The organism is Aeromonas sobria (assembly GCF_006243315.1).
In the GTDB taxonomy this organism is placed as follows: Bacteria; Pseudomonadota; Gammaproteobacteria; order Enterobacterales; family Aeromonadaceae; genus Aeromonas; species Aeromonas sobria_A.
In genome coordinates, this window is the sequence record NZ_NKWE01000008.1 from 1 (window position 1) to 55,651 (window position 55,651).

Annotated in this window: 62 protein-coding genes, 1 other RNA gene, 1 pseudogene and 1 riboswitch (1 of these 65 cut by a window edge); of the genes and pseudogenes, 51 read left to right on the forward strand and 13 right to left on the reverse strand. The window is 55.5% G+C overall.

Annotated features, from left to right (window positions below; all coding sequences use genetic code 11):
• The 5 genes and pseudogenes from CF137_RS02190 to CF137_RS02210 form a co-directional block, all read right to left on the reverse strand.
• Positions 1-229 (reverse strand): transposase (locus tag CF137_RS02190; protein WP_139717595.1); only part of this gene is annotated, 229 nt, incomplete at its 3' end.
• A 688-nt stretch (positions 230-917) separates the two neighbouring features.
• Positions 918-1,223, reverse strand: a pseudogene (locus tag CF137_RS02195) (hypothetical protein); the annotation flags it as partial.
• Positions 1,224-1,615: 392 nt separating this feature from the next.
• Positions 1,616-2,749, reverse strand: a complete 1,134-nt coding sequence (gene degS / locus CF137_RS02200; protein WP_101326141.1) for an outer membrane-stress sensor serine endopeptidase DegS — start codon at positions 2,747-2,749, stop codon at positions 1,616-1,618.
• Between the two features lie 109 nt (positions 2,750-2,858).
• Entirely contained in the window at positions 2,859-4,220 is a 1,362-nt protein-coding gene (locus CF137_RS02205) for a Do family serine endopeptidase (protein ID WP_101320274.1), read from the reverse strand.
• An 81-nt stretch (positions 4,221-4,301) separates the two neighbouring features.
• The gene (locus CF137_RS02210; protein ID WP_139717597.1) at positions 4,302-4,682 is read right to left on the reverse strand and encodes a Z-ring associated ZapG family protein; all 381 of its coding nucleotides are present in this window, start codon (positions 4,680-4,682) and stop codon (positions 4,302-4,304) included.
• A 140-nt stretch (positions 4,683-4,822) separates the two neighbouring features.
• Between CF137_RS02210 and zapE the strand changes: the two genes are divergently transcribed.
• From zapE to CF137_RS02250, 8 genes are all read left to right on the forward strand, one after another.
• Positions 4,823-5,917: a cell division protein ZapE gene (gene zapE, locus CF137_RS02215; protein WP_139717599.1), complete on the forward strand. Its 1,095-nt coding sequence runs from the start codon at positions 4,823-4,825 to the stop codon at positions 5,915-5,917.
• A gap of 266 nt (positions 5,918-6,183) precedes the next feature.
• On the forward strand, positions 6,184-6,612 hold the full coding sequence (gene rplM / locus CF137_RS02220) for a 50S ribosomal protein L13 (protein ID WP_042019612.1): 429 nt from the start codon (positions 6,184-6,186) through the stop codon (positions 6,610-6,612).
• Positions 6,613-6,627: 15 nt separating this feature from the next.
• A complete protein-coding gene (gene rpsI / locus CF137_RS02225) occupies positions 6,628-7,020 on the forward strand; it encodes a 30S ribosomal protein S9 (RefSeq protein ID WP_042019610.1) in 393 nt (130 codons plus the stop codon).
• A 295-nt stretch (positions 7,021-7,315) separates the two neighbouring features.
• Positions 7,316-7,906, forward strand: coding sequence for a ubiquinol-cytochrome c reductase iron-sulfur subunit (petA, locus tag CF137_RS02230; RefSeq protein WP_101326135.1), 591 nt, complete (start codon positions 7,316-7,318; stop codon positions 7,904-7,906).
• Positions 7,907-7,908: 2 nt separating this feature from the next.
• Positions 7,909-9,126, forward strand: coding sequence for a cytochrome b (locus CF137_RS02235; RefSeq protein WP_042019607.1), 1,218 nt, complete (start codon positions 7,909-7,911; stop codon positions 9,124-9,126).
• Positions 9,123-9,857 (forward strand): cytochrome c1, encoded by a 735-nt coding sequence (locus CF137_RS02240; RefSeq protein WP_139717601.1) that lies wholly within the window; start codon positions 9,123-9,125, stop codon positions 9,855-9,857. Before CF137_RS02235 ends, CF137_RS02240 begins: the two co-directional genes overlap by 4 nt.
• A gap of 87 nt (positions 9,858-9,944) precedes the next feature.
• Entirely contained in the window at positions 9,945-10,574 is a 630-nt protein-coding gene (sspA, locus tag CF137_RS02245) for a stringent starvation protein SspA (protein WP_068978373.1), read from the forward strand.
• A complete protein-coding gene (locus CF137_RS02250) occupies positions 10,571-10,996 on the forward strand; it encodes a ClpXP protease specificity-enhancing factor (RefSeq protein ID WP_042019602.1) in 426 nt (141 codons plus the stop codon). The genes sspA and CF137_RS02250 overlap by 4 nt, the downstream gene beginning before the upstream one ends.
• A gap of 42 nt (positions 10,997-11,038) precedes the next feature.
• Here CF137_RS02250 and dolP read toward each other — a convergent pair whose 3' ends face one another.
• The 4 genes from dolP to CF137_RS02270 are packed head-to-tail and all read right to left on the reverse strand — an operon-like array spanning position 11,039 to position 14,322.
• On the reverse strand, positions 11,039-11,617 hold the full coding sequence (gene dolP, locus CF137_RS02255; RefSeq protein ID WP_042019599.1) for a division/outer membrane stress-associated lipid-binding lipoprotein: 579 nt from the start codon (positions 11,615-11,617) through the stop codon (positions 11,039-11,041).
• Positions 11,618-11,621: 4 nt separating this feature from the next.
• On the reverse strand, positions 11,622-12,212 hold the full coding sequence (locus CF137_RS02260; RefSeq protein WP_042019598.1) for a D-sedoheptulose-7-phosphate isomerase: 591 nt from the start codon (positions 12,210-12,212) through the stop codon (positions 11,622-11,624).
• 9 nt (positions 12,213-12,221) lie between these two features.
• The gene (locus CF137_RS02265; RefSeq protein WP_068978374.1) at positions 12,222-12,593 is read right to left on the reverse strand and encodes a YraN family protein; all 372 of its coding nucleotides are present in this window, start codon (positions 12,591-12,593) and stop codon (positions 12,222-12,224) included.
• Positions 12,535-14,322, reverse strand: a complete 1,788-nt coding sequence (locus CF137_RS02270) for a penicillin-binding protein activator (RefSeq protein WP_240038498.1) — start codon at positions 14,320-14,322, stop codon at positions 12,535-12,537. The genes CF137_RS02265 and CF137_RS02270 overlap by 59 nt, the downstream gene beginning before the upstream one ends.
• 199 nt (positions 14,323-14,521) lie before the next feature.
• Between CF137_RS02270 and rsmI the strand changes: the two genes are divergently transcribed.
• From rsmI to lfiJ, 16 genes are all read left to right on the forward strand, one after another.
• Positions 14,522-15,355, forward strand: coding sequence for a 16S rRNA (cytidine(1402)-2'-O)-methyltransferase (rsmI, locus tag CF137_RS02275; protein WP_042019593.1), 834 nt, complete (start codon positions 14,522-14,524; stop codon positions 15,353-15,355).
• A 166-nt stretch (positions 15,356-15,521) separates the two neighbouring features.
• An RNA gene (rnpB, locus tag CF137_RS02280) (RNase P RNA component class A) lies at positions 15,522-15,908 on the forward strand.
• Between the two features lie 228 nt (positions 15,909-16,136).
• Positions 16,137-17,009, forward strand: coding sequence for a lateral flagellar motor switch protein LfiM (gene lfiM / locus CF137_RS02285; RefSeq protein ID WP_193556552.1), 873 nt, complete (start codon positions 16,137-16,139; stop codon positions 17,007-17,009).
• An 8-nt stretch (positions 17,010-17,017) separates the two neighbouring features.
• On the forward strand, positions 17,018-17,395 hold the full coding sequence (gene lfiN / locus CF137_RS02290) for a lateral flagellar motor switch protein LfiN (RefSeq protein ID WP_042061503.1): 378 nt from the start codon (positions 17,018-17,020) through the stop codon (positions 17,393-17,395).
• Positions 17,395-18,129 carry a flagellar type III secretion system pore protein FliP gene (gene fliP / locus CF137_RS02295; RefSeq protein WP_139690708.1) on the forward strand — a complete coding sequence of 245 codons (735 nt, stop codon included), beginning with the start codon at positions 17,395-17,397 and terminating at the stop codon, positions 18,127-18,129. The genes lfiN and fliP overlap by 1 nt, the downstream gene beginning before the upstream one ends.
• A gap of 1 nt (position 18,130) precedes the next feature.
• Positions 18,131-18,400: a flagellar biosynthesis protein FliQ gene (fliQ, locus tag CF137_RS02300; protein WP_033138173.1), complete on the forward strand. Its 270-nt coding sequence runs from the start codon at positions 18,131-18,133 to the stop codon at positions 18,398-18,400.
• A complete protein-coding gene (gene lfiR, locus CF137_RS02305) occupies positions 18,397-19,179 on the forward strand; it encodes a lateral flagellar biosynthetic protein LfiR (RefSeq protein WP_139717608.1) in 783 nt (260 codons plus the stop codon). The genes fliQ and lfiR overlap by 4 nt, the downstream gene beginning before the upstream one ends.
• On the forward strand, positions 19,176-20,312 hold the full coding sequence (flhB, locus tag CF137_RS02310; protein ID WP_139717610.1) for a flagellar biosynthesis protein FlhB: 1,137 nt from the start codon (positions 19,176-19,178) through the stop codon (positions 20,310-20,312). The genes lfiR and flhB overlap by 4 nt, the downstream gene beginning before the upstream one ends.
• A gap of 3 nt (positions 20,313-20,315) precedes the next feature.
• Entirely contained in the window at positions 20,316-22,391 is a 2,076-nt protein-coding gene (gene lfhA, locus CF137_RS02315; RefSeq protein WP_139717612.1) for a lateral flagellar biosynthesis protein LfhA, read from the forward strand.
• Positions 22,392-22,565: 174 nt separating this feature from the next.
• A riboswitch (cyclic di-GMP riboswitch) is annotated at positions 22,566-22,653 on the forward strand.
• A gap of 137 nt (positions 22,654-22,790) precedes the next feature.
• The gene (gene lafK / locus CF137_RS02320) at positions 22,791-24,176 is read left to right on the forward strand and encodes a lateral flagellar response regulator transcription factor LafK (protein ID WP_193556553.1); all 1,386 of its coding nucleotides are present in this window, start codon (positions 22,791-22,793) and stop codon (positions 24,174-24,176) included.
• Between the two features lie 3 nt (positions 24,177-24,179).
• On the forward strand, positions 24,180-24,506 hold the full coding sequence (gene lfiE, locus CF137_RS02325; RefSeq protein ID WP_139717613.1) for a lateral flagellar hook-basal body complex protein LfiE: 327 nt from the start codon (positions 24,180-24,182) through the stop codon (positions 24,504-24,506).
• A 17-nt stretch (positions 24,507-24,523) separates the two neighbouring features.
• The gene (gene fliFL / locus CF137_RS02330; protein ID WP_193556554.1) at positions 24,524-26,260 is read left to right on the forward strand and encodes a lateral flagellar M-ring protein FliFL; all 1,737 of its coding nucleotides are present in this window, start codon (positions 24,524-24,526) and stop codon (positions 26,258-26,260) included.
• Positions 26,247-27,275, forward strand: a complete 1,029-nt coding sequence (fliGL, locus tag CF137_RS02335; protein ID WP_101320297.1) for a lateral flagellar motor switch protein FliGL — start codon at positions 26,247-26,249, stop codon at positions 27,273-27,275. Before fliFL ends, fliGL begins: the two co-directional genes overlap by 14 nt.
• Before the next feature lie 12 nt (positions 27,276-27,287).
• Positions 27,288-27,980, forward strand: a complete 693-nt coding sequence (gene lfiH / locus CF137_RS02340; protein ID WP_139717615.1) for a lateral flagellar assembly protein FliH — start codon at positions 27,288-27,290, stop codon at positions 27,978-27,980.
• Positions 27,973-29,304: a lateral flagellar FliI-like assembly ATPase LfiI gene (lfiI, locus tag CF137_RS02345; protein WP_139717617.1), complete on the forward strand. Its 1,332-nt coding sequence runs from the start codon at positions 27,973-27,975 to the stop codon at positions 29,302-29,304. Before lfiH ends, lfiI begins: the two co-directional genes overlap by 8 nt.
• Before the next feature lie 15 nt (positions 29,305-29,319).
• A complete protein-coding gene (lfiJ, locus tag CF137_RS02350) occupies positions 29,320-29,745 on the forward strand; it encodes a lateral flagellar protein LfiJ (protein ID WP_139717619.1) in 426 nt (141 codons plus the stop codon).
• On the opposite strand, the gene CF137_RS02355 is transcribed toward lfiJ, so the two are convergent.
• The 3 genes from CF137_RS02355 to flgA form a co-directional block, all read right to left on the reverse strand.
• A complete protein-coding gene (locus CF137_RS02355) occupies positions 29,742-30,185 on the reverse strand; it encodes a flagellar protein FlgN (RefSeq protein ID WP_139717621.1) in 444 nt (147 codons plus the stop codon). The two genes, lfiJ and CF137_RS02355, sit on opposite strands and share 4 nt — an antisense overlap.
• Positions 30,182-30,457: a flagellar biosynthesis anti-sigma factor FlgM gene (gene flgM / locus CF137_RS02360; protein WP_139717624.1), complete on the reverse strand. Its 276-nt coding sequence runs from the start codon at positions 30,455-30,457 to the stop codon at positions 30,182-30,184. Before flgM ends, CF137_RS02355 begins: the two co-directional genes overlap by 4 nt.
• Before the next feature lie 76 nt (positions 30,458-30,533).
• Complete coding sequence (flgA, locus tag CF137_RS02365) at positions 30,534-31,325, reverse strand: flagellar basal body P-ring formation chaperone FlgA (protein WP_139717626.1); 792 nt, start codon at positions 31,323-31,325, stop codon at positions 30,534-30,536.
• A gap of 59 nt (positions 31,326-31,384) precedes the next feature.
• Here flgA and lfgB point away from each other — a divergent pair, with 59 nt between their 5' ends.
• From lfgB to CF137_RS02475, 22 genes are all read left to right on the forward strand, one after another.
• On the forward strand, positions 31,385-31,774 hold the full coding sequence (lfgB, locus tag CF137_RS02370; RefSeq protein ID WP_042061479.1) for a lateral flagellar basal body rod protein LfgB: 390 nt from the start codon (positions 31,385-31,387) through the stop codon (positions 31,772-31,774).
• A 2-nt stretch (positions 31,775-31,776) separates the two neighbouring features.
• On the forward strand, positions 31,777-32,202 hold the full coding sequence (gene flgCL / locus CF137_RS02375; RefSeq protein ID WP_101320310.1) for a lateral flagellar basal body rod protein FlgCL: 426 nt from the start codon (positions 31,777-31,779) through the stop codon (positions 32,200-32,202).
• Between the two features lie 3 nt (positions 32,203-32,205).
• Positions 32,206-32,913 carry a flagellar hook assembly protein FlgD gene (locus CF137_RS02380; RefSeq protein WP_139717628.1) on the forward strand — a complete coding sequence of 236 codons (708 nt, stop codon included), beginning with the start codon at positions 32,206-32,208 and terminating at the stop codon, positions 32,911-32,913.
• Between the two features lie 18 nt (positions 32,914-32,931).
• Positions 32,932-34,131, forward strand: a complete 1,200-nt coding sequence (gene flgEL / locus CF137_RS02385) for a lateral flagellar hook protein FlgEL (protein WP_139717630.1) — start codon at positions 32,932-32,934, stop codon at positions 34,129-34,131.
• A gap of 9 nt (positions 34,132-34,140) precedes the next feature.
• Positions 34,141-34,875: a lateral flagellar basal-body rod protein LfgF gene (gene lfgF / locus CF137_RS02390; protein ID WP_139717632.1), complete on the forward strand. Its 735-nt coding sequence runs from the start codon at positions 34,141-34,143 to the stop codon at positions 34,873-34,875.
• 78 nt (positions 34,876-34,953) lie between these two features.
• The gene (gene lfgG / locus CF137_RS02395; protein WP_139717634.1) at positions 34,954-35,739 is read left to right on the forward strand and encodes a lateral flagellar basal-body rod protein LfgG; all 786 of its coding nucleotides are present in this window, start codon (positions 34,954-34,956) and stop codon (positions 35,737-35,739) included.
• Positions 35,739-36,410: a flagellar basal body L-ring protein FlgH gene (flgH, locus tag CF137_RS02400; protein WP_101320317.1), complete on the forward strand. Its 672-nt coding sequence runs from the start codon at positions 35,739-35,741 to the stop codon at positions 36,408-36,410. The genes lfgG and flgH overlap by 1 nt, the downstream gene beginning before the upstream one ends.
• An 8-nt stretch (positions 36,411-36,418) precedes the next feature.
• Positions 36,419-37,525 (forward strand): lateral flagellar basal body P-ring FlgIL, encoded by a 1,107-nt coding sequence (gene fgIL / locus CF137_RS02405; RefSeq protein ID WP_139717636.1) that lies wholly within the window; start codon positions 36,419-36,421, stop codon positions 37,523-37,525.
• Between the two features lie 8 nt (positions 37,526-37,533).
• The gene (locus CF137_RS02410; RefSeq protein WP_101529992.1) at positions 37,534-37,932 is read left to right on the forward strand and encodes a rod-binding protein; all 399 of its coding nucleotides are present in this window, start codon (positions 37,534-37,536) and stop codon (positions 37,930-37,932) included.
• Positions 37,932-39,275: a lateral flagellar hook-associated protein LfgK gene (gene lfgK, locus CF137_RS02415; RefSeq protein ID WP_139717638.1), complete on the forward strand. Its 1,344-nt coding sequence runs from the start codon at positions 37,932-37,934 to the stop codon at positions 39,273-39,275. The genes CF137_RS02410 and lfgK overlap by 1 nt, the downstream gene beginning before the upstream one ends.
• An 8-nt stretch (positions 39,276-39,283) precedes the next feature.
• The gene (gene lfgL, locus CF137_RS02420) at positions 39,284-40,183 is read left to right on the forward strand and encodes a lateral flagellar hook-associated protein LfgL (protein ID WP_139717640.1); all 900 of its coding nucleotides are present in this window, start codon (positions 39,284-39,286) and stop codon (positions 40,181-40,183) included.
• 17 nt (positions 40,184-40,200) lie between these two features.
• Positions 40,201-41,205, forward strand: a complete 1,005-nt coding sequence (locus CF137_RS02425; RefSeq protein ID WP_139717642.1) for a hypothetical protein — start codon at positions 40,201-40,203, stop codon at positions 41,203-41,205.
• 254 nt (positions 41,206-41,459) lie between these two features.
• A complete protein-coding gene (locus CF137_RS22215) occupies positions 41,460-42,575 on the forward strand; it encodes a flagellin N-terminal helical domain-containing protein (protein ID WP_139717644.1) in 1,116 nt (371 codons plus the stop codon).
• A gap of 119 nt (positions 42,576-42,694) precedes the next feature.
• Positions 42,695-43,981, forward strand: a complete 1,287-nt coding sequence (gene lafB, locus CF137_RS02435; RefSeq protein ID WP_139717647.1) for a lateral flagellar capping protein LafB — start codon at positions 42,695-42,697, stop codon at positions 43,979-43,981.
• Positions 43,982-44,030: 49 nt separating this feature from the next.
• The gene (gene lafC, locus CF137_RS02440) at positions 44,031-44,423 is read left to right on the forward strand and encodes a lateral flagellar export chaperone LafC (protein ID WP_139717649.1); all 393 of its coding nucleotides are present in this window, start codon (positions 44,031-44,033) and stop codon (positions 44,421-44,423) included.
• A gap of 122 nt (positions 44,424-44,545) precedes the next feature.
• Positions 44,546-44,884, forward strand: a complete 339-nt coding sequence (locus CF137_RS02445) for a LafX (protein WP_139717652.1) — start codon at positions 44,546-44,548, stop codon at positions 44,882-44,884.
• Positions 44,875-45,978, forward strand: a complete 1,104-nt coding sequence (locus tag CF137_RS02450) for a flagellar hook-length control protein FliK (RefSeq protein WP_139717654.1) — start codon at positions 44,875-44,877, stop codon at positions 45,976-45,978. The genes CF137_RS02445 and CF137_RS02450 overlap by 10 nt, the downstream gene beginning before the upstream one ends.
• A 71-nt stretch (positions 45,979-46,049) precedes the next feature.
• Positions 46,050-46,472, forward strand: coding sequence for a lateral flagellar basal body-associated protein LafF (lafF, locus tag CF137_RS02455; RefSeq protein WP_269428984.1), 423 nt, complete (start codon positions 46,050-46,052; stop codon positions 46,470-46,472).
• A 7-nt stretch (positions 46,473-46,479) separates the two neighbouring features.
• Complete coding sequence (lafS, locus tag CF137_RS02460) at positions 46,480-47,196, forward strand: lateral flagellar system RNA polymerase sigma factor LafS (RefSeq protein ID WP_139717656.1); 717 nt, start codon at positions 46,480-46,482, stop codon at positions 47,194-47,196.
• 50 nt (positions 47,197-47,246) lie between these two features.
• The gene (gene lafT, locus CF137_RS02465) at positions 47,247-48,104 is read left to right on the forward strand and encodes a lateral flagellar motor stator protein LafT (protein ID WP_139717658.1); all 858 of its coding nucleotides are present in this window, start codon (positions 47,247-47,249) and stop codon (positions 48,102-48,104) included.
• Complete coding sequence (lafU, locus tag CF137_RS02470; RefSeq protein ID WP_139717660.1) at positions 48,104-49,051, forward strand: lateral flagellar motor protein LafU; 948 nt, start codon at positions 48,104-48,106, stop codon at positions 49,049-49,051. The genes lafT and lafU overlap by 1 nt, the downstream gene beginning before the upstream one ends.
• Positions 49,038-49,499: a hypothetical protein gene (locus CF137_RS02475; RefSeq protein ID WP_139717662.1), complete on the forward strand. Its 462-nt coding sequence runs from the start codon at positions 49,038-49,040 to the stop codon at positions 49,497-49,499. Before lafU ends, CF137_RS02475 begins: the two co-directional genes overlap by 14 nt.
• On the opposite strand, the gene CF137_RS02480 is transcribed toward CF137_RS02475, so the two are convergent.
• A complete protein-coding gene (locus tag CF137_RS02480; protein WP_240038499.1) occupies positions 49,432-50,439 on the reverse strand; it encodes a lytic transglycosylase domain-containing protein in 1,008 nt (335 codons plus the stop codon). The genes CF137_RS02475 and CF137_RS02480 overlap by 68 nt on opposite strands.
• A gap of 644 nt (positions 50,440-51,083) precedes the next feature.
• On the opposite strand from CF137_RS02480, the gene mraZ reads away from it, so the two are divergent.
• The 5 genes in view from mraZ to murE are tightly spaced (at most 3 nt apart) and all read left to right on the forward strand, a layout consistent with a single transcriptional unit that may run on beyond the window.
• Positions 51,084-51,542: a division/cell wall cluster transcriptional repressor MraZ gene (gene mraZ, locus CF137_RS02490; RefSeq protein ID WP_013723406.1), complete on the forward strand. Its 459-nt coding sequence runs from the start codon at positions 51,084-51,086 to the stop codon at positions 51,540-51,542.
• The gene (rsmH, locus tag CF137_RS02495) at positions 51,543-52,481 is read left to right on the forward strand and encodes a 16S rRNA (cytosine(1402)-N(4))-methyltransferase RsmH (protein ID WP_139717665.1); all 939 of its coding nucleotides are present in this window, start codon (positions 51,543-51,545) and stop codon (positions 52,479-52,481) included.
• Positions 52,482-52,484: 3 nt separating this feature from the next.
• Positions 52,485-52,799 (forward strand): cell division protein FtsL, encoded by a 315-nt coding sequence (gene ftsL / locus CF137_RS02500; protein ID WP_042019590.1) that lies wholly within the window; start codon positions 52,485-52,487, stop codon positions 52,797-52,799.
• Positions 52,796-54,550, forward strand: a complete 1,755-nt coding sequence (locus tag CF137_RS02505; RefSeq protein ID WP_101320345.1) for a penicillin-binding transpeptidase domain-containing protein — start codon at positions 52,796-52,798, stop codon at positions 54,548-54,550. Before ftsL ends, CF137_RS02505 begins: the two co-directional genes overlap by 4 nt.
• On the forward strand, positions 54,534-55,651 hold the 5' portion of the coding sequence (murE, locus tag CF137_RS02510; protein ID WP_139717666.1) for a UDP-N-acetylmuramoyl-L-alanyl-D-glutamate--2,6-diaminopimelate ligase. The gene runs 379 nt beyond the window's last position; 1,118 of the gene's 1,497 nt are visible here — the first part of the coding sequence; the start codon lies at positions 54,534-54,536; its stop codon lies beyond the right edge, outside the window. The genes CF137_RS02505 and murE overlap by 17 nt, the downstream gene beginning before the upstream one ends.

A 55,651-nucleotide genomic window follows, 5' to 3' on the forward strand; every position in this document is an offset into this window, starting at 1 on the left:
TGTCGCGCCAACGACAAAAGCGACGATGTGTGTTTTTCCAGTCCCCGTAAGCAGATGGCAAGTCTCGCCAGGGAGCGCCTGTGCGCAAAATCCAGAAAACAGCATTGATAAACAATCGGTTATCGCGAGCCACGCGTCCCCAATGACCTTTTTGTCCCAGTAGATGAGGTGCAATTAAGGACCATACGCGGTCTGAAATATCGTGGCGGCGGTGAGCGGGTGTTGACATGAGGCGATGATTTTTACGTTAACAGGGCTGGCATTGTACTGGATTTAATCAGTTCAAGACGACAGCCCCTAGCGTGACCGGACACAAACAATAAAAAACCTCTTTTCCGTGGCGCACTCGCCACAGCGCCCTCCCTGCTCGGTGCCATTTCAAAATTTCAGTTTCCACAATCCCTCAATATGAACCTAACCAACTGAAACAAAAGAGATTTAGTGAATAAGACCGCGCACAACGAGATCCCCCGAGATCGTCCAAATCCCCACAGAAAACGCACACACCCCAGAAAAATCAACAGCTTACATATTCTCGCCCGCTGAAATCCGGTGGCGATAACTGCAAAACAGTGAAAAAAAGATCCTTCTCTGCAGATCCTCAACGCGCCCTAGATCCTTTATCTGGCGCGGCCTGGGCATATGGTTTTGCGGTAATCCACTTTTGCAAAACATTTATTTGATGAGCCGCGCAGGCGGGAGCGGAAGAGCGCGGATTCCGTGACGCAGACGCCGCCGTGGGCTTCTCCGCCACGCGCTGGCGGCTGTGAGCGGCCCTGTGCTTCACGTATGATGTGCGCCTGTCTGATGGCGCCCCTAACATGCGGCGCCCTTCCCTGGCCATGCTCAGGCGCTGTCAGGCAGATAGAAGAAGGCCCCGCAAGTGCGGGGCCTTCTTTGCTTGGCTGCTCGGTGGGCTATTCGATGATTGGTGATAGGGTTTCGGCCAGTTGGCCTGCCTGCTTGCTCTGGCCGTTGAAGGTCTCGGCATTGGTTGGGGCTGGCCAGCCGTGGTTGTGACTGGCGGCAGTGGCGGCCAGCTGTTCCACCACGTTCATCAGCTGGAGCAGCAGCCCGAAGATGTTCACCCCCTCGCTACCCATCCACGAACGGGGCGCCTCGAAGTGCTGGAGCTCACCGGCTACACTGCGCCGCAGTTGCCCGATCACCTCCACCAGATCACCGGCAGCGGTGTGGCTCATGTTACCCAGGCCGCCACGCACAGTGCGTCTGTCTGGTTCAGGCGCTGGTCAAAATCTGCAGCTTGTTCCTGATTCTTGGGCAGGCAACCTCGTTATCTGGCCAACTTGTACGACATCCGTGATATGGGCCTGAACGCTGCGGTCTGACCCCGTCACAACGTGAAATGGGCTCAATTGCTCCAGCAACGGCGGCAGCAGTTGTTCAGCCTGCTGATCGTTTATTAGCTCCAAGTCGGTCAACGACCATATCAAATGGTTGATCCATCGCTCGTAAAAGCAATGGTGCTGCCGAGTAATGATGGATGCACGATGTGCGGTGTTGTGCGGTGTTGTGCGGTGTTGTGCGGGATGAGGGGGCGGTACATGACCAAGGGCGGTAGCCCGCCCTGGTGAGGGTGAGTGGAGCGGTAATATCAGCTGGCGGTCGCCCCACTCGGGGCTGTTTTATTTTGTAGTTTTTGCTGATAGCGCAGGTCTTCTTCTATGGTGACCACGACCTCCAGTGGCTTGCCGGAGCGGAATACCGAGATAGTCAGTTTGGTACCGGGGCGACTTTCGACAATCTTGTCCATGGCACTGCGCACGCCGTTGATGGCTTCTCCATCGATCTTGAGCAGCACATCCCCTCGCTGCAGACCACCTTTGGCCGCTGGGCCGTTGGGATCCAGACTCTCAACCACCAGACCGCGCAGGTCGCCGAGGTTCATCATCCGCGCGACGATTGGGTTGATCTCGACGCTGGAGACCCCGAGGTAGCCGCGGATCACCCGGCCGTTGGCGATCAGCTCATCCATGATCCGTTTCGCCAGTCGGTAGGGAATAGCGAAGCTGATGCCGTAGCTCTCCTGATTACCGTTGAGGTGATAGGTGGCGGTGTTGATGCCCACCAGATCGCCACGGCCGTTGACCAAGGCACCACCTGAGTTCCCTTCGTTGATGGCCGCATCGGTCTGCAGCAGATCCTGACGGCCATTGCTGTCTGGGCCCATGCTGGAGAGGCCGGTACGGCCGGTGGCGCTGATGATACCCTGGGTAATGGTCTGGCCGACGTTATAAGGATTACCGATGGCGAGCACCACATCCCCCACTTCTGGCAGCCGTTCCGGGTCTTGCGGGATCACCGGCAGGTCATCTGATTCGATATAGAGCACCGCGAGATCGGTGAGCTGATCGGTGCCGACCAGTTCGGCGCTGAACACCCGGCCATCTTGCAGTGCCACTATGACCTGATCGGCATCGGCAATGACGTGGTAGTTGGTCAGCACATAGCCGCGCTGGTTCATGATGACGCCGGACCCCAGCCCCTGTGGGCGCAGCTCTCCCTGATTGCCCTGATTGGGGGCAAAGCTGCGAGTGTAGATGTTAACGACGGCTGGACCTGCCCGATGGGCGGCGTAAGAGAAGCTTAATTCACGGGCATTGGTGATGATGCCGGGCAGTTGGGCACCACCGCGAAAATGGGGAAACAGCAGCAACAGCAGCGCAGCGACGGTCAAACCAAAACCGATCGACTTGCCCAAGTAACTGACTAAAGGGGGGATTTTCATTTGATTCTCATCCGGACAGGCAGCGGGCAGAGAATAACACTATCGATGGATAAAAATCACCCGCGGTGAAGGCCGCGGGTGATGGAGGAGTTGGCGAACAACCAGAGTGCTAGCGGATCACCAGATAGAGCGAGGAGTCGCCACGCTGGATGTTCAGCGCCAGCACGTCGGGCTTGTTCTTCAGCGCCTTGGTCAGATCGCCCAGAGCATTGATGCGCAAGCGGTTCACTCCGATGATGATATCGCCTTTCTGCAAGCCGGAGGCGGCGGCAGGTGAGCGGGGATCAATGTCTGTCACCGCAACGCCGGAGACCGGGTCAGTGGTGGTGCTGAGCTTGGCCCCTTCCAGTGCCGGGTGGAGCGCGCTGGCGCGCACTTCAGTGTCATCTGCCTGTTTCAGGGTCACCTTGACACTCTGTGCCTTGCCGTCGCGGATCAGGCCCAGCTCGACTTGCTTGCCAGCGCCCATGGTGGCGATCTTGGCGCGCAGCTCCCCGAAGGAGCGAACCGCTTTACCATCGATGCTGATGATGATGTCACCCGCCTTGATCCCGGCTTTATCTGCCGATGATCCGGGCATGACCTGATTGACGAATGCGCCATCCTTCTTGTTGTAGCCGAAGGTTTTGGCGATGTCGGAGGTGAGCTCGGTGCCGGTAATGCCCAGCTGGCCACGCCGTACTTCGCCGAACTTGACGATCTGCTCGGTCAGATCCCGCACCATGTTGGAGGGGATGGCAAAGCCGATGCCGATGTTGCCGCCGTTCGGGCCCAGAATCGCGGTGTTGATGCCGATCAGCTCACCACGCAGGTTGAGCAGGGCTCCGCCCGAGTTGCCGGAGTTGATGGCCGCATCGGTCTGGATGAAGTTCTCCAGATTTTCGATGTTGAGGCCGCTACGGCCCAGTGCGCTGACGATCCCCGAGGTCACGGTCTGACCCAGACCAAAGGGATTGCCGATCGCCAGGGCATAGTCACCGACCCGCAGTTCGTCTGAATCGGCAAACTTGATCTGCACCAGATCCTCGGCCTTGATTTGCAGCAGGGCGATATCGGACTGCTTGTCTTCACCGATCTTCTTGGCCGCATATTCACGACCATCCTTCAGGTTGACCTTGATCTCGTCCGCCTCGTGAACCACGTGGGCGTTAGTGATCACATAACCTTTCTTGGCATCGACGATGACACCTGAGCCCAGCGCCTGGAACGGCTGCTCGCTCACCTGCTCATCGGGCATGTTGGGGCCGAAGAAGAATTTGAACTGTTCTGGCAGGCGTTGGCGGGTAATTTTTTTGCCAGAGACCGAGATATTGACCACAGCCGGTGTGACCTGTTCGAGAACAGGCGCCAAGCTTGGCATCTCCTGATTTGAACCTAACAGGGAAGGCAGAGCAGCCTGTGCAGGAGCCGCAGACATGGCGATACCGACACTGAGGGCTAGCACACTGAGCAAGGAAAGAGGTTTACGCATATGAAAAACAGCTCCCAGAAAAAGTTGCGTTGCAATCGTCAAGGTCAGACCACGGGAGTAGCCGATTAGTTCCTCGAGGAACTAGTTTGGTTGTTTGAGCAGCCCGGAAGAGGCGCCCGCATAGTCACGAGGCGGAATACTCGGCTCGTCGACTGCTTTTGCTGGAGTTTCTTCTACCAGTGACTCACGAAATAGCGGTTCCTGTGCTTTGGCCAGGAATTTGCTCTGCTCTGCCATGTGGCGATATAGGCTCTGATATTGCTCGGCAAGTTGTTCCATCAGCGCGGCGCTATCGGCGAAGTGGGTGTTGATTTGGCCTTGGTAACTTTCGAGCTCCTTGTGGGCCTTTTTCAGCTCCATCTCCAGGCGACCGGCATCCCGGCTACGCACTGAAAAACGACCGAGGATGATACCGATAATCAAGGCCGCGACAGCCAGCAGGATCCCAGTTAACAGACTCATAGATGCTCCTAGTTACAGCTAAAACAGTATGGGTTTATGCGGTTGGCAAAACCGCCATGCCTTGATGGCACTATACCGCGCGTCCTGAGGCCGTGATACCATTTTGTCCTCTATTCAGGGACTTGGAGAGGCGTTCAGGGATGACACCGCAGGAAAAATACCAGCAGGATCTGCTGCGCCCCGGCTTTGTGGCCGACCCCGCGCAGGGGATGGCGATCAGCAGGCTGGAGCGACTGTATCAGGATTTGCAGCGCAGCCCGACTCCGACCAGATCCCGGGGGCTGTTTGGCTGGTTGCAAAAGCCCACGCCACCGGAGCCTGTCCTTGGTATCTATATGTGGGGTGGCGTGGGCAGAGGCAAGACCTGGCTGATGGATACTTTTTTCGACAGCCTGCCGGGGACGCGCAAGATGCGCAGCCATTTCCACCGTTTCATGCATCGCATCCATGATGAACTGCAGGGGTTGAGCGGCCAACCTGATCCGCTCAAACTGGTCGCCAGCAAGCTTGCCAGCGAGACAGACATCATCTGTTTCGACGAATTTTTCGTCTCCGACATCACCGATGCCATGTTGCTGGGTACCCTTTTTCAGGAGTTGTTTGGCCACGGTGTGGTGCTGGTTGCCACCTCAAATATTCCGCCGCAGGATCTCTATCGCAACGGGCTGCAGCGAGCCCGTTTTCTGCCGGCTATCGCGCTTATCGAGCGCCATTGCGAAATACTTAACGTGGATGGTGGCGTCGATTATCGCCTGCGCACGCTGGAGCAAGCGGAGATTTATCACTGTCCGCTGGATGTGCGGGCGAAAAGCAATCTTGACCACTATTTTCAGCAATTAACCGGTGGAAACGAGGCCCGCGAGGGGAGCGTGGAGATCAATCATCGTCAGTTGACATCACTGGGGATGGGGGAAGGGGTGATCTACATGGAGTTCGAGCAACTTTGTTGTACTCCCCGTTCCCAGAACGACTATATCGAACTGGCCAGACTGTTTCATACTGTCCTGCTGGCCAATGTGCAGCCAATGGGAAATGGCACGGATGACGCGGCCCGCCGCTTTATTGCTATGGTCGACGAGTTCTACGAACGGCACGTTAAACTCATCATGTCGGCGGCGGTTCCCATGACAGAACTCTACGGCGAAGGGCTGCTGAATTTCGAATTCAAACGCTGTCTTTCGCGGCTTCAGGAAATGCAATCGCACGAATACCTTGCCAGAGAGCACCTTCCTTAGTCACAATACCGCGCCTGCCAGTCGGATGGGCATCTGCGGCAGGTAGGGCTGGGCGAGATTTGCTAGTGTCATGGCAGTGAAATTAGCAGGTGATATTTAAGGCAACTTCACTTATAATCGCCCGGCCCACGTTACAGCTGTCGATAAGACAGCGACACTTTAAGCTTTACTTGTATTCGAAGGGGTACAGGTAGGCCATCGTTTGTTGTTTGTGGGAGAGCCCCCATAAGCAATTGGGTCTGTAACAGGTAATTGGGTTTAACTTAATGAAAACTTTCGTTGCCAAGCCAGAAACCGTAAAACGTGACTGGTACATTGTGGACGCAGAGGGTAAAACTCTGGGTCGTATCGCAACCGAGATCGCTTCTCGTCTGCGTGGTAAGCACAAAGCTGAATATACTCCGCACGTTGACACCGGTGATTACATCATCGTTGTAAACGCTGAGAAGGTACATGTAACCGGTAAGAAATTTACCGATAAAATCTACCATTCTCACTCCGGTTTCCCGGGTGGTATCAAGTCAATCAGCTTCGACAAGCTGATCAAGCGTAAGCCGGAAATGGTAATCGAAGCTGCTATCAAAGGTATGCTGCCGAAGGGTCCTCTGGGCCGTGCCATGTTCCGTAAACTGAAAGTTTACGCAGGCGCCGAGCATGCTCATGCTGCTCAGCAACCTCAAGTACTGGATATCTAATCGGGAACTGGCAACATGGCAGAAAATCAATACTACGGTACCGGCCGTCGCAAAAGCTCCACTGCTCGCGTATTTATCAAAGCGGGTAGCGGTAAAATCATCATCAACCAGCGCTCCCTGGAGCAATACTTTGGCCGTCCGACTGCCCGCATGGTAGTTCGTCAGCCGCTGGAACTGGTTGAGATGACCGAGAAACTGGATCTGTACATCACCGTTAACGGTGGTGGCATCTCTGGTCAAGCTGGTGCGATCCGCCACGGTATTACTCGTGCTCTGATGCAGTACGACGAAACCCTGCGTGCCGAACTGCGTAAAGCTGGCTTTGTTACTCGTGATGCCCGTAAGGTTGAGCGTAAGAAAGTTGGTCTGCACAAAGCTCGTAAGCGTCCGCAGTACTCCAAGCGTTAATTCGCTGCTGGTACTCGCTCTTTCGAGTGTCAAAAAAGCCTGGCAATTGCCAGGCTTTTTTTATTGGTAAAATTACCGACATCAATGCTAACCACGCGTCACAAAAGACAAAAATTTGTTTCTTTATTGTTTTCATTGCCCACCTCTCTTTCTTGTCAACTTGTTATATTTTCTTTAAAATTTACCCTGTTTTCTGTGGCGATTGTAAATCCAGCTTCCGCCGCTGTTGTCACAGGAAAAATGGGGAACAGGGACACTATAAGAATGTGCGGAGTCCACATGGGAGAGTTTTTGGATGAGCAATGCGCCAGTTGATACCGGTCGCCGCAGATTTCTTACCTGGTCAACGGTTGCCGTTGGCGGGGTGGGAGCTGCGTTTACCGCAGTGCCGTTTATTAAATCATGGAATCCGAGTGCCAAGGCCAAAGCAGCCGGTGCACCGGTTGAAGTCGATATCAGCAAGTTGGAACCGGGCCAGCTCATCCGTGTCGAGTGGCGAGGCAAGCCGGTTTGGGTGGTGAAGCGTACCAAGCAGACACTGGATGCGCTGGCGACCCACGATGGCCAATTGCGGGATCCTTCATCTGAAGAGCCACAGCAACCTGACTATGCCCATAACGGCTACCGATCCATCAAGCCCGAAATTTTTGTCGCTGTGGGTATTTGCACCCATCTGGGGTGTTCACCCTCGTATTTGCCGGATAACTTTGGCGAGCAGGTAAAGGGAGTCACATCCGGCTTTTTCTGCCCGTGCCACGGCTCCAAGTTCGACATGGCTGGTCGTGTGTTCCAGGGGGTGCCTGCACCATTGAACCTGGTCATTCCACCGTACCAATATCTTAGCGACACCACCATTTTGGTCGGTGCCGATGGCAAGGAGGCCTGACCATGTTGAGTAAACTGATGGGCTGGATCGACTACCGTTTCCCGCTCACTGCCATGTACAACGACCACATGGCAAAGTACCCAGCACCGAAAAACCTGAACTTCTGGTACTTTTTTGGCTCCCTGGCGATGTTGGTGCTGGTCAACCAGATCATCACCGGCATCTGGCTGACCATGAACTACAACCCTTCCGCCGAGGGCGCATTTGCTTCGGTTGAGTACATCATGCGGGATGTGGAGTACGGTTGGCTGTTGCGTTACATGCACTCCACCGGTGCCTCTGCCTTCTTTGTTGTGGTTTACATGCACATGTTTCGCGGCATGATTTATGGCTCATATCAGAAGCCCCGTGAACTGCTGTGGATCTTCGGCATGCTGATCTTCCTGGTGCTGATGGCGGAAGCCTTCATGGGCTATCTGCTGCCCTGGGGGCAAATGTCCTTCTGGGGCGCCCAGGTTATCATCTCGCTGTTTGGTGCCATTCCGGTCATCGGTGACGATCTGACCCTGTGGATCCGTGGTGACTATGTCATTTCTGGTGCGACCCTGAACCGCTTCTTTGCGCTGCACGTCATCGCGTTGCCGCTGGTGTTGGTGATGCTGGTTGCCATGCATATTCTGGCGCTGCATGAGGTGGGTTCCAACAACCCGGATGGCATCGACATCAAGAAGCATAAGGATGAGAAAGGCTGGCCGTTGGATGCGGTGGCATTCCACCCTTACTTCACTGTGAAGGACATGATTGGCGTGGCAGGTTTCCTGTTCTTGTTCTGCGCCGTTATCTTCTTCAAGCCGGATATGTGGGGCTACTTCCTCGAGAAGCCTAACTTTGAAGTGGCCAATGGGCTGAAGACCCCGGCACACATTGCACCAGTGTGGTACTTCACGCCGTTCTACGCCATTTTGCGGGCGGTACCGGACAAATTGCTGGGTGTCGTCATGATGGGACTTTCCATTGTGGTGCTGTTTCTGCTGCCTTGGCTGGATCGCTGCAAGGTGCGTTCGGTGCGTTATCGCAGCAAGCTGCACAAGCTGAACATCGCCCAGTTTGTGGTTTGCTTCGTGATTCTGGGGATCCTCGGGGTGCTGCCGTCGACGCCGACGCTGACGCTGATTGCCCAAATTTGTACCTTGGGTTATTTCGGGTTCTTTGTCCTGCTGTTCTTCTATAGCAAGAACGAAAGCACCAAGCCGTTGCCGGAGAGGGTTACATTCAAATGAAAAGAATCATATTTGCAGTGCTGACCCTGCTGCCGTCACTGGTGTTTGCCAATACAGGGGCAGTGCATCTGGACAAGGCTGAGTACGACTTGAGTGATAAGGCCTCCTTGCAGCGTGGTGTGACAACCTTCATGAACTACTGTGCTGGTTGCCACTCGACGCAGTATCAGCGCTACAACCGGGTTGCAGAGGATCTGGGTATTCCTGAAGAGGTGATGAGGGAAAATCTTGTTTTCACCGGTGCCAAAATCGGCGAATTAATGAAGATATCCATGCCAGAGAAGGATGCTGCCAAGTGGTTCGGTGCACCGCCTCCCGATCTGACTCTGGTTGCCCGGGTGCGTGGTGCAGACTGGATCTATACCTATCTGCGTTCGTTTTACGTGGATCCTACCCGTCCGTTCGGGGTGAACAACGCAGTTTTCCCGTCCGTAGGGATGCCCCATGTGCTGGAGCCGCTGCAGGGTACTCCGCGGGCAGAGTTCGTGACCCACACGGTCGATGGGGTGGAAAGCCAGCAGGTTGTCAGTATCAAATCTGACGGTAATGGCGAAATGAATGATGAAGAGTATGATAAGACGGTGCTGGATCTGGTAAACTTCTTGGTCTACTCGGCTGAACCGGTACAACAGGAGCGTGAACGCATGGGCTTCTGGGTACTTGGCTTCATCGTAATCTTCTTCATCTTCACTGTGCTGTTGAAGAAGGAATTCTGGCGCGACGTTCACTAAGCGACCAGAAGTGGGTAATATAATGCACGGCAATGAAGACCAAGATGCTTCATTGCCGTTTCTGCTTTTTAATGACGGGAGGGTTCAATGGCTGTAGCTGCCAATAAGCGTTCGGTAATGACGCTGTTTTCCGGTGCCAACGATATGTTCAGCCATCAGGTGCGTATTGTCCTGGCGGAGAAGGGTGTTAGCGTGGATATCTGCCAGGTTGACCCAGCTAACCTGCCGGATGAGCTGGCCGAGCTGAACCCGTACAACACTGTACCGACCCTGGTGGATCGTGAGCTTGCTCTTTATACCTCACGCATCATCATGGAGTATCTGGACGAACGCTTCCCGCATCCGCCCCTGATGCCGGTTTACCCGGTTGCCCGTGGTAATAGCCGTCTGATGATGCATCGCATCGAGCTGGACTGGTACTCCCTGGCTGACAAGGTCATGGCCGGAACTGATGCAGACGCTGCACGCAACGAACTGCGTGATAATCTGCTGGCCATCGCCCCGATCTTTGGCGAAATGCCTTATTTCATGAGCGAAGAGTTCGGTCTGGTTGATTGCTACATGGCGCCGCTGTTGTGGCGTTTGCCGAGTCTGGGTATTGACCTCACCGGTCGTGGTGCCAAAGAGCTGAAGGCTTACATGGTTCGTTTGTTCGAACGTGAATCCTTCCAGGCATCCCTGACCGAAGCTGAACGCGAGATCCGTTCTGGCGTATGAGTAGCGAGCCAACAATGACCCCGAGCCGCCCCTATCTATTGCGGGCGTTCTTTGACTGGTTGCTGGACAATGACCTGACCCCCCATCTGGTGGTCAACGTCAACCTGCCCCATGTGATGGTACCGATGCAGTTTGCCCAGGATGGGCAGATTGTGCTGAATATCGCGCCTCGTGCCGTGATGCAATTTCACATGGACAATGATGCCATCAGCTTCAGCGCCCGTTTTGGCGGAGTATCCCAGCAGGTCTATATCCCGATGGCGGCTGTGTTGGCCATTCATGCCCGGGAGAACGGCGTGGGCACCATGTTCCCGCCCGAACCTGGTTATGATATTTGGCTGGAGCAGGCCGAGGCTCCGGTGGAGCCAGAGCCCGAACCGCCGCGTCCAAGCGGTCGTCCGACCCTGACAGTGATCAAATAAAAAACGCAGCCGATGGGCTGCGTTTTTTTATGCCGGTTTGGCTCAGTTCTGGGCGAACTCGAATGCCTTGATGACGCGTTTCACGCCATCAACGTGGCGGGCAATCTCTACCGCTTGCTCCCCTTCCTGCCGGGTCACCAGGCCAATCAGGAATACTTCACTGTTTTCAGTAACGACTTTGACCTTGGCGCTGTCAAAATTCTTGGTACCGAACATGTCGGCTTTTACCTTGGAGGTGATCCAGGAGTCATTGCTACGGGTGGTCAGGCTGGCCGGTTGTCCGAGCCGCAGCTCGTTGTAGACATGCCGTACCCCTTCGATACGACCGACAATTTTGCCTGCTTCCAGCTTGTAAACGTCAGAAGGTGTCTGGCCAACCAGCAGGACACGGCCATTGTTGCTGTAGACGCTGATCTTGCTAGTTGCGCTCATGGGCTTGTTGTCGGCCAGCTGGTTGGCGGCTTTCAACTCTATGGTCTGGTCATCCCACTGGGCACTCATGGTGCGACGATCGCCGGAAACCTTGGCGGTCCCCGCGGCACCGCCGACTACCACGGCGGCGCAGCCTTGCAGCAGCAACGAGCCAGCGACGATGCCAAGGATGAGGATCTGCTTGTTCATTGGTTCAATCTTCCTGTTGCGGGAAAAGTGTCTGGTCGATGAGATCACAGAGACAGTGCAGGGTCAACAGGTTCACTTCCAGAATGCGAGGCCGACGGGCGGAAGGGACGCGGATCTCCACATCGTTGGGCCCCAGCAGGCCGGCCATCTCGCCACCGTCACCACCGCTTAGCACGACTATGGTCATGTCGCGGGAGAGGGCGGCTTCAGCGGCCTTGATCAGACTGCGGCTGTGGCCGGAGGTGGTGATCACTACCAGAATATCGCCCGGTTGGCCCAGTGCGCGGATCTGCTTGGCATAGACCTCTTCAAAACCGTGATCGGTGGCGATGGCACTGATGGTGGCCATATCGGCGGTCAGCGCCATGCCGGGCAGGGAAGGGCGCTGGGTTTCGTAGCAGTTGACCAGCTCCGAGATAAACAGCTGCGCCAGTGCGGCAGAAGGACCGTTACCGCATGCCAGCACCTTGTGGCCATTGAGCAGGCAGATGGTGATCATCTGGGCTGCCGTATGGATGGCATCCGGCAGCGCCTCGGCGGCAGCTATCTTGGTCTGGATGCTTTCGGTGTAGTTTTCTTTAATGCGGTCAGTCATAGGGTCCTCTTAAAATGCGTTCTGGATCCAGTCTGGCTGGTCACCCTCGAACGCGATCACATCGAATCGGCAGGCCTGATGAGCCTCGTTGATGGCATGTTGCTTTAAATAGTGGCGCGCTGCCAGCACGATCTTGCGCTGCTTTGCGCGGGTGACCGAGCTGGCGGCTCCGCCATGGCTGCTGTTGGCCCGGTAGCGCACCTCAACAAACACCAGGGTCTGGCCCTGGTGCATGATGAGGTCGATCTCACCGCCACGACAGCGATAGTTGCGAACTACCGGTTGCAGGCCACGTGCTTGCAACCAGCGTTCAGCCACTAGCTCAAAGTGCTGTCCCTTGGGTGTCGCTGAGGGGAACAGGCTCTGCAATTGCTGGCGCATCCGTTTCCATAGCTCCTCCACTGGATGGCTCCTCCAGTTGCTGAACAGCGTTCTCATCGACCAGCTTGCCGTTCTGGTAAGTGGCCCAGCTCAGCATCCGCACGATATTGCCTTGGGTATCCACGCTCAGTTGGCCGCTCATGCCCGCCTGTTGCATGCCACCGACCTTGCGCATCTGTTGCAGGTTTTCTGCCAGACTCACGGCATCGTAACCCATGGCAAACAGCCGCAGCAGGTCACCCTGGATCTGTGGCCACAGTAGAGCAATCTGTTCGCGCTGGGTTTCATAACCGCCAAGCAGTAGCGGCATGTCACCGATCCGCATGCCATTCAGCTCGGATGCGACTTCGGTGGCAGCACTGTCGTAGCCACGGGAGCTGCTGTAGATAGGCAGGCTACCCATCGGATTGACCGAGATATCCACATAGGGCTTGATCATTCGGGTTTCCAGGCTGTTGGCCACCATGTAAACGGCATCTATGCTGCGGGGCGCGGTGTCGGAAAGCTGAACCACCTCACCGGCACGGGCAGTCGAGCGACCGCTCAGGGCGTTCTTGACCATTCCCTGTACTTCATTGCGGGCGCCAAAGGTGGCAACAACCGGTTTATCCTGGCTCAGGGTCGCCCAGCTCTGCTCGAAAGCCTTGATGCTGCTATAGCCGATCCGCCCCTGGGCGGCAATCAGCAATGGCTTGCGGTAGCCTTGCGCGTAGAGGTACTGGGCGGCCTGCGCCGCATCGGCAGCGGCTGAGAGGGAGAAGTAGTAAGTGGTGTCGTTGACGATCGGCTTGTCCAGCTCGTTGAGTGCCAGCACAGGCACGGTCGGATTGGCCTGCAGCAGCGCCTCGACCCGATCTTTGAGCAGCGGGCCGATAATCATGTCTGCCCCCTCCTGGATCGCCTGTTTGTAGAGATCGCCGATCGCCTTGCTCTGGGTGTCGTAGAAGTTCAGGGTGAATTGCCCCTGATTCTCCTTGTAAGACATCAGCATGCCGTTGCGAATAGCGGATCCTTGCGGTTCCAGGTTACCGGAGAGCGGCAGCAGCACTGCAATCTGCTGCACCGAGGTACTGGCAGTGGTAGCCAGATCGCCCAATCCTGCCGGCATATCTTTCTGGGCCGGGTGGTTGGGGAAGTCACGCTTCCAGCCTGCCAGTTGACGGGCCAGCAGGTTTGGCTGGGCGCCAAACTCATTGACCAGTGCCGCCAGTCGCAGCCAGCCAGTGGTCACGTCAGGTGCCTGGGCTTCTTCCAGCGCTTGCAGGGTGGAGGGGGTCATGCTTTTCAGCAACGACCAGATCTGCTGATGGTTGGTCGCCTGTTCGCTCTGATTGAGGTAGGGCTCCAGTGCAATCAACGATTTGGCTGCGCCAAACTTGTTGTTGATGTCGAGCTGCAGCACCACGCGCTGGCGATACCAATCCTTCTGGGTATCGGCATCCAGCACTACCTCGGGTTTGCCTTCCAGCAGGATCAACGCCTGATTGGCATGGCCCTGCGCCAGCAGCAGATGGGCTTGCAGCAGTTGCAGCTGCGCCTTCTGGGCGGGCTCCTTGGCCTGCTTCTGCAATTGCTGGAACAGTGCCGAGGCCGGTTTGGCCTGGCCCAGCGCCAGATAACTGCGTGCCGCCAGCATCTGCCAGGTAAAGGCTTCGGCCGGCTTGGCCGGGTCCACCTGCTCAAGATACCACTGGGCATTCTTGGTCAGATTGGAGAACGCAGAGGGCATGCCTGACTGCCCTGATGGTTGATTGGGCTCCGACGCACAGGCGGCGAGCAGTACTGCCGCGAGTATGATGCCGAAGAGTCGTGATACACTTAGCTGCTTTGTAACCCGGTTCAAGTTCATTCCCCGACCAGTGTTGAAGTTAGCCATAGTGTAAACGGGCCAATATGGCGACACAATTGTCGGGACACTCGGAGATCCCATGAGTGACATCCCAACCCTGTATATAGTCCCCACTCCGATCGGCAATTTGGCGGATATCACCCAGCGTGCATTGAACATTTTACGCAGTGTTGATCTGGTGGCCGCCGAAGATACCCGGCATACCGGTATCCTGCTCAGTCACTACCAAATCTCGGTGCCCACCTTCGCCTTGCACGATCACAACGAGCAGCAGAAGGCCGATGTGCTGATCGGCCGGATCAAAGAGGGCAAGAGTGTTGCGCTGGTCTCCGATGCCGGCACTCCGCTCATCAGCGATCCCGGTTATCACTTGGTCACCCGCTGTCGCGAGGCGGGGGTCAAGGTGGTGCCGCTGCCCGGCCCTTGCGCCGCCATTACCGCCTTGAGTGCCGCTGGCCTGCCTACCGATCGTTTTGCCTTCGAAGGCTTTCTGCCCGCCAAGAGCAAAGGCCGTGACGATCGGCTGCAGGCTGTTATCGAAGATACCCGCTCGCTGGTGTTCTACGAATCGCCACGTCGGGTGCAGGATACCGTTGAAGCGATTGCTCGCATTCTTGGTGAGCGTCAGGTGGTGGTGTGCCGCGAACTGACCAAAACCTTTGAGTCGATCCATGGCTTACCCGCCTCCGAGATGCTGACCTGGCTCGGTGAGGATGATAACCGTTGTCGCGGCGAGATCGTGTTGGTGGTGGCTGGAGCCAATAAGCATGAAGAGGACCTCCCTGCCGAGGCGATCCGCACGTTAGGGCTACTGGTCACTGAATTACCGCTGAAAAAAGCCGCCGCCCTGACCGCCGAGATCCACGGTGTGAAGAAGAATGCCCTCTACAAATACGGCCTTGAGCACTATTAAGTCGTGTGAACGGGCCTGCTGGCTGCTTTCTAACCGGTGCAAGCCAGCGTGCCAGCAAGCGTAGGCCCCTGGGTCGGGGCCGAAGTGCGCTAGAAGCACGATAAATCGCTGTAAACAGGAATTGCCGGTTTACCCCGCCACATCGCAAGGCTATAATCCGCGCCTCGGAGTTGGCTGGGCAATCGCTGCTTCGTCGTTGTGTCCCTCGGGACAGACGGGCGGAGGGGAGGAAAGTCCGGGCTTCATAGGGCAGGGTGCCAGGTAACGCCTGGGGGGCGTGAGCCCACGACCAGTGCAACAGAGAGCAAACCGCCGATGGCCCGCAAGGGATCAGGTAAGGGTGAAAGGGTGCGGTAAGAGCGCACCGCGCGACTGGTAACAGTTCGTGGCACGGTAAACTCCACCCGAAGCAAGACCAAATAGGCCCCTATTGGCGCGGCCCGCGTTGGGGGCGGGTAGGTTGCTTGAGCCAGTGAGTGATTGCTGGCCTAGAGGAATGATTGCTACCCGGGGCAACCCGGTACAGAACCCGGCTTACAGGCCAACTCCGACCTCATTCCGCGTGAACCATCACGCTAAAATCCCGGTGCCTAACGGCACCGGGATTTTTATTATTCACGCCGAGATGCACCGCATGGCGGCTTTCTGGAATTTGTAATAAAGTTCTCACCCTTTTTGGTCGATATACGTCGGCTGGACTGTCTGTATCTATCACACTGCTGGCGCTGATGAGCGTCCCTGTGGCAGTAAGGCGAGATGAAATGGTTAAGGTGGATTATTAATGTCATCAAGCAGCCCAATGCTCACACCTTCCCGGCTGCTTAGCGCAGAACGGGGCAGAACCCTGCCTCATTATGATCTGTTGGGTGTAGAGCGGGTTAACCACGCCCGCTTGAAACAGGTCAATGGCCAATTGAGCACATTTTCCCTGCAGGCTGCGAGTTGTATGGCCCAGCTGTTCAACAGCGCAGAGTGCGAACTGAATTATGGCGAGTTCACCTTTGCCGGTCCGGCAGAGACTCCCGACGCTCATATCTGGGTAGAGGCGAGAAGTCCGCTTGAACCACAGCGTGCCGTCTATTTCTCGATCGCGCCTCTGGTTATCTATCGCCTTGCAGTACTCTTTTTTGGCGGTACCTTGCAGCAAAAAAAGGAACCCGTTCAGTCTGGCAAAGGGCTGACAGATACCGAGCAGCGGCTGTTATTGCGGCTTTGCCAGTATCAGGTTGATATCTGGTGTGCTTGTCTTGGTTTGGGTGATTTGAAGTGGCAGTTGCATGTCGTACCGCGGGATTCTATCGCCCACCGCCAGCTCTGGACCACGCAGGCAACCCTACAGGCAGGTAATTGCACGCATCACTGGCAGATGTGGCTGCTTCCTCCTGAGGAGTCCATTTCTCTGGTCAGTCATTCATTGCCGGAGGGTCAGCTGGAACAGGCTCTGACTCATGTCCCGGTACGTCTGCGGGTGGTGATGGGTCAGTTGTCCATGACGCTGGCGGATCTTGAGTGTCTCAAGGTGGGTGATGTGCTGTCACTGGACTTGTCTGAAGTGGTGCCAGCACTGATTGGCAGCCGTCCCTGCTTTAGTGGACGAATCGCAGAACACAAAGGCAGCCTGGTCTATCAGGTTGCGACGGTTGTAGAGGAGTAAATCGAATCATGAGCGAGCACAATATGAATGATCCACTGGATCTGGATGGACTGGATCAACTGTTTGGCGACGACATCAGCATGCCCAGTGCTGCAGACTACATGGCGCCAACCAGTAGCAGCAAACAGCGGGATCTCTCCTTCTTTCGCCAGATCCCAGTCAAGGTGACGCTGGAAGTAGCCAGCACCGAAGTTCCTCTCGGCGATTTGATGCGCGTCGAGGAGGGGGCTGTCATTGAGCTGGACAAGCTGGCGGGTGAACCGCTGGATGTGCGGGTGAATGGCCGTCTGCTTGCCAAGGGCGAAGTTGTCGTAGTGAATGGCAAATATGGTCTGCGCCTGGTCGATGTCATCGATACCAACCTGCTGGGTGGCATGGACGACTGATGCGCTATCTGCTGCTGACGCTGCTGTTATTTTCGCTGCCCGGCTGGGGCGCGGACATGACCCTGTTCTCGGTATCGCCAAGCGCTTCAGGGGGCGAGGATTACAACATCAAGTTGCAGATCCTCTTCTTCATGACCCTGCTGGGTCTGCTCCCGACCTTGTTACTGATGATGACCAGTTTTACCCGGATCATCATAGTACTGGCCATATTGAGACAGGCACTTGGCTTGCAGCAGAGTCCCCCTAACCGGGTGCTGATCGGCATCAGTCTGATCCTGACTGTGGTGATTATGCGTCCGGTCTGGACGGACATGTATCAGAATGCATTTGTGCCTTATGACCAGAATGAAATAACCCTGTCAGAGGGGATCGCCAAGGCAGAAAAACCCCTGCGCAAATTTATGCTGGCCCAGACCCGTGAACCGGATCTGGAGCAGATGCTGCGCATCTCTGGCGAACCAACAACGGTCGCCAAGGAGGATGTGCCTTTCGGGGTGCTGTTGCCCGCGTTTGTATTGAGTGAGTTGAATACCGCATTTCAGATTGGCTTTATGCTGTTTATCCCCTTTCTGGTGATCGATTTGGTGGTCGCCAGCGTCTTGATGGCGATGGGGATGATGATGCTCTCTCCGCTGATCATCTCGTTACCCTTCAAACTGATGGTGTTTGTGCTGGTCGATGGCTGGTCGATGACCGTCGGCACGTTGGCCGCCAGCTTTGGTGGGGGAGGCTGATATGACCCCTGAGCAGAGCGTTGCCCTGGTTGGTGGTGCGGTCAATCTGGTGGTGACCATGGTCTCGGTGTTGATTGTACCGGGCCTTATCGTGGGATTGGTTGTCAGTATTTTTCAGGCGGCTACCCAGATCCAGGAGCAGACGCTCAGTTTTCTTCCCCGTTTTATCGTGACCCTGATGACCCTTATCTTTACGGGTAACTGGCTGTTGTCGCAGATCACCACCTTGTTCCAGGATCTTTTTCTCAAAATCCCCGGGCTTATTGGATGAATTCGCTGTTGTCCCTCAGTGCTGCTGACCTGACTGCATGGCTGGGACAGTGGTGGTGGCCGTTTATCCGGATCGGTATGGCGTTCTGGGTGATGCCGGTTTTTGGGGATAGCCGGGTGCCTGCGCAAGTCCGCCTGATGCTGGCGTTTATTATCAGCCTGCTGCTTGCCCCAATGATGAAGGATATGCCGGTTGTCGATCCTTTTAGTGCTGGCGCACTGGTCCTGACGGTGGAGCAACTGCTGTTTGGTTTGCTGTTTGGTCTGTGTGTCCAGCTGCTCTATATGGTGATGACCACTGCGGGGCAGATCCTCTCCATGCAGATGGGTCTCGCGATGGCGGTGATGAATGATCCGGTTAATGGGGATTCTGCCCCCATCATCAGTCAGGTCATGATGGTGTTCTGTGCCTTGCTCTTCCTGGGGCTTAATGGCCATCTGGTGGTGCTCGACATTCTGGTGCAGAGCCTGCGTAGCTGGCCGCCAGGTTCATCTCTGGATCTGATCGATATGAAGGGCGTAATCGGGTTGTTTGGCTGGTCTATCGGTGCCGCCCTGTTGCTGACGTTGCCTGCCGTTGTCGCCATGCTGATGGTTAACCTTACCTTTGGGGTGATGAACCGGACCGCCCCTTCGCTCAATATTTTCTCCCTCGGTTTTCCCATGACCCTGTTGCTCGGGTTACTCACCATGGGGCTCTCGATCAGCGGCGTGCCCTCCCGTTATCTGGATTTGGTGACCCATGTGCTTGAACAACTGCGAGCCTTGACCCCGGCATGAGCCAGAACAGCGCACAGGACAAAACCGAAGAGGCCTCCAGTCAGAAACGCCAGAAAGCGAGAGATGAGGGGCAGATTGCCCGCTCAAAAGAGCTCAGTTCTGCCGGTTTGCTACTGCTTGGCGGGTTGGTGATGCAGTGGATGGTGCCCGCTTTTGGCCAGTTTTTTGCCGAGTTGATGAAGCGCCCGCAGCGTTTTGACTGGCAAGGTGCCCGTGACCCACAGATGATGATCCATTGGCTGGGTGAAGCCCTGATAAATATGCTGTGGGTGCTGCTGCCCCTGTTTGGTTTTCTGGCCCTGATGCTGGTGTTGCTCAGCATAGTGCCGGGCGGCATGGTACTGACCTGGAAAAAACTGCTGCCCAGTGGCGAGAAGATGAACCCTTTGAAGGGGTTGGGGCGCATGTTCTCCAAAAACAGCCTGATGGAATTGTTGAAATCATTGCTGAAAGTGGTGCTTATCGGCGGCACGCTAGCGTTGTTATTAGAGCATCACTGGCCAACTTTGCTAATGATGAACCGGATGCCCCCGCAGGCTGCCCTCGAACAGGCGCTACGGACCCTCTCCCAGGCATTTATCCTGCTGGGGTGCGTGCAGATGTTGATTGCTGTGCTGGATGTGCCCTATCAACGTTGGTCGCTCAACAAGCAGCTTAAGATGACCAAGCAGGAGGTCAAGGATGAGCATAAAAACAGCGAGGGTCGTCCCGAGATAAAAGCACGAATCCGTCAGGTGCAAGGTATGCTGGCCCGCGCTCGTATTGAACAGCGGGTGCCACAGGCTGATGTGATCATTGTTAACCCTACCCATTATGCGGTGGCCATAAAATATGACGCCGCGCGTGCCAATGCCCCTTTCGTGATTGCTAAAGGGGTCGACAGCATGGCTGAGCGGATCCGTCAGGTTGCCAAGCAGCATGACAAGATGGTGATGAGCTTGCCCGAGTTGACGCGAGCCATCTATCACTCGACCAAGGTCGATCAGGAAGTTCCCACAGGGCTGTACACGGCTGTTGCCTATGTATTGAACCATGTATTGCAGTTAAGGGCGTATGAGGCAGGCAAGGGGAGGAAACCGACCCCTCTTGCTCCGTTATATGTACCGCCCGAGTTACGTCAACCTGAGAGGTAAGTTGTGAACTGGCGTGTATTAACCCAATCCTATACCGCAATTCCGCTGATGTTATTGGCCATTCTGGCCATGATGATCCTGCCTCTGCCCGGTTGGCTGCTGGATGCGCTCTTTACCTTCAACATTGTGCTGGCAGTGCTGGTGTTGCTGGTATCGGTCTCGGCCCGCAGACCGCTCGATTTTTCCGTATTCCCTACCGTGTTGCTGGTTGCCACCTTGATGCGCTTGTCGCTGAACGTGGCCTCGACCCGAGTAGTGTTGTTACATGGTCACGAAGGGCATGAAGCGGCCGGTAAGGTCATTCAGGCATTCGGTGAAGTGGTGATCGGTGGCAACTATGTCGTCGGTCTGGTGGTCTTCGTAATTCTTATGATCATCAACTTTGTGGTGATCACCAAGGGTGGTGAGCGGATTTCGGAAGTATCCGCCCGTTTCACTCTGGATGCCATGCCCGGTAAACAGATGGCCATTGATGCCGATCTGAATGCCGGCACCATGGATCAACATCAGGCAAGAGCCCGTCGTGAGGAGATCGCACGAGAGGCAGACTTCTACGGCGCGATGGATGGTGCCTCCAAGTTCGTTCGTGGTGATGCAATAGCTGGCATGTTGGTGCTGATCATCAACCTGGTGGGTGGATTGGCCATTGGTATCTTCCAGCATGCCTTGCCCGTCGCAGAGGCTTTCCAGCGTTATGCGCTGCTGACTATTGGTGATGGTCTGGTTGCCCAGATCCCATCCCTGCTAATGTCGACTGCTGCTGCCATTATCGTGACCCGGGTCAGCGATGAAGGGGAGATGGCTGATCAGGTTGGCCAACAGATTCTTGCTTCCCCCCGGGTTATCTATACCTCGGCAATTATCATGCTGATATTGGGTCTGGTACCTGGCATGCCCATGTTCGCATTCCTCAGTTTTGCTGCGGTGCTGGCTTGGACTGGCTGGAGTGTCAGCAAGCGCGCCGTCAATGTGCCGGATCTCGATGCTGCGCAAGAGCTGACTCGTCAAATGATTCAGCCTGAACAGCAGGCGTTGGAGTGGCAGGACTTGCCGCCGGTCGATACGGTCGCCATCGAGCTTGGTTATCGTCTGGTGCCATTGGCTGAAACTGATAAAGGGGCTGAATTGCTTGCCCGGGTGCGCGGGATCCGCAAAACCCTCTCCGAGCAGTACGGTTTTCTGCTCCCCGAGATCCGGGTGCGCGACAATCTGCAGTTGCAACCGGATCAGTACCGGATCAAGTTGTCCGGTGTCGCGTTGGCGATGGGAAATGTAGATTGTCAGCGCTTGATGGCGATCAGCAGTGGTGAGACCTATGGTGCGCTCGATGGCGAGCTGACCCAGGACCCGGCCTACGGTATGAGTGCGGTCTGGATTTCCCCGGAGCAAAAGGCCAAGGCCCTTAATCTTGGTTACTCGGTGGTGGATTCGGCCACCGTGATTGCCACTCACGCCAGCAAGCTGTTGCGTGAACAACTGGATGCGCTGTTTGGTCATGATGAAGTGGGCAAGCTGGGCCAATATTTGGCCAGTCAGTCCCCTCGGTTGGCTGAAGAGCTTAATCTGGCGCTGACCCAGATGCAGCAATTGCGAGTTTTTCGTCAATTGCTAAAGGAACAGGTCAGTCTGACCGATATACGAACCGTTGCCACGACGCTGCTGGATGCGAGCGAGCTGACCAAAGACCCTGTCTTGTTGGCATCCGATGTGCGCTGCGCCTTGAAGCGCCAGATTGTGCGACAGGCCATTGGCAATCGCGATGTGCTGGCCACGTTTACGCTGGATGATCGGCTTGAGCAGACCTTGCTGGCCGCGATGAATCAGTCACAGCAGCAGGGCAAGATCCAGCTGGACAGCTTCCCTGTCGATCCGCAACTACTGGCTCAATTGCAGCAGAATATGCCGTTGGTGAAGGAGCAGTTGCAGCAGTTGGGACATTCCCCTGTGTTGGTTGTCATGCCGCAACTGAGACCGCTGATGGCCCGTTATGCCCGATCATTTTCAAAGGGACTCAAAGTGCTTTCTTACAATGAAATACCTGAAGAGCTACGGGTGGAGGTAATTGGTACACTTGGTTAATTACTGCTGGATAAATATCCTGAAGGGAAGTGTTTTTTCCGCCCCTGCTTGAATTGCCGTATGAATACTATATGATGTGGCGAAATTTGACGCAGCAATGTGTGAAAGTTAAATAACAAAAACAATATTAATTGTGTTGCCACACGCTTAGCCCATTAAGCTGGGTGTGTTATCACATTGTAAGGGCAAACTGAACTGAAAAGTCAGGACGCAAAGCCTCCGGTCTAACAGCAGGAAAGCTAATGACAGCGGGGTTACCAAGGTGAATTTGGATACAATTTTGTTACCATCTAGATACAAGTTGTGCTGTTTTTTAAGCGCGAATTTGTATTTCTCCTTTGTGTCTGATACTTCAGCTCTATTGATTGTCCTATCCACAGTCACAGGTGTCAGACGTCTATGTCTTCGGGATTACCAATAAATACAACAATCGGGTTGTGTGGCGATAGCTTGGCTGGGTCACATATATTATTGATTCAACCACTAATAGTTGCCGAAAATGAGGTTGAAAAAAACCTTCACAAGGAAGGTATCAGGGTATCAAGCGTTAATTCTGTTAAACAATCAAAGGGCATTATCGCTGATGATAATGTCAATTTGATCCTGCTCGATATGGATGCCATGACCGAGCTCGGGCCGCGTATTCTGCGTGAGTTCGAGGGGGTTGACTGTGTCATCATGGTCAATGAGCATCAAGCCGCGATTGCGGCGGAAGCTATGTGTGCCGGGGCAATCGACTACATTGTAAAACCCTTCTGCCCCCAGCAATTGCTTGATGCAGTACGTGGGGCCCTGCGTCTTCGCCAGGCAATTCCGAACCTGATCGCTGTATCTCCTATGAGCCTGCAGGTGTTGCAGCTTGCCAGACGAGCAGCCAAAACATCCGCGACAATTATGATTGGTGGTGAGTCAGGAACCGGTAAAGAGCGGTTGGCCCGCTATATTCATGAAATGTCTGCCAGAGCGGAAAAACCATTTTTGGCGATTAATTGTGCAGCCATTCCTGAGGCAATGCTTGAGTCAATTCTGTTTGGCCATAATAAAGGCGCATTTACCGGTGCTGTCTCTGCCCAACCCGGCAAGTTTGAGTTGGCACAGGGTGGAACCCTGTTACTGGATGAAATATCAGAGCTTCCTTTGAATTTGCAGGCAAAGTTATTACGGGTGCTGCAAGAAAAAGAAGTTGAGCGACTTGGTAGTAATCAAACGATTTCGCTGGATGTTCGAATCATTGCTGCCAGCAATAAAGATCTACGTAGATTGGTTGCTGATGGGCTATTTCGTGAAGACCTTTTCTATCGTCTTGATGTATTGCCAATGAATTGGCCCGCATTGCGTGAGCGCCCTGACGATATTATTCCGCTGGCCAACTACTTTATTGAGCGTTATGTATCCCAGCAGGGTTATCGCCTGAGTGATCGAGCCTGTCAGCTGTTGCTGTCATATGAATGGCCAGGAAATGTACGAGAACTGGATAATGTCATTCAACGGTCATTAATAATGGCGCGTGGTTTGCATATTCAAGCGGTAGATCTGATGCTGCCACACTGTGTGGCGGAGCCAGAAATGGTTGGGTCAGACGCGTGGCATGTTCCTGAGGGGTTGAGTGAAACCCGGCGGCATGCCGAGTTCCAATTTGTATTAGAGACCTTGCGCCGCTTTCGTGGCCATCGTACCCGCACAGCCGATGCGTTGGGCATGACGACCCGGGCACTGCGCTACAAGCTGGCGGCAATGCGTGAACAGGGCATTGATATTGAACAGCAGATTCAAGCAGAGGGATAAAGAGTGAAGATTCAGATGATGTCATCACAGGTGACACTGCTGCAGCAGATGCAGGAGATGCAACGTGTCGCAAGCCAGACCCCTTCTATCGAATCGAATGATGTATCAGGGGCATCATTCACTGATGCCATGCGAGATGTCGTGGGGCGCGTCAATGAGCAGCAGAATATCTCGTCAAAATTGATGGCATCCGTCGATGCCGGGCAGAGCGATGATCTGGTGGGCGCCATGGTGGCGAGTCAAAAAGCCGGCTTGAGTTTTTCAGCCTTGATGCAGGTTCGCAACAAGCTGATGACCGGTTTTGACGACATTATGCGCATGCCGCTCTGAGGTAACAGATGACTGAACTGGTAACGTCTCCTCAGGGGACCGCCTCTGATTCGCTCAAAATCAGGCTGCAAGAGGGGCTACGCAATTGGCGTACGCTCTCCCGTGACAACAAATCAATCCTCACCATTGCCCTGCTGGCTGCCATTGTGGCGGGTACCATAGTCGTTATTCTGTGGACCTCCAGTAAAAACTATGTCCCTTTGTATGGCAAACAGGAGCTATACGATACCGCCAACATCATGGAGATGCTGGAGAAGGAGCAGGTGCCTTTCCGCCTGGAAAAGAGCACCGGTCAGGTGCTGGTTCCTGAAAACCAGCTGGCTCATATCCGGATGGCGCTTGCGGCACGTGGTGTGCGTGCCGCCATGCCATCTGGCCTGGAAGGTCTGGACAACGTAACCGGATTGGGTACCAGCGAATTTATGGAAGGGGCTCGTTATCGTCATGCCCTGGAAGGAGAGCTGGCCCGAACCATCATAGCGCTCGACGCCGTGCGCAGCGCCCGTGTTCATCTGGCTATTCCGAAGCGCACGCTGTTCGTGGGGCGCGATGAGGAGAAACCCAGCGCGTCAGTGATGCTCGATATGCAACCGGGCCAATCCATCGAAGCGGGTCAGGTCGAGGCGATTGCCAATCTGGTGGCTGGCAGTATCTCGGGAATGAAACCGGGTGCCGTCACTGTGGTGGACCAATCCGGCCAGCTGCTCAGTGCCGAGCTGGGGGACAAGGTTGGTTTTGGCAAGCAGAGCGTTCAGCAGATGGAGTATGTCCGCAAGCTGGAGCAATACATCCGTCAACGTGCCAATGACATGCTGTATCCCATGTTGGGCAGTACTAATTTCAAGGTGCAGATTGCGGCAGACGTGAACTTCAACGCCGTCGAAGAGACCCAGCAGCAGCTCGATCCGCAAGGTGTGGTGACTCGAGAGTCCAACAAGTCAGACAAAACTATCGATGCGTTGGCGATGGGGATTCCCGGTGCGCTATCCAACCGCCCACCTGAGACGGCGCCAAAGGATGAAAAAACGGATGCAGCCAAAGGCAATGCCGCCCCACAGCAGAATGACACTCGTACCGAGCGTCAGGAAGTCAGCAAGCAGTACGAAAACAGCCGCACCATAGTGCACACCCGTTACCAACAGGGACGTTTGGATCGAATTAACGTATCCATTCTGCTTAATCAGCAGATAGCCCCGAAAGGTGGTTGGAGTGCTGAACAACTGGAACAGATCCGCCAGATGGTAGAGCGTGCAGTGGGCTTCGACGAGACACGTGGCGATCAGATCAGTCTGCAGGCTTTCGATTTCAATGGTGCGGTACCAGTTGTTGCACCCGAATCCAGCTGGTGGGAAACCCCGTACTGGCAAGATTCCTTGCGTTATCTGGTCGGCGGTTTGCTTGGTTTGACGCTGGTGTTCTTCGGTATTCGCCCGTTGGTGAAACACCTGGTTCGTACCCAGCAGCAGCCGGAGATGGAAATGGGTGAGGCTGAGGAAGATCTGGAGCCTACCGTCGGGTTGTCCATGCGCAGGGATGAAGATGATCCTCAGCTGACTTCTGCGCTCTCAAATAGCCTGATCCGTGCTGACAACAAGATGGATCCACAGTTCTCATCACTCGATATGGAGTCGTTGCCGGAACCGGGCTCCGAGCTGGAGGTTCAGCTCAAGCATTTGCAGTTGCTGGTGGAAAAAGATACCGCCCGGGTGGCGGAGGTTGTCAGAGCATGGGTGAGTGGCAATGAACAGCGTTAACTTGAATCAGAGTGCTGTCGATATCGATATCGACAACCTTGAAAAGGCCGCCATCTTGTTGTTAAGCATGGGGACCGAGGCTGCCGCAAAGGTGATGCAGAAACTCTCCCGAGACGAAGTGCAGCGATTGATCTCCAAAATGGCGGCGCTCTCCGGCGTCAGCTCGATGGAAGCCAAGTGGACGTTGCAGCAGTTCTTCAATCAGTATCGGGAACAGAGCGGGATTGCCAGTGCTTCACGGGAATACCTGGAACAGACGCTGGATCTTGCGTTGGGTCAACGGCTCTCCCGCAGTCTGCTCGACAGCCTGTACGGCGATGTAATGAGTCAGGATATCCAGCGTCTGCAGTGGGTGCCTGCAGATGTGCTGGCCCGTTTCTTCCGTAATGAACATCCCCAGATGCAGGCTGTGCTGCTGGCCTTCCTGCCACCCCAGACTGCGTCAGCCGTGCTCGATGCATTGCCCGGTTCGGTTCACGACGATTTGCTGGTGCGTGTCGCCAGCCTCAGCAGTGTCAGCGAACATGTGCTGGGTGAGCTCAGACTGACGCTGGATCGCTGCCTCGCCTATGTGGCAGATCAATCTGGTGCCAAGGTTAACGGGGTGCGGCAGGTGGCCGATATTCTCAATCGTTATCAGGGTGACAAGGAGCAGATGCTCTCTTTGCTGCGCGAGCATGATGGCGATATGGCGCTGGAGATCGAGAAGAACATGTTCGACTTCATGGCGTTGCGCCGTCAGAGCGACGACACCCTGCAACGGTTGGTGCAGGAGCTACCCAGCGAATTGCTGGCCCTGGCCCTCAAGAACACCGAGACCACTTTCCGCAAGGTTATTCTGGGGGCCATGCCGAAGCGGATGGCTCAGGCGCTGGACGATCAGATCCAGAATCAGGGCAGTGTCTCTTTGCGCAAGGTCGAGCAGGCCAGGGAAGAGGTCATGCAATTGGTCCGCGAGTTGGTGGAGCAGGGCGAGATCGAGTTCCAGCTGTTCGAAGAGCCCACCGTCAGTTAACAGGAGGCATTCATGAGTCACAATGTGCGCAAATTGATGCCTGGGGCGACCCGTCTGTATCGCTTCCCTGCGCTCGGTCAGAGTGGGGAAGAGGCTCAGAGCCAACAGGAACAATTTGAATTCGGCTATCAGCAAGGGCTGGAGCAAGGTCACGACGAAGGTTATCAGGCTGGTTATCAACAAGGGTTGACCTGCGGTCTGCAGGACGGTGAGAGCACCGGTTTGCAACAAGGGCAAACCCGCGGTTTTGCTCAGGGCCTTTCGGAGGGGCGAGCTGCCTTCGAACAGGCGATGGTGCCATTTGCAAAGCTGCAAGAGCAGTGGGCGTCGCTGAGCCAGGCCCGGATGGCAGAGCAGAAAGAGCTGATTGCCAAGCTGGTGGCACAGGTGGCCAAACGGGTCATTATGGCCGAGTTCACCCTCAATCCGCAGCAGGTGATGAATCAGGTCGAGCAGGCGCTTGCTACCTTGCCGAGGGAATCGGAAGAGCTGGTGATCTACCTCAACGAGGGAGACCGGCAGCGACTTGCCGAGCAGGGGGTGACTCGCTGTGAAGGGTGGCCATTGCAAGTCGATGCAGCACTCGGGGTGGGCGACGCTCGTATCGAAACCCGTGCTGCTGTCGTCGAGGTGAGCACCAGCTCCCGCCTAGCAACCTGTATCGAACAGCTCAACAGCTCGCTGGAAGTGCCGCAAGATGCATGAGGCCTTGCAGCAGGCACTGACCAGTGCGCTGGACAATCTGGATGAGTTGCCCGCGTTTCGTCGTTTTGGCCGGTTGGTACGAGTGACCGGTCTGACGCTCGAAGTGGTCGGCTGCCAACTGGTAATGGGGCAACGTTGTCGTGTCAGCACGGCAAGTGGAACACCACTGTTGGCTGAGGTGGTCGGTTTTAACCGGGATATCTCTTACCTGATGCCGCTGCAGCCGATGAGCGGACTTTACGCTGGCGCTCAGGTTGAGCCGATCGATGGCGAAGAGACGGTTCGGCTCGGTGTTCACTTGCTGGGACGGGTACTCGATGGGCTGCTACAGCCGCTCGACGGGCAGCCGTTACCAGACGTTGGTGACAGCGTTCCCCTGTTTGCTCTTCCACCCAATCCTCTATTGCGAACCCCGGTACGTGAACCGCTGGATGTCGGTATCCGCGCCATTAATGGCCTGCTGACGGTTGGTAAGGGCCAGCGTTTGGGGCTGTTCGCCGGTTCGGGGGTCGGCAAGAGTATGTTGCTCGGCATGATGACCCGTAATACCGCAGCTCAGATCGTCGTGGTGGGGCTCATTGGTGAGCGGGGTCGTGAAGTGCGCGAATTCATTGAGCACAGTCTGGGCGCCGAAGGTCTGGCACGTGCCGTAGTCATCGCGGCACCAGCGGATCAATCTCCACTGATGCGGTTGCGAGCGGCCCAGCTATGTCACCGGATTGCCGAATATTTCCGTGAGCAGGGGCAAGATGTGCTGCTGCTGATGGATTCACTGACCCGTTATGCCCAGGCACAGCGTGAAATTGCGCTGGCCATCGGTGAGCCCCCCGCGACCCGTGGTTATCCGCCCTCGGTATTCAGCATGCTGACCCAACTGGTGGAGCGAGCCGGTAACGGCACGCATCCAGATGGCAGTCTGAGTGCTTTCTACACCGTGCTGGCGGAGGGGGATGATCAGCAGGATCCGGTGGTCGATGCGGCGCGCGCCATTCTCGATGGTCATATCGTGCTGACCCGTCGTCTGGCGGAAGAGGGCCACTATCCCGCCATCGATATCGGTGCATCAGTAAGCCGGGTCATGCCACAGGTCGTGCCCGCCGAATGGCAAAAGCTGGCAGTAACCTTGCGCCAGCTATGGGGACGCTATCAGCAGGTGCGTGAGTTGCTGCCACTCGGGGGTTATCAGCCTGGGGCAGACCAGCAGATGGATGAAGCTGTTCAGCGCTACCCGGGGATTGCGGTATTCCTGCAGCAAGGCTTGCATGAAGAGATGGCTTTTGAACAGGTGATGATTGGTCTCAAGCAGGTGCTGGGGCAGGGGTAAGGGTAAGGATTCGTTATGCTGAGGTCTTATCTGGGGTTGCAACAGGAAGAGCTGGAAAATCTTGGCGCTGAGCGCCAGCGCCTGAGGGAGCTGGCGCTGCGGGAAGAGCAGCGAGCGCACAAATTGCAGGAGGTTATCTCCTCGCTGCGACCCGGTTCCGACAAGTTTCATCCTTTGCTATGGCAAAACAAGCAACAGATGGATGGACAGTTGCGCCGTTTGCTCTCCCATCAGGTGCAGCAATCGACGCTGGCCAGACTGGATCTGGCGCGCCACGAAGGGGAGCTGGTCCGGCAGTTCGGGCGGGTCAAAGGGCTGGAGCTCTTGTTGGCCAAGCGTGATGATGTTGCTCGTCAGCAGCAGGAGAGGCGAGATCAGCTACAGCTGGACGAGCTGGCCAGTTTGCGTCACCTGACCCGCAAGAGTAGGGAGGAGGGTTAATCCACGATGCTGTCCGGGTCGCGATAACCTGAATCTTGTCCCAACAGCGAATGAATCGTCTCCATCTGGCCTGCCAGCAGGCGGCCATTGAGATCATTCTGGCGCAGACACTGGTGCAGCAGTTGTTCAAGCTGTTGCCATTGATTGGCTACCGTGGTGCGCAGCGGAAGTGGCAACTTTGCTATCAGGGTGGCCATCCCCTTCTCATCGGGCTTGAGGCCCAATGTCTGCAGCTGCTGGCAGCGCAATTTTGCCTGTTGTGTCACCTTGGCCATTAGCGCGGTCTGCTGCTCGTTATGGGCTTGCAGACCATCGACATCATGGCTTGCCAGCAGTGCATGCTGGCGAAGCAACAAGGCGGTGAATTCGGTGTAGTGGCCGTAATCCTGCTGGATCCCGAGGATCAATGCCTTGACGGTGGCCTTGGTATCCACGCTCATCGGCGATGCATATCCAGAATGGCCTGACCCAGCGCATCCAGATCGATCTCCAGCTTGCCTTCACTGATGGCTTTGCGGATCTCGTTGACCTTGTCCATGTCGACATCGGATGTGGTGGCCAGCTGGCTGCGGGCGTTGGCTACTGACTGCGCGGTGCTGCTGATCCGGGCTTCGGATGACTGTGCGGACTTGGTTTCCGGCTTGGTCGTTACATCCTGTTTGCGGCCAGGCTGGTTCTGAATATAGAGCGAGTCAGTACGGGTAATTTTCATAACGTAAATTCCTGATGGTCTGCCTATGACAAGCGACCCAAGGCTTGTCGAACTTGAATCAAATTGCAATCTTGGTTCAAAAACGGGTTTCAACTTCCCCGGTATCAGTCACCCATGCTTGTATCTGCTTGCCAGAGCTAAGATTTTTCACTCTGATCCCGTCGCCTATTCCGCCATTTTCGAGGGCTTCCCCTCTGGTGGTTGCGGAGAATTCACCTTCCCCGGCGCGGATAAGTACCCCTTCCCCCTGTTTGACCGCCCAACTCTTTTGTAAGTCCAGCTCACCGATGAGTTGCCCGCTTCTCAGATGCCGGTTGCTTTTATGGCCCAGCAGGGAGTGATTGCTCGGGGTATACCCGCGTTGTATGCGGCTGACATCCAGCTCTTTTTCCACCAGATCGCTAGTGCTGATGGATTGACCTTTTGCGATATCCCGTGCGGCAACCCAGACCGGTAATAGCAATGAAACCTCTACCCGCCCGCGCACCTGCCATGCGGGATCTGTACATTCGATGAGATAGGGACGGCGTCCCCAGGGTTGCCGATACTGGCCACCGGCCTGTAGCGAGATGTGCCCGGATGGGCATAGGGGGAGGTGTTCGGCGGAAGGTGCAAGCCAGACCCGAAACTCCCCTGCGGTTGCAGGCCACCCCTGTTGGGTTATGTAGTCATCAAGACTCTGGCGCGCATCCTGTTCAAGCAACTGTTCAAGCATGGCGCTTTGCGCCTGCGGTGCGCCATGAGCCAGCGCACTCAGCAGTAGCCACAGGATGCCGCTCCATTTCCACACGGGAAGTCGCGCTTCCTCATTTCTCATCTGCTTGCAGTGGATGGTGCATGGTAACCGCTTGAAACTAGGTATCTTCATGGTTGGCATGAGTCTTGATAAGGGTAACCCCGGTCTGAGTGAACGATAAAGGATGAAGCATGAGTATCTCATTTGACAGCGCCCTCGGCGTACACCCTTATGCCCTCGATGTCAGGGCTGAGCGGGCGCGTATTCTGGCGGGAAATCTGGCCAACGTGGATACACCGGGCTATCTGGCTCGAGATGTCGATTATAAGACGATTCTGGGTCGTGTCGCGCAGCAAGTTGCTGCAGGTGAGGAGAGTCAGGCCATTGGCCAAGGCGCCATGCGTGACGATATGCGTCACCCCCTCTATCGCATTCCTTATCAGGTCTCCATGGATGGCAACACGGCAGAGCTGGGGGTTGAGCAGGGCAAATTTGCCAACAACGCCACCGATTTTCAGACCAGCCTCACTTTCCTCAATATGAAGATTACCGGGATCGCCAAGGCGATCGAGGGCCGTTAACCATGTCGTTCAACAAGATTTATGACATCGCCGGCAGCGCCATGCGCGCCCAGACCGTGCGGCTGGATACCGTTGCCTCCAACCTGGCAAACGTGGATAGCGCGGCTGCCAGTGAAGACGCGGCGTTTCGTGCCATCAAGCCGGTTTTTTCCACTCTCTATCAGAAGATTCAGGATACCGATGGTCTCGGAGCTGCGTCGGTGCAAGTAGCTGGCATCGTACAGTCCGACCGTCAGGTCGAAAAACGATTGGAGCCGACCAACCCGATGGCCGATCAGGATGGTTTTGTCTACTACTCCAACGTCAACGTGGTGGAGGAGATGGCCGACATGATGAGTGCCTCTCGTGGGTTTGAAACCTCGGTCGAAGTGATCAACCGGATCAACAGCATGCAGCAAGGTTTGCTGCGTCTTGGTCAGGGAGCCTAAGCCATGAGTCTGCCACAGATAAGCAGTCTGGATACGGCGCGTGGTACAGGTCAGGTTGTTGCTGACCCCAAGATCGCCAGCAATGGCAGCGGTGCTGCTCAGGGAACGCAAGCCAACCAGAATGGCGGTATGCAACTGCGCAATGAATTCCTGCAGATGATGGTGGCGCAGATCCAGAACCAGGACCCCACCAACCCCCTTGATGGTGCCCAGTATGTCGCTCAGCTTGCCCAGTTCAGCATGGTTGAAGGGGTCGAGGGGCTGAAAGTGTTACAGCAAAAGTCCATCAACATGATGGATACCCAGCAGGTGTTGCAGAGTACCGCTTTGATCGACAAAGAGGTCATGGTGCCGAGCAAGACCCTCAAACAGCAGCAGCAACAGCAAATTCGCGGCCAAATCGAGCTGCAAGGTGCGGCGGAACAGGTTGACCTCAAGGTTTATGACCAACATGGCGTGCTGGTTGCGAGTAAGAGCTGGGGTGAGAGCAAAGCGGGTGGGCTGGATTATGAATTGCCCCCGCTCCCTGCCGGGGAGTACAGCTTCGAGGTCAAGGCTTCAACCGGCAAGACGCTGGTGGGGTCCACAAATTATGTGGCGAGCAAGGTGGATCGCGTCACCCTGCCCGGTACGGGTGAAATCATGCTACAGGTTGCCGGCGTGGGCGATGTCCCGCTGTTCAGTGCAATCCAGTTCGGTAAATCGGCGTAATCAGAGAGGAGCGACACTGTGTCTTTCAGTATCGGATTGAGCGGCCTGCGCGCCGTGAACCAGGAATTGAGTGTAATCAGTAACAACGTGGCTAACGCCAGTACCGCAGGTTTCAAATCCAGCCGTGCCGAGTTTGCTGCCATCTATGGTGGTGGTCAGGCCGGTGGGGTTGAGATGAACAACGTCTCCCAGAACTTTGACCGCAACGGCGACGTGATGCGAACTGGGCGTGGGCTGGATCTGGCCATTTCTGGTAGTGGTTTTTTTGTGCTGAAAGATAGCAGTGGACAGACTTCTTATACCCGTGCAGGTATGTTCCAGCGTGATAGCGGTAACTATCTGACCACGGCGAGTGGCACCCGTCTGCAAGGTTATACCACTGATGACGCGGGCAAGCTGCAATCCGGTGTGGTTGGTGATATTCAGGTCAAGGCGGGCAGCCTGCCAGCCAAGGCATCCGACAAGCTGGAGTTTGTGGCGAATCTCAAGGCGGATGCCAGCAAAATTGATCAGACGATAGCAGCTAACAAGTTTGATCTGACAAAATCAGAGACCTTTAACTATTCCCAATCCAGCAAGGTTTATGACTCTCTGGGCACTGAACATACCGTGACCCAGTATTTTGTCAAAACAGACCCGAACAAGTGGGATGTGCATTACTCCTTCAACGGTAAACCGGTTGGGGGGGTAGTGAATATGGTATTCAATAAAAACGGTACATTGGAGTTACCAACATCATTCCCTGCTCTGGATCTGAAGCCGGATGGCGCTACAGATATATCACTGAAGCTGGACATGGCACGTGTCAGCCAGTATGCCTCCGACTTCAACGCTACTCGCAACCAGTCCAATGGTTATACCGCAGGTGATCTGACCGGTGTACGGGTTGATGCCGATGGCGGTGTCTATGCCACCTTTACCAACGGTCAGAGCCTGTTGCAGGGGCAGGTGGTGATGGCGAACTTCACCAACCCCAATGGTCTGCTGCAGACCAACAACACAACTTGGCAACAGTCGTTCAGTTCCGGTCAGCCGGTCTTGGGCGCACCGGGAACCGGCACCATGGGCAAGTTGACGGCTGGGGCTTACGAGAGCTCCAACGTGGATCTGACTGGTGAGCTGGTGAGCCTGATGACTTCCCAGCGTAACTATCAGGCCAACGCCAAGACCATCAGTTCCGCTGACAAAATGACTCAGGTTCTGTTCAACTCCTTCTAAGGGTAACCCGTGGAAAAGCTTATCTACACCGCCATGTCCGGGGCGCAACATACCCTGATGGCTCAGCAAATTCGGGCGAATAACCTGGCCAACGTCAATACCGCCGGTTTTCGGGCTGACTTTGAGCGGGTTTCTGCTTATGCCCTGACGGGAGATGGTTACCCGAGTCGGGTGATGGCCAGAGAAGAGATGGCAGGGACCAACTTCAAGGCTGGTCCTCTGATGCAGACGGGTCGCAAGCTGGATGTGGCGATTCGTGGTGAGGGTTTTCTTGCGGTGCAGACGCCTGATGGCAAAGAGGCCTATACCCGCGCGGGTAACCTGGAGGCGGATGCTGACGGGCTGTTGACCCTCAATGGTCGGCCGGTGCTGGGGGAAGGTGGCGAGCTGGTGCTGCCCGCTTATCGTGACATCAGTTTCGGCAAGGATGGCACCCTGAGCATCACTCCTCCGGGGGGCGGGGCTCGGCTCGATGTGGGCCGCCTGAAGCTGGTCAATCCGGATCCGGCTGAGCTGGTGAAAGGCCACGATGGTTTGTTCCGGATGCGCCAGGGGGGTGATGCCGAGAGCAGCGAGCAGGTGGTGATGGCCTCCGGTTTTCTGGAAGGGGCTAACGTCAATGCTGTGGATGAGTTGGTCAGCAGCATGTCATTGACCCGCAATTTCGAACTGCAGGTCAAGTTGATGAAAGCGGCTGATGATCAGGCTCGTCAAGGGGCCAAATTGATTTCCGGTCAGGGTTGATATTGAAGCTATCGGGCTGATGTCCGGTATCTGGCCACTCCCTTGGGGATTGGGCTTGATGAACAAGGTGGAATAACAATGCACGCAGCATTATGGGTCAGTAAAACGGGTCTGTCGGCACAAGATGCCAAGATGTCCAGTATTTCCAACAACCTGGCCAACGTGAACACGGTTGGTTTCAAGCGTGATCGGGTGGCATTTGAAGATCTCTTCTATCAGGTGCAGCGCCAGCCGGGCGCTCAGCAGGATCAGCAGAATCTGGCTCCCATCGGTATTCAGATGGGTAATGGTGTGCGGGTGGTGGGTACCCAGAAGGTCTTCACCTCTGGCCAATTCCAGAATACCAACCAGGAGCTGGATATGGCGGTGGTCGGTGCCGGTTTCTTCGGGGTCGAGCGCCCGGATGGCGAGACTGCCTATACCCGAAATGGCCAATGGCACCGCAATGCCGAGGGGCAGCTGGTCAATTCTGATGGCTTGCCCATGGTGCCGCAGATCCAGATCCCCGATAACGCCACCAAGATCTCCATCGGCACCGATGGCACCGTCAGCGCCTCGCTGCCGGGTCAGCAAGAAAACGTCGAGCTGGGCCGCATCACCCTGACCAACTTCTCCAACCCGGCCGGTCTGGAAGCGCTCGGTGGCAACCTCTACCGTGCCACAGGCGCGTCCGGTGAACCGATAGAAGGTGTGCCTGGTGAAGAAGCGATGGGGGCGGTCAAGCAATTCACGCTGGAGAGCTCGAACGTCAATGTGGTCGAGGAGATGGTCGACATGATCACTACCCAGCGTGCTTACGAGATGAATGCCAAGGTTGTCTCTGCTGCGGACCAGATGCTCAAGTTTGTCACTCAGGCACTGTGATGATGAAGTCGATGCTGCGTTATATCTGGTTGGTACTGTTGCTGGGCGGGTGCGCAACCTATGAGCTGCAGGCCCCCGAGCCGGGTGACGAGAAATGGGCGCCGTCCCGGCCCCCGGTCGCGGCTGCAGCACAGGGAGAGGACGGTAGCCTCTATCGTGGCAACTACATGATGACCCTGTTTCAGGATCGGCGAGCTTATCGGATTGGTGACATTCTGACCGTGGTGCTGGAAGAGCGTACCCAGTCGAGCAAGAAAGCCAATACCAGCATGAGCAAGAACAGCAGCATGAATGTACCCACCCCCACAATTGGCGGGAAACAATACCCCGATTTGGGGGCCTCCCTCAGTGCCGATCGGGATTTTGATGGTGGTGCGACCTCCAGTCAGCAGAATACCCTGGCGGGTTCCATCACTGTCACTGTCGCGGAAGTGATGCCCAATGGCGTGCTGGGGATCCGCGGTGAAAAGTGGATCCGCCTCAATCAGGGGGATGAGTACATCCGGTTGGGCGGCATGGTACGGGTCGAGGATATTGACCAGAGCAACCGTATCTCGTCCCAGCGCATTGCCGATGCCCGCATTACTTATGCCGGTCGTGGTGCCCTCGCCGATAGCAACCAGATGGGGTGGTTGGGTCGCTTCTTCAGCTCAGCCTTCGCTCCATTTTGAGGATCTACATGAACAGATGGTTTATCACCCTGCTGTGTCTCTGTCTGCCCTGGTTTAGTCAGGCTGCAGCACCGGCCAAGCGAGCCTTGCTGGATATTGCCGATGTGCAGGGGCTAAGAACTAACCAGCTGGTGGGCTATGGTCTGGTGGTTGGTCTCTCTGGTACCGGTGACAAGAGCCAAGTCAAATTTACCGGTCAATCCATGGCCAACATGCTCAAGCAGTTTGGCGTGCAGTTACCGGACGATATCGATCCCAAGCTCAAAAACGTGGCGGCCGTTTCGGTTCAGGCTACGCTACCCGCCTTGGCTGGCAAGGGCCAGTTGCTTGACGTGACGGTCACTTCTATCGGTGATGCCAAGAGCCTGCGCGGCGGTTCTCTGCTGCTGACTCCCCTGCGTGGTATCGACGGTGAAGTCTATGCCGTGGCGCAGGGCAATCTGGTTGTCGCCGGGGTGAAGGCGGAAGGGCAATCAGGATCATCGGTCACGATTAACGTGCCGACGGCCGGGATTATCCCCAACGGTGCCACCATCGAACGAGAGGTGGTGAGCAATTTTGCCGAGAAGCCGGAAGTGACCCTCAATCTGCATCAACCCAACTTCAAGACGGCCCGCAATGTTGAGCGTGCCATCAACCATCAGCTGGGGCCGGTCGCCCGAGCGGTGAGTGCCGGACGGATTCAGGTTGCGGCACCCAGGGACGAGAGCCAGCGCATCGCCTTTATGGCCTTGCTGGAAGATATCAAGGTGGATCCGGGTCAGGAGCGGCCGAAAGTGGTCTTCAACAGTCGAACCGGCACTGTGGTGATGGGGCAGGGGGTCAAGGTTCACAAGGCTGCCGTCAGTCATGGCAGTCTGACGGTGACGATTGGCGAGAGCCAGACGGTCAGTCAGCCCAATGCCTTCTCCAACGGCCAGACCACCACGACACCCAATTCCAAGATCCAGGTCGATCGGGAACGAAACAACATGTTTGTCTGGCCGGATGGCACCTCTTTGGAGGTGATCGTCAAGGCTGTCAACTCACTAGGGGCCACCCCCGATGATGTTATGGCTATCTTGCAAGCGCTCAATGAGGCCGGCGCCCTTGAGGGTGAGCTGGTAGTTATCTAAGGACTATCATGACCAGAATTAGCTCGGATCCTGGTTTTTATCAGGATCTCAATGAATTGCAGCAAATCAAAAGCAACCCGGATCAGCGTGCTGCGCTGGATGCGGCGGCCGGTCAGTTTGAAGTCAGCTTTTTGCAAACCGTGCTCAAGCATATGCGTTCGGCGACGGATGCCCTGCAGGATGAGGACGAGAAGATTATCAAGGGGCAATCCCTCTATCGCGATATGTATGACAGTCAGTTGGCGATGAGCATGGTGAAGCGAGGTGGCATCGGCCTGCGGGAGCAGATGGTCAACCAGCTGGCCCCGTCATTAAAGAATCCGGACGGGGTGGTCGCTTCAGAGCAACAGACCCTGGCTGCATTCAGCCAGCCTCTCAACTCGGCAAAAATGAAGAAGGTTGACTGATGTCACTGCTCAATATCGGCGCCAGCGGATTAAATGCAGCCCAGATTGCATTGAATCTGACCGCCCAGAATATCGCGAACGTCAATACCATCGGGTATAGCCGTCAGGAAGCCATGATGGGCAGTCTGTCCGGTTTCGGGCGATTGGATAATGGTGCAGGTGTCGAGGTGACAGGGGTGCGCAGGGTAACGGATGATTATCTGGTCACCCAACACTGGCGTAGCCGTTCGGCCACCGGTTCTTCCTATGCCTTTCATCAGTACATCAATACGACCGAGCAGTTGCTGGGCAGTGAGTCGATGAATATTGCAAAAGGGCTCGACAGCTTCTTTGCCTCGCTGAGTGCCGCGCTCGACAGCCCGGAGACGCCGGCGCAGCGCAGCCAGATTGTCAGTTCTGCCGGGGCGCTCGCCAACCGCTTTACCCAGCTGGACGAGAGTCTGATCACCCAGGAAAAGCAGATCGACGATCAGTTGAGCAGCACCGTCTCGCAAGTCAACAGCTACCTGTCACAACTGGCTGAATTGAATGTCCAGATTGGCGATCAGGCCGCCAAGGGGGTCAATACCTCGGCGCTGGAGGACAGTCGCGAACAGATTGTTCGTGAGTTGTCGACCTATATGGAAGTGCGGGTCAATCGTCAGAGTGACGGCGCCTTCGCCATCAGCCTGCCGCAAGGACAGCCGCTGGTGCTGGGGGGAAGCAGTAGTACCCTCGCGCTTGCAGGCGATAAACTCAGTCTCGCTTTCGGTGGGCAAACCTTTGAAGTGCCTAAATTGCATGGTGGCTCGCTGGCAGGGGTAATGGACTATCGATCCACGGTATTGCGGCCGACCAGAGTGGCGCTGAATCAGATAGCGGGCAAACTGGCAGAGGATTTCAATGCTAAACAGGCCGGTGGAGTTGACCTTAAAGGAGCAAGCGGGAAGAAGCTGTTCGCTTTTGACGAAACAAAAGATATCCATGGTAACTACATCAATGCGTTGGGGACATTGCGGGTGGCTGATGGTTTTACCGGCGATGATCTGGCTTTTGCCCAAGGCGTTGGTGGCAAGGGTGATAACCGCAACCTGCAGGACCTGCTGAAGATAAAAAATGGCCAATACGATGCCTATAGCGCCCTGCTTGGCAAGATGGCGGTGCAGAGCGGACAAGCGAAAGCGAGCATGCAGGCTGATGCCAATATGGAAAAACAGATGGCGGCCAAGCTGAGCAGTGTCAGCGGTGTGAATACCGATGAGGAAGGGGTGAAGATCATGGCTTACACCAAGGCTTATCAGGCCAATGCCAAGGTGATCAGCACCTCGGAACAGCTTTTCAATTCCATTCTGAACATGTTCTGAGGGTGACCATGCGCATCAGTACCAACCAAATCCAGCTCAGCATGCTCGACAATTTGCAGCAAGGCTTCGGTGAATATGCCAGGCTCGATCGCCAGATCTCCACGCAAAAACGCATTCTTCAGCCCTCTGATGATCCTGTTGGCAGTGTGCAGCTGCTGGGCTTGCAGAAAGAGCAGGTGGCGATGGCGCAGTATCAGAAGAATATCGCCAATGCCAAGAGCCAGCTCTCTCAGGGGGAGCTGCAGTTTGAGACCATGACCAACATGCTGATGCGGTTGCGGGAGTTGACCCAGACTGCTGCAACAGGTTCTTTGTCGGATGCAGATCGCAAAGCGGTGGCCAGTGAGGTCGCCATTATCAAGGATGGTTTGCTGGATCTGGCCAATGCGCGTAATGAGAGTGGCTCCAGCCTCTTTACCGGTAGCAAGGTTGATCAGACTGCATTGGTAAAGCAGACGAGTGGTGACTACATCTACCAGGGGGATAATCTGGTGCGTGAGGTCAGTATTGCCAACGGCGTCACTGTGGGCTTGAACCAGACGGCTGACCAGCTGTTTCTGCAGCCGGATGACTTTTTCAAACGACTCGATAGCATGGTGACGGCAATTAATGCCGCAGCACCTGACGCCGTCGATCAAGCCCGAGCCATGCTGGGTCGCAGCCAGACGCTGCAAGATAATATCAGCCAGGCGGTGAGCACGATTGGTGCCCGGATCAACTTGCTGGATCAGATCGATGAGAGCCATGCCGAGAAAGGCGTCTATAGCAAGGAAGTGAGCAACCAGATAGAGTCGCTGGATTATGCCGAGGCGGCGACCCGACAGGCCCACGTCCTGATGGCATTACAGGTGCAGCAGCAAGCTTTTGCCAAGGTTAATGGCCTTAGCCTGTTCAACTACATGCCGTAACGAGTGAAGGAGTCATGATGCAGATCCAGCAAACCCGTCTTGGGGGCGTTGCCGAGGCGCAGGCAAAGCTCAAGTTGCAGGGCCGCGCAACTGCACAAGCTCACACTCCGGAAAGCCGAAAACAGAATGAGCGCCACCCCAATATTATCCGGATGGATAGATGGGCCCTGATCGGCGCAGCTCAACAGCGAATTGCCCATGCTCAGGGCGCTGAACAAGCACTCAATCAGGTTTGGGGTGAATTGACGCGGCTTGAACGCCAATTGGGTCAGCGTGAGCTGGCCAGCAGTGACGTGACTAACCGCTTAAAAATGCTGGAAGAGAAAGTCACCCTGCCGAGAGGGCCTTTGACTGACGGGCTCAAACCCAGACTCATTGCATCGGCTCAGGAGTTGCGTACCCGGTTCAGTGCCGAGCATCTGGATTTATTGAGTGCTAAAAACAGCAGCGAGCGACTGGTGTTTTCCTTTCCCCAGAGCAGCAGTGCGGTGGAGGTGACCATCCCGGCCGGAGCGCGAGATGGCGACGTTGCCACCATGCTCGATCGGGCGCTGCGTAAAGAACATATCCAGTCCCGAATGAATGAACTGGGCAAGCTGGAGCTCTCTGTCGCTGAGCCCCATCGCCGCAAACTGGATGAGCCAGTACTGATCCGGGGTGAGGGTATCCGTATTCCGGCAGGCAACCCGATCCCGGTGCAGTTCAAGCCAAAGGCCGGAGCGCTGACCCGCATGGCCGAGGGGGTTGCCAAAGGGGAGACCCGTCAGGAGCGGCTGCAGCTTAAAAAGGTACTGGGCGAGATCGAACAGTCGGTGCGGGAGCTGAAACAGTTTCGTCAGAAGATGGTGCTGCAACTGGATAAGGTCAAGGCCCGCAGCCAGAACCTGGAGCAGGAGGAGCTGGCGCAGTTGCAATCCTCTCTGGCCGCCCGCCTCTCACAAGGCGGTTATATGGGCACCATGTCCGGTTTGCTGGCGCAGGCCAATGTAACCCGTCAAGGGGTGGTTGCGTTACTCACTTGATAGCTCTGACCTGTCTCATCGTTAAAAAACCGCACAAGCTGATTTGTGCGGTTTTTTTTATCTCGGCGATGCTCCCCTCGTCGCCGATAACGACACCGCCTGGTCGTGGGCCCGTTGTTTCGCACCTGAACGGGGGGGCCAAGAGAAACTGCAGAGCAGCAAAAAAAGATTTAATTTTCACGACGCTGTGGTCGTTCTTCATTGGGGTCAACCCAAACGCTGCCTGTGGCAGCATCTATTTCGAGGAAACGAAAATGAGTCTGTCAATCCACACCAACTTTGCCAACATGGTCACCCAGAACCAGCTGACCTCTACCAACAAGATGGCGAGCACTGCCATGCAGCGTCTGGGTACCGGTCTGCGCATCAACTCCGCCGCTGACGATGCCGCCGGTCTGCAGATCGCCACCCGTCTGCAATCCCAGTCAAATGGTCAGAAAGTGGGCATGCGCAATGCCCAGGATGCCATCTCCATGATGCAGACCGCCGAAGGCGCCATGGACGAGATGACCAACATCGTACAGCGCATGAAAGATCTGGCCACTCAGGCGGCCAACGGCACCAGCAGCGACAAAGATATCGCCGCCATGAACGCCGAATTTGGCGAGCTGACCAAAGAGCTGAAAAACATCGCCAGCAATACCGCCTTCGGTGGCGAAAACCTGCTGGATAGTAAAAACGGCAAGTTTGCCAAGGGCGAGGTCACTTTCCAGATCGGTAACACCAGCAGTGAGACGCTGGCGCTGGATATGAAGGATGTACTGGGTAAGGTTGTGGGTAGTGCCGCAGGCAAAACCACTGCGCAGGCAAACCTCAAGCCAGTTACCGACTACAAGGACGAGACGGTAGGTACTTCTGGTGCAGGGAAGCTGAAAGCGGCAAAAACCGCGTTTGACACGGCAGAAGCTACGTATAAAGCACTTGCTGCAAAGCCAACTGCCGCAGAGCAGAAAGCCTATGATGATGCCGTTGATGTGATGTCTGTCGCCCAAAAGACCTATGATGATGGTTTGAAGCCTCTGGTCAAAGCTGCGATGACTGCGGGTAACGGTCTGGACTCCAACGTACTGGAGATCGGTCTGACCAAGGACTCTGCCCAGTTTGCCATGGGCAAGATGGAAGAGTTTATGCAGGATATCACCAGCGTACGTTCCTCTTTCGGTGCCAATATCAACCGTCTTGAGCACACCGTTAACAACCTCTCCAATATGAAAGAGAACACCGATATCGCCAAGGGTCGCATCATGGATGCCGACTTCGCCACCGAAAGCACCAACATGACCAAGAACCAGATGCTGATGCAGACAGGCATGTCTGTGCTGACCAAGTCCAACGAAATGACCAGCATGGTCACTGGTTTGCTGCGTTAATTGATAGTTGGCCGCCACGGCGGTGGCGGCCTCATTTTCCCGCTTGTCGGTTGAAAAGTTCTGCTGCAACAGTGCTTTTCAACAAGCAAGTCTTGCCCTGATACCGAAGGAGTTGATATATGCAGGTCGATCCCGCTTCCGCCGCGATGCAAATGGTGACCAATGAGCGCAAGAATATGGACAGGCTGCTGAAAGGGCAGCTTGCTGCCGTAAAGGCGCAGCAGAGCGCACTGGCGTCCATCAACTCCAAACTTTCCAGCTTTCAGACCTTGCTGAAAGACCTGAACAAGCCAGCGGCTTTGCAGGCGCAGAAAGCCAGCCTCTCGCAAGAAGGCATCATGACGGTGACCAGCAATGGCAAGGCGACACCTGGGCAATATAACTTTCAGGTCAATCAGTTGGCGCAGGCCCATCAGTTCGGGGTGCAACTGGCAGATGAAAAAGCACCATTGCCAACCTCCGGGAAAGTGTCGTTTACCTTAGATGGCAAGGCGTTTGCTATCGATTTGGCTACCTTGCCAGCGGGGGCGACAGCTCAAAGTCTGGTCTCTGCTATCAATGATTCGGCGGATAATCCGGGGGTTAAGGCAAGCCTGATCCGCTCGGATGGCAAGGTGAACCTGGTGCTGACCAGCAAAGATAGCGGGGCTGCCAAGGTGTTTACCCCCACCTATGATGGCGACCCTGCTTCAGCGTTCGGCAAGGCTTTTATCGACGGCAAGGTGATCACCCCAGGTCAGGACTCCATCATCAAAATGGGGGTTGGCACTAATGCGCTGGAGATTAAGTCGCCGACCAACAAGATTGAAAACGTGGTGGAAGGGTTAACGCTGGATCTCACCAAGGTGCAAAAGCCAACGGATGGCCCGATGCAGGTGACGGTGGCTTATGATAATGAAGCCGTAACAGGTTCATTGAAAAAATTTGTTGATAGTTATAACGAACTGCTGGATCTGCTGAACAAAGAGACATCCACCGATATCAAGGCGAAAGGCGTACTGGCTTCTGACGCCACGGTGCGAGGTTTGAAAGGTGCACTGGCCAATGCGGTCCGCAATCTGCCAGCTGGCATGACGCTGACTCAGCTTGGTATCAAAACCGAAAAGTCGGGCAAGTTGGCGTTTAGCGACACGGATTTCAAGAAGTCGATTGAGAAGGATCCTGAACTGCTGGGCAAGGCGCTGATGGGGGATGACGGCTTGCTCAAGCGAATGAGCAAGGTGCTCGATCCTTTCTCCAAGACCAATGGTGTGATGGCCACTCGCAAGAGCACACTGGAAGCCAATCAAAAGCGACTTGATGTTAAAATGGAGTCGCTGGATAAACGGATGGAGTCTGTTTACAAGCGTTACCTCAATCAATTCACCACCATGAACCAGATGATGCAGACCATGGGAGCACTTTGAGCTTTCGCCCCTGGATGACTGGTTTTGAACCTGCAATAGCGAGTGACCCATGTTTGAATCCGAAGATGGCTACGATGCCTATCGATTTGCCGCCACAGAAGCCAAGGCTGCCAGTGCCGATCCATATCAGCTTGTATTGATGCTGATGGATGGCCTGCTTGACGAGATAGCCAGAGCGGAAGGGCATATCTTGGCCAAGCAGTTTGAGCGCAAAGGGTTGGCTATCAACAAGTGTATGCAGATCCTTGGTGGGCTGGACAGTGCGCTTGATATGAATAAAGGGGGCGAACTGGCGGTCAATCTGCATCGTCTTTATGACTACTGCGGCCAGAAATTGTTTGAGATCAGCGTATCCAACAATGTTGAGGGGTTCGCCGAAGTGCGCAAGATCCTGCAAGAGCTGAAAGAGGGTTGGGAAGCCATGGCGCGTCATCCTCGTTAATACGGAAGTTGCACTTCCTTCCTCTCTCTACTTCCCCACTTCCAACATATTGAAATTTCTTGGTTATCGGTCTGGCCCACTCCTTGCTTGTGGGCTTGGTCATCTTCTTTTTGGGGCTCGTCATGTCAGGTATTGCTCCCGTGTTGCGTGAGACCGAACTGCAGACTCGCCAGCGTCAGTTATTGGGGTTGGGTACGCTATTGCTGCAACAGGCACAAGCTGGCCAGTGGGATGCCGTCAGGCTAACGGATGGACGCTTCGCGCAATTTGTCTCTCAGGTTAGCCTGAACCCCCAACTCTGGGCTGCGTTGCAACCAGCAAGAGATAAAGCCCGAATGTTGTATCGGCAAGCATTGCAACTCTGCGAGCAGGAGACCCTGATTCGTAAACAGGAGTGGCAGCAGCTTTCTTCTATTCGTGAAGGCTTGACCGCCTACGGTGAGACACAGCAATGGGATTGATTCAATTTAGCGGTTTTGATGCAGTGCATTCGCCGGATGTAACGGCCTTGAACCGTTTATCCGGTCAAACCGGCAGTGAAGGGGAGTTATATCAACCGCTGGATGAGGCTGTGGATCCTCTGGTTGCATTGCCCTTGCCCTTGCCCTTGCCCTTGCCCTTGCCCGAGCTGGTTGCCAGTGATGTTGCGGTAGAAGAAAAAGAGAGCGAACAGCCGGGGGCGGAGGGCGACCCGGCTGAACAGCTGCAAGCGTTTACCAATATGCCTCCTCTCTTTGTCAGAGTGAATGATGCCGATATCGATGGTTTTCATTTAAGCCGTGGCTATTCCCGGGCAGGAAGTAACACTGGTGCACCGCAGGTGGTGGATAACAAATTGCCGCCCTCTCTTCGCGCGTTGATGGGCGCTGCGACCGCTCTGCCTGAGCAAGAGGTGATGCCGCGTCGTGAAACGGTTTCTGCAGCTGCGGAACAGGCGCTTTCTACGTTGCTTGCCAAATCAAATGGCCAGTCCGGTGTATTACCTGGCCGCTTCAGCTTGCCTGTTATGGCAGCCGGTTTGGAGCCGGGAAGTGTGCCTGATACCTCTGCAGTAGAAAACAGGCTACCAGATGCCCGCCAGCTGGCTGTCGGACCACTAGGTGCTGTACCGCTGCGTCATGCTGAGTATCAGTGGGCTCCTGTTCGGTTGTCAGACACCCAGAGCCAATGGGGACAGCAGTTGGTTAACCTGCTTCAGGACAAGGTTGAGCTGCAGGTGAATCAACAGGTGAAACAGGCACACATCCGGCTGGATCCGCCAGAGCTCGGGCGACTGGAGTTGACCGTCAAGCTCGATGGTGACCGACTCAATGTCCAGTTGAACGTGACCAACCCGGCGGTGCGCGATGCGATGATCCAGTCGATGGAGCGCTTGCGCATGAGCCTGGCCCCTCATCATGCCGGTGGGGTTGAGGTCAATGTGGGGCAGGGCAGCGAACAGGGACAGCAAGAGCGATGGCAACAGGAGAAGATCCTGGCTGGCCGTCGTCAGTGGCAGGATGATCCGGACTCCCAGTGGGAGACGGTGCACGACTGGCTCAATACCCTGGTCTGATTTTCAATTTGCTATAGCGAGAGTGGTTTTACATTATGCGACGTGTCATGAAGTGGTTGATGATATTCGTCATGGCTCTGTGTCTGTTGGCAATATTGGCCTATGGCGCATGGCTTAAACGCGATGTGGTCGAAGTCTGGCTCGGATTGGCAGAGCCAAAGCCAGAGTTGAGTAGTACTCCGCTGTTCAAGCCGATGGAGCGCTTTGTCATCAGTCTGGAAGGGGGCGAACAGTCCCATTATCTGGTGCTGGAGCTGGCACTGGTGACCTACAACCCGGCTCAGGTTGCCAAGCTGGATGAGCTGACCCCGCTGATCCGCAATGCCATGGTGCAGTATTTTAGCCACCGCTCCCATGATGACGTAAAAGTCGAGCTGCAGAATATTTCCAAGCTGCAGGTCTCTCTGCGCGACAAGTTGGTCACTACGGTACAGGGGTATGGTTACAAGCCCTATCTGGACGAAGTGCTGATCACCAAGGTGCTGGTACAGTAGCGACGATATGACAGATTCCGCTTGGGATGCTCAACAAGAGTTCGCCGATACACCGCAACTTCCTCGCACGGGCGAGCCCGCTATTCTTGCGCGCTATTTGCCCTTGGTGAAGCGAGCAGCCAGCCATTTGCGCAGCCAGGTCAGTGCTTGTTTTGATCAGGAGGATATGGAACAGGTGGGGATGATGGGGCTGCTGGAGGCGTGGCGCCGTTATGGTAGCGAGCCCGATGCCCAGTTTGAAAGTTACGCCTTCAAACGGATTCGTGGTGCCATGCTCGATGAGCTGCGTCGTCTGGACTGGCGACCCCGTCAGCTGCGACAGCAGGTACATGGCCATAATCAGGTGCAGCGTGAACTGCACAATCGTCTTGGCCGCGCGCCCTCAGAACAAGAACTTGCTGCTGCGCTCGATTGTTCGGTGAACGAGGTACGCCAGCTTGCTTATGCCAGTCAGGCTGAAGCCTTGCAGAGTCTGGAAGAGTGGCTGGAGAATGGTGGCAAGGCCCCAACAACCGAATCTGATGATGTCGATATGGCGATGACTATCAGCAAGGTGTTGGCCACTCTGGATAAACGCGAGCAGTTATTGCTTTCCCTCTATTACCAGCAAGAGCTCAACATGAAGGAGATCGCGCTGGTGCTTGGATTAACCGAATCCCGGGTTTGTCAGCTGCACAAGCAATGTGTACTTCAGCTAAAGCAGCGATTGGTCGACTCCATATAGTAGTGCTTCACCTTTCTTGGTGACCCTTCTTGTATCGTGCGGAAACATTCATGCAAAAACAGATTGGCATCGGTGTCATTTTTATATGTGTGCTGGGCGGTTTCATGATGGCTGGTGGCAACCCTATTGCGTTGTGGCAGCCATCAGAACTTGTGATCATTCTTGGTGCAGCAGGCGGTTCCATGTTTCTAGGCAACTCGAAAGAGGTGATGCATGAAATGTGGCTGCAGATAAAAAGGTGCTTCAAAGCGAACAAAGAAGAGAAAGAGATCTATCGCGAGCTGCTGACTTTGATGTACCAACTACTTGAAGAGACCCGTAACAAGGGGATGAAGGCACTTGATGAACATATCGAAAATCCTCAGCAGAGTTCGGTCTTTTTGATGTACCCCCAGATTTCGGAAGATCCCCAACTGCTCGGTTTCATCATTGATAACCTGCGCCTGCTCGGCATGGGCAAAATTACTCCACATGAACTGGAAACTATGTTGGAGCAGGAAATCATGGCCATTGAAGAGGATATGCTCAAACCAGCGCATGCTTTGCACAAGACGGGTGAGGCTTGCCCGGGCTTTGGTATTCTGGCCGCGGTAATGGGAATCATCATTACCATGCAGCAACTGGACGGGCCCCTGAGCAATATCGGGGTGCATGTGGCGGCCGCTCTAGTTGGGACCTTTATCGGTATTTTCCTCTGCTACTGCTTGCTGGAGCCAATCAGCAACGCTATGGAAGAGATGGTCAAACGTCGTATCGGTCTGTTGATGTGTATCAAGTCGATCCTGATTGCCCAGTTGCGTGGCAAGACACCTTTGCTTGCCGTCGATTCGGGTCGCAAGATCCTGGAGCCTGAAGTCAAACCAAGCTTCCTTGAGTTGGAAGATTGGGTGACCAACAGGGCGATGTAATGCGCAATCACGAACAGATTATCGTCAAACGCCAGCAGCGTCGTAACAGTGGTCCAAAGGGCGGCGGTGCCTGGAAAGTGGCATTTGCTGACTTCACTCTGGCTATGATGGCCTTTTTTATGGTGCTCTGGATCCTTGCGGTTTCGAATCAGGAAGAGCGCGAAGCGGTTGCCAGTCGTCTGCGTGACTACAGCATTATGGACAGTGAGGCCAACCCGTTTGATATTCGCAACAGCCCCTATCCTGTCGATCTGGGTGGTAATCCCTCGGTTATCGATGAGTTGAATCCCAAGTTTGATCAGCAGGGTCAACTGATGCCCAAGCATATGGACCGCACCCAGAGCATCTTTTCTGACGGCCCCGGCGGGGGCTATGAAAAGCTGTTGATCGGTAAGCTTGAGGGGGAGGCCCAGATTAAGCAGCTGGCCGGATTTATCGACCATCTTGCTGAGCAGATGCAGGCGAAGAATAACCTTGAGATTCAGATTGTTCCCCAAGGGCTGCGGATCCTGATCCGTGATGATGCGGATCGGGAGATGTATAGCCGTGGCAGTGCCCGCATCAGCCCCTTCTTTCGTCACATGTTGATGGCGTTGGCCCCCATATTCCAGCGCATAGAGAATAGGGTCATGATTTCTGGCCATACCGACAATACACCGTTTGCCGGTGACAACTACAGCAACTGGGAGCTATCGTCAGACCGCGCCATGATGGCAAGGCGGGTGCTGTTGGCCGGAGGGATGCCACCTGAACGGGTCGGACAGGTGGTCGCTATGGCAGATACCATGCTGGACGATACCCAGAATCCCCAAGGCAGCCGTAATCGACGCATTGAATTACTGATCATGACCACCCAGGCTGAAACCAATCTGGAGCAACTGTTCAGCTCCCAAACGCAAGCGGCGGCCACCCGTGCCAAGGAGATGATTTCCCATGGACAACCCTGAGATCGATTTTCCGGTGCATACCTCGCACAATGATCCACGCCGAAAGGTGCCGCGCTGGTATCTGCACGATGGTGCAACCCCTTTCGAATCACAGAGTTGCGGTATTGCGGCCAGATTGCTGATTTCCGGATTGCTGTTTGACAAGAGTATTGGTCGCGCAGTGATCAAAGACATTGGCCCAGGAGGGGTCGGTTTCCTTGCCCCGGCTCGATTTGAATTACCCGAAACGGTGACGCTCTCCCTGTTGCCGCGAATTGCGCTGGATTGCAACATCACTCATCGTCGTGCCATTGGCCGGCAGCTGTGCTTTTATGGGGCCCGCTGGTCATATCCGGAAGATATTGATTTGGCTCCGGTACTGAGCCACTGGCGCCACTGCTTCATGGTGCCGCAATCAGCGGCCGCTTCTGCTGAATCCCAAGAGGATCAGGCAAGCGTTCCAGCCTGATCTCGCCTCGACTCATATCAAGCCCCCTGGCAGCTTTCAGCAACAGGGGGTCGTGCAGGCTGTCCAGCGAGACTGCTTTGAGAATGGCAGTCGCTCCTCTTTTCTGGCTGGCAGTGGGAGCCTTCCCCTTGCTGTAGACAATCGGGCAGTTGGTTATCCCTTGCGCGGTAGGGAGTTGCCAAGCCGGATTCCAGCGGCTGGCCTCATTCATGGAGACGCCCTTTGCCTGAGCCCATGCGGGAAGGGAACAGCCATCTGGATGACGAAAAATTTGCAAATCACTGCCGCTTTGCCACGGCGGAAGCTGAAACTGATATCTATCAGGCATGTCGAGTAGCCTTGCAAGCGCGACAAAGCGCGCCACATAAAAGCGGGTTTCAGTCGGAAGCTCCAGTTCCCATATATTGCGTGTCCCCGCTTTCAAAACTGCATTGAGTACCCGCCCTTCTCCCGCGTTATAGGCGGCCAAAGCAAGCAGCCAGTCATTGCCAAAGAAGCGATAAAGCCATGCCAGATAGGAAAGGGCTGCCTCTGTCGCCAATGGCAGTGAATAGCGGCCATCAAATTCGCTGGTGATGGGAACGGCAAATCGGGTGGCGGTATCGGGCATTAGCTGCCAAGGGCCCGCCGCGCCAGCAGAAGAGACCACATCCAGCCGGTAACTGCTTTCCAGCAAAGGAACAAAGGCAAGCAAAGGAGGCAGTTTGCGTTCGTGAACCTGCTCCGCGACCCAGCGAATAACGGGTTGTGTCTCCGCGAGGCGTTGCTGCAGATAAGGACGCTGCTTAAGCAAGAATTGCTGCTGTTGGCTGACCAAATCGGCACCTTTTCCCTGAATCGGGATAGGGAAACCTGCTTGCCAGTGATAATTGTGATAAGCATGGCAAGATGTTGATATCATTAACATCCCGCTCAGTAGCAGAAAAATGAGCCTGGTCATGGGGCAATTGTTGAGCAAGGATCGCGCAATAATAAAAACATGATATATCTCAACAGTTTTTTGAATTTAAGGTCGTCTGATCATGTGTAATCCAGGACGTAGCAAGCATGATAACACGAGTAAAAAAGAGCCCAAATTCGGGTAAAGCGATTCAGAAGTTTTTGCTGTATCTGATACTCGCCAATTTCATTCTGATGGGCTTGTACATTGGTTACGCCCAAGAGCTGACATTTGCCACCAATATTCTGCTGACATCCCTGCTGATTATTTACAATTTGTTGCTCTGTCAGCTGGTTTCTCTGCGTACGCGCCGTTCGAAAGATGGTTACATCATCTATCCAGTGATATGTGTTAGTATCTTGCTATGTGCAGTGGTATTGTTCCGTTTCATCATATTGCCTAGATAGTGACCGCCTACCGCCCCGAAGTTAATTAATTGTTTGCTGTTTCTTCATCAATAACTCTTGGAAAATCAACCCACTCAACCAGCAGTGTCCAAATGCTGCGTCAATATGTTCTCTCTGTCCCATCTCCTTGCTTGAAAAGCCCCTTCCACGTCCTTAAACTTCATGGTGGGGAAAAGTGGATCAAAGTGGTTTTTAGAGGGGCAATCAGCTCGCTCACTCACCTTCAGGGACTGCAATTTGTTGCGTGGCGCTCATGCCATCAGCCTGGACAGTAAAGGGCGGCTGGCTATTCCGACCAAATTCCGTGATTGGCTGCGCGATGAAAGCGACGGCCAGCTGGTCTGCACCATCGATATTGCCCATCCCTGTCTGTTGCTTTATCCCCTGAACGAATGGGAAGAGGTTGAGCGCAAGCTCAAGACCCTCTCCAGCATGAATCCGCAAGAGCGCCGTTTGCAGCGGCTGTTGTTGGGGCATGCAACCGAATGCGAGCTGGATGGCAATGGCCGTCTGCTGCTGAGCCAGCCACTGCGCAACCATGCGGGGCTGGACAAGAAAATCATGTTGGTGGGCCAGCTCAACAAGTTTGAGCTGTGGGATGAAGCCCGCTGGCAACAACAGGTCAATGACGACATCTTGGGTCTGCCCGGGGACGATTGGGCAAGCTCACCACGACTACAGGATTTCTCTTTATAAATGACCCAAGCCTCTGAACACATCACAGTGCTGTTGCACGAAGCCGTCGCAGGTCTGGACATCAAGCCGGACGGCGTTTACGTCGATGGTACTTTTGGCCGTGGTGGTCATTCTCGTCTGATCCTGCAGCACCTTGGCCCCAATGGCCGGTTGATCGCCATCGACCGCGATCCGCAGGCGATTGCCGATGCGGCCAAGATCCAGGATCCCCGTTTCGAAATCGTCCATGGTCCCTTCTCCGGTATCGCCTCTTATCTTGATGAGCGTGGCTTGCTGGGCAAGGTGGATGGCTTTTTGCTGGATTTGGGAGTCTCGTCTCCCCAGCTGGACGATGCCGAGCGCGGATTCAGCTTTATGAAAGATGGTCCGCTCGATATGCGGATGGACCCCACCTCCGGCCAAAGCGCGGCTCAGTGGCTGGCCAAGGCCGATGTCGATGATATTGCCTGGGTGCTGAAGACCTTTGGTGAGGAGCGCTTTGCCAAGAAGATCGCCCGCGCCATTGTCCACGATCGCGTTACCGAACCTTATGTGCGTACCCGTCAGCTGGCGGAGATGATTGCCCGGGTCAACCCGAGCAAGGAAAAAGGCAAGCATGCTGCAACCCGCAGCTTCCAGGCCATCCGCATCTATATCAACAGCGAGCTGGATGAGATTGAAACCGCGCTCAACGGTGCGCTGGAGGTGCTGGCACCCCAAGGGCGTCTGTCGGTGATCAGCTTCCATTCACTGGAAGACCGGCTGGTTAAGCACTTCATCCGCAAGCATGAAAAAGGGCCGGAAGTGCCTTACGGCATTCCGTTGACCGAGGCCCAGCTGGCTGGCGGTCGCAAATTGAAGGCGGTGGGTAAGGCGCTCAAGCCATCTGACTCTGAAGTGTCTGAAAATAGCCGCTCGCGCAGCTCGGTGCTGCGCGTCGCAGAGCGGTTGGCGGAGTAACCGATGAGCGAGGTGCGTGTTCATCTGGCCAAGGAGATCCTCCGTGATCTCTGGCGCCACAAGCTGCAGATTCTGCTGTCAGTTGCCGTGCTGGTCACCGCCTTTGCGGTGATTTTGGTGACCAACATGACCCGGGGTCTGACTGCCAAGCAGAACGATCTGATGGCCGAAGAAGATCGCCTCAATATCGAATGGCGCCATCTGCTGCTGGAGCAGGGCACCCTGGCTGAACACTCCCGGGTGGCGAGTCTGGCGATGGACAAGTTACAGATGGGACGTCCGCTGGTGACCACCGAGAAGGTAATTACCCAACCATGAAACGCAAGGCTACAGCCAAAGCTGCCAAAGCGACTGTCAAAGCGCCATCGATCTATCCGTGGCGCTTTCGCACGCTGGTGGTATTTATCGGCATCGCGTTTGTGGGTCTGATCCTGCGTCTGGCGTGGATCCAGGTGATCAACCCGGATCGTCTACGTCAGGAGGGGGACATGCGTTCGCTGCGGACCACGTCCACCCAGGCGGTGCGCGGCATGATCACCGATCGCAATGGCGAGCAGCTGGCGGTTTCCGTGCCTGTCGAGGCGGTCTGGGCCGATCCCAAGACAGTCCATGAGTCCGGTGCCATCAATAACGAGCGGGCCTGGCTGGCATTATCAGCAGTGCTGAAACTCGACATCAATACGCTCAAGCACCGCCTTGCCAACCCCAGTAAGCGGTTCGTCTACCTGCAGCGGCAGGTGACGCCTGCTGTTGCCGAGTATATCAAGGGGTTGAAGCTGGGTGGGGTCTACCTGCGCCCTGAAGCGCGCCGCTTCTACCCGACTGGCGAGATCAGTGCCCATCTGGTGGGGGTGACCAACATCGATGACAACGGCATAGAGGGTATCGAGCGAAGCTACAACGAGTGGCTGACGGCCACCTCTGGCGAAATGCGGGTGCGCAAGGACCGTCAGGGTCGCGTAATTGAACGCCTTGGTGTCGTCAAAGAGGGCAAGAACGCCAACGATCTGCAACTCAGTATCGATCAGCGGGTTCAGGCACTGGCCTACCGCGCCCTCAAGCGGGCAACCGACGAGAACAAGGCGACCTCCGGCTCCATGGTGATGCTGGATATCAAGACCGGCGAAGTGCTCGCCATGGTCAACACCCCCTCTTACAACCCCAATAACCGTGGTCAGTATCAGAGCTTCCGGGTGCGCAACCGGGTAGTAACCGATACCTATGAGCCTGGATCTACCATTAAGCCATTGATTTTGTTAAGTGGACTGCAGGCTGGGGTGACCAGCTGGAAAGACACTATTCCGGGTGGGCCACTGTTTATCGGCGCCAAGCAGATCAAGGACGTCAGTATTCACAAGGCGACCAACCTCTACGATATCCTGCGTTACTCCTCCAACATCGGGATGTCGCGCATCGCGCTGCGGATGCCGGCGCAGGAGATGATCAACACCCTCAGCATGTTCGGTTTCGGTATGGATACCGGCAGTGGTTTGATGGGCGAGAGCAGCGGCATGCTGCCCCAGCGTCGTCGCTGGTCTGATATCGAGCGGGCGACCCTCTCCTTCGGCTATGGCTTGCGGGTCACCCCGCTGCAGCTGGCTTCCGCCTACGCCACCCTGGCCAATAAGGGCAAGCGGGTGCCGCTCTCCATCGTCAAGGTCACCACGCCGCCCAAGGGTGAGCAAGTGATCGACCACAACAACGCCTCTGCCATGTTGCAGGCGCTGGAATATGTGGTCGACAACGCCATTCCCAAGGCCAAGATCCCGGGCTATCGGGTCGGCGGCAAGAGTGGTACCGCCAAGGTCGCCGTCGCCGGTGGCTATGGCAAGGATTACATGGCCTGGTTTGCCGGTTTCGCCCCAGCCAGTGACCCTCGTTTCGTCATGGTGGTGGTGATCAACGAGCCGAAAGGCAGCGCCTATTATGGTGGCGCCGTGGCGACCCCACCGTTTGCAGAGGCCATGGGCGGGGTGCTGCAGCTCTTCAATATTCGTCCTGATGCGGTGCCCACAGCGGTGCCCACCAAACTTGCCCGTACGGAGGCTTCCCTTGTCCCGCGCACATGAGTACCGCGTACTTGATGCATTACTGCGCCCCTTCGGCATTCAGGCGCCAGCGCTCACCCTGACCGATATCCAGCTGGATAGTCGGCGGGTCGGCCCCGGCTCGCTCTTCGTGGCCATTCGTGGTCATCAGGTGGATGGCAGACGCTTTATCGAACAGGCGGTGGCTCAGGGAGCGACCGCTGTTATGTTTGAGGAGGATGGTGAATTTATCCCACCATCGACTCCGGTTCCCTGTATCGGGATGCGGGATCTGCCCGCTCACCTCTCTGCTCTCGCAGGTATCTTCTACGATCAGCCAGCCAAAAAACTGGAGCTGGTCGGCATCACCGGCACCAACGGCAAGAGCACCACTGCGCTGCTGGTCGCCAACTGGCGCACTCTGCTGGGCGGCAAGGCCGGGGTGATGGGCACCATCGGCAATGGCCTGTTTGGCACGCTGATCGAAGCGGAAAACACCACCGGCAGCGCCGTGCAGGTGCAGTCCACGCTGGCTGAGCTGCAAGAGCAGGGGGCGGATTTGGTGGCGATGGAGGTCTCCAGTCATGGGCTGGTGCAGCATCGTGTCGCTGCGCTGCCCTTTGCCGCCGCCGTCTTCACCAATCTGAGTCGGGATCACCTCGACTATCACGGCACCATGGCAGCCTATGGCGCCGCCAAGGAGCAGCTGCTGCAACTGGTCGATGAGCCGAATGCGGTGATCAACCGGGATGACGAGTTGGGCGCCAACTGGCTCGAAAAATACCCGACGGCGGTGGCCTTCAGTGTGGATGGCCCGATTGAAAACCATTCTGGCCGTCAATTAACGGCGCAGCAGCTCGATTTTCACCAGCAAGGTTTTCGTGCGCAGATTAACTCCAGCTGGGGGAATGGTGTATTATCCGCCCCCTTGCTCGGGCGCTTCAACGTCAGCAATGTGCTGGCGGCGATGGGCGTGATGCTGGTGCTCGGTTACGACTTCAACGAGTTGCTGGCGACCGCCCCCCAATTGCAGCCGGTGACCGGTCGCATGGAGTGTTTCGGCGGTGGCGATACCCCGCTGGCGGTGGTTGATTACGCCCATACCCCGGACGCGCTGGAGAAGGCATTGCAGGCCCTGCGGGT

Bases quoted from the DNA above. Each gene is read 5' to 3' on its own strand.
- fgIL (WP_139717636.1), top strand. From the start codon at position 36,419: ATGAACAGATGGTTTATCACCCTGCTGTGTCTCTGTCTGCCCTGGTTT.
- rsmI (WP_042019593.1), top strand. From the start codon at position 14,522: ATGAGTGACATCCCAACCCTGTATATAGTCCCCACTCCGATCGGCAAT.
- flgCL (WP_101320310.1), top strand. From the start codon at position 31,777: ATGTCGTTCAACAAGATTTATGACATCGCCGGCAGCGCCATGCGCGCC.
- CF137_RS02250 (WP_042019602.1), top strand. From the start codon at position 10,571: ATGAGTAGCGAGCCAACAATGACCCCGAGCCGCCCCTATCTATTGCGG.
- CF137_RS02240 (WP_139717601.1), top strand. From the start codon at position 9,123: ATGAAAAGAATCATATTTGCAGTGCTGACCCTGCTGCCGTCACTGGTG.
- CF137_RS02235 (WP_042019607.1), top strand. From the start codon at position 7,909: ATGTTGAGTAAACTGATGGGCTGGATCGACTACCGTTTCCCGCTCACT.
- ftsL (WP_042019590.1), top strand. From the start codon at position 52,485: ATGAGCGAGGTGCGTGTTCATCTGGCCAAGGAGATCCTCCGTGATCTC.
- fliGL (WP_101320297.1), top strand. From the start codon at position 26,247: ATGAACAGCGTTAACTTGAATCAGAGTGCTGTCGATATCGATATCGAC.
- CF137_RS02380 (WP_139717628.1), top strand. From the start codon at position 32,206: ATGAGTCTGCCACAGATAAGCAGTCTGGATACGGCGCGTGGTACAGGT.
- rpsI (WP_042019610.1), top strand. From the start codon at position 6,628: ATGGCAGAAAATCAATACTACGGTACCGGCCGTCGCAAAAGCTCCACT.
- flgA (WP_139717626.1), bottom strand. From the start codon at position 31,325: ATGAAGATACCTAGTTTCAAGCGGTTACCATGCACCATCCACTGCAAG.
- lfiM (WP_193556552.1), top strand. From the start codon at position 16,137: ATGTCATCAAGCAGCCCAATGCTCACACCTTCCCGGCTGCTTAGCGCA.
- CF137_RS02475 (WP_139717662.1), top strand. From the start codon at position 49,038: ATGGACAACCCTGAGATCGATTTTCCGGTGCATACCTCGCACAATGAT.
- lafB (WP_139717647.1), top strand. From the start codon at position 42,695: ATGCAGGTCGATCCCGCTTCCGCCGCGATGCAAATGGTGACCAATGAG.
- rplM (WP_042019612.1), top strand. From the start codon at position 6,184: ATGAAAACTTTCGTTGCCAAGCCAGAAACCGTAAAACGTGACTGGTAC.
- zapE (WP_139717599.1), top strand. From the start codon at position 4,823: ATGACACCGCAGGAAAAATACCAGCAGGATCTGCTGCGCCCCGGCTTT.
- flgM (WP_139717624.1), bottom strand. From the start codon at position 30,457: ATGAAAATTACCCGTACTGACTCGCTCTATATTCAGAACCAGCCTGGC.
- CF137_RS02450 (WP_139717654.1), top strand. From the start codon at position 44,875: ATGGGATTGATTCAATTTAGCGGTTTTGATGCAGTGCATTCGCCGGAT.
- CF137_RS02210 (WP_139717597.1), bottom strand. From the start codon at position 4,682: ATGAGTCTGTTAACTGGGATCCTGCTGGCTGTCGCGGCCTTGATTATC.
- lafT (WP_139717658.1), top strand. From the start codon at position 47,247: ATGCAAAAACAGATTGGCATCGGTGTCATTTTTATATGTGTGCTGGGC.
- flhB (WP_139717610.1), top strand. From the start codon at position 19,176: ATGAGCCAGAACAGCGCACAGGACAAAACCGAAGAGGCCTCCAGTCAG.
- lfgK (WP_139717638.1), top strand. From the start codon at position 37,932: ATGTCACTGCTCAATATCGGCGCCAGCGGATTAAATGCAGCCCAGATT.
- CF137_RS02270 (WP_240038498.1), bottom strand. From the start codon at position 14,322: ATGCCCTCTGCGTTCTCCAATCTGACCAAGAATGCCCAGTGGTATCTT.
- rsmH (WP_139717665.1), top strand. From the start codon at position 51,543: ATGACCCAAGCCTCTGAACACATCACAGTGCTGTTGCACGAAGCCGTC.
- CF137_RS22215 (WP_139717644.1), top strand. From the start codon at position 41,460: ATGAGTCTGTCAATCCACACCAACTTTGCCAACATGGTCACCCAGAAC.
- lafU (WP_139717660.1), top strand. From the start codon at position 48,104: ATGCGCAATCACGAACAGATTATCGTCAAACGCCAGCAGCGTCGTAAC.
- lfiR (WP_139717608.1), top strand. From the start codon at position 18,397: ATGAATTCGCTGTTGTCCCTCAGTGCTGCTGACCTGACTGCATGGCTG.
- CF137_RS02445 (WP_139717652.1), top strand. From the start codon at position 44,546: ATGTCAGGTATTGCTCCCGTGTTGCGTGAGACCGAACTGCAGACTCGC.
- fliP (WP_139690708.1), top strand. From the start codon at position 17,395: ATGCGCTATCTGCTGCTGACGCTGCTGTTATTTTCGCTGCCCGGCTGG.
- lafC (WP_139717649.1), top strand. From the start codon at position 44,031: ATGTTTGAATCCGAAGATGGCTACGATGCCTATCGATTTGCCGCCACA.
- lfgB (WP_042061479.1), top strand. From the start codon at position 31,385: ATGAGTATCTCATTTGACAGCGCCCTCGGCGTACACCCTTATGCCCTC.
- lfiN (WP_042061503.1), top strand. From the start codon at position 17,018: ATGAGCGAGCACAATATGAATGATCCACTGGATCTGGATGGACTGGAT.
- CF137_RS02410 (WP_101529992.1), top strand. From the start codon at position 37,534: ATGACCAGAATTAGCTCGGATCCTGGTTTTTATCAGGATCTCAATGAA.
- lafF (WP_269428984.1), top strand. From the start codon at position 46,050: ATGGCTCTGTGTCTGTTGGCAATATTGGCCTATGGCGCATGGCTTAAA.
- lfgL (WP_139717640.1), top strand. From the start codon at position 39,284: ATGCGCATCAGTACCAACCAAATCCAGCTCAGCATGCTCGACAATTTG.
- lfgG (WP_139717634.1), top strand. From the start codon at position 34,954: ATGCACGCAGCATTATGGGTCAGTAAAACGGGTCTGTCGGCACAAGAT.
- sspA (WP_068978373.1), top strand. From the start codon at position 9,945: ATGGCTGTAGCTGCCAATAAGCGTTCGGTAATGACGCTGTTTTCCGGT.
- CF137_RS02205 (WP_101320274.1), bottom strand. From the start codon at position 4,220: ATGCGTAAACCTCTTTCCTTGCTCAGTGTGCTAGCCCTCAGTGTCGGT.
- lafK (WP_193556553.1), top strand. From the start codon at position 22,791: ATGTCTTCGGGATTACCAATAAATACAACAATCGGGTTGTGTGGCGAT.
- lfiH (WP_139717615.1), top strand. From the start codon at position 27,288: ATGAGTCACAATGTGCGCAAATTGATGCCTGGGGCGACCCGTCTGTAT.
- CF137_RS02265 (WP_068978374.1), bottom strand. From the start codon at position 12,593: ATGCGCCAGCAATTGCAGAGCCTGTTCCCCTCAGCGACACCCAAGGGA.
- CF137_RS02425 (WP_139717642.1), top strand. From the start codon at position 40,201: ATGCAGATCCAGCAAACCCGTCTTGGGGGCGTTGCCGAGGCGCAGGCA.
- dolP (WP_042019599.1), bottom strand. From the start codon at position 11,617: ATGAACAAGCAGATCCTCATCCTTGGCATCGTCGCTGGCTCGTTGCTG.
- degS (WP_101326141.1), bottom strand. From the start codon at position 2,749: ATGAAAATCCCCCCTTTAGTCAGTTACTTGGGCAAGTCGATCGGTTTT.
- CF137_RS02505 (WP_101320345.1), top strand. From the start codon at position 52,796: ATGAAACGCAAGGCTACAGCCAAAGCTGCCAAAGCGACTGTCAAAGCG.
- flgH (WP_101320317.1), top strand. From the start codon at position 35,739: ATGATGAAGTCGATGCTGCGTTATATCTGGTTGGTACTGTTGCTGGGC.
- lfiJ (WP_139717619.1), top strand. From the start codon at position 29,320: ATGCTGAGGTCTTATCTGGGGTTGCAACAGGAAGAGCTGGAAAATCTT.
- lafS (WP_139717656.1), top strand. From the start codon at position 46,480: ATGACAGATTCCGCTTGGGATGCTCAACAAGAGTTCGCCGATACACCG.
- CF137_RS02480 (WP_240038499.1), bottom strand. From the start codon at position 50,439: ATGACCAGGCTCATTTTTCTGCTACTGAGCGGGATGTTAATGATATCA.
- fliQ (WP_033138173.1), top strand. From the start codon at position 18,131: ATGACCCCTGAGCAGAGCGTTGCCCTGGTTGGTGGTGCGGTCAATCTG.
- petA (WP_101326135.1), top strand. From the start codon at position 7,316: ATGAGCAATGCGCCAGTTGATACCGGTCGCCGCAGATTTCTTACCTGG.
- CF137_RS02355 (WP_139717621.1), bottom strand. From the start codon at position 30,185: ATGAGCGTGGATACCAAGGCCACCGTCAAGGCATTGATCCTCGGGATC.
- CF137_RS02260 (WP_042019598.1), bottom strand. From the start codon at position 12,212: ATGACTGACCGCATTAAAGAAAACTACACCGAAAGCATCCAGACCAAG.
- lfiI (WP_139717617.1), top strand. From the start codon at position 27,973: ATGCATGAGGCCTTGCAGCAGGCACTGACCAGTGCGCTGGACAATCTG.